Raw genomic sequence first — 51517 nt, forward strand, 5'->3', positions numbered from 1 at the left:
ACCAACAGTTTGTTCTGAAACATGTACAGGGCGAATTCGCTATTTAGGTGTTTTGTTATATGATGCGGACCGTGTGTTAGAAGTTGCGTCAACACCAGATGAGAAAGATTTATATGAAGCACAGTGCGATTTATTTTTAGATCCGAACGATCCTGAAATAATTAAGCAGGCGAGAAAAGACGGAATTGCAGAGGAATGGATAGAAGCGGCACAAAATTCACCCGTTTATAAATTAGCAATCGAATATAAACTAGCATTCCCATTACACCCAGAATATCGTACATTACCAATGGTTTGGTATGTACCACCATTAAGCCCGATTATGAGTTATTTTGAAGGTAAAGATTCGATTAAAAATCCAGACATGATTTTTCCTGCAATTGAAGAAATGCGGACGCCGATTCAATATTTAGCGAATATGCTTACGGCTGGTGATACAAAATCAGTGAAAGAATCATTACAACGAATGGCGATGATGCGTTCATACATGCGAGCACTATCATCTGGGAAAGATTTTGATGAAAGTCGGTTAGATCGTGTCGGTTTAACAGCACACCAAACGCAACAAATGTACAGATTACTAGCAATTGCGAAATATGAAGATCGCTTTGTCGTTCCAACATCACATCGTGAAGGTTATATGGATCCATATCGTGCACAAGGTTCGATGGGATATGATATGGGTTGTGACGGATGTGGACCTGCTTCACCAAATCCACCGAAAAAATCAGGGAAAGAAATTTATGAGGAAAATTTCTATGGGGGGATTTGGCGTGATTAACTTAGAAAAATTGTACAGTCAGAAAACAGCGTTTGGATTTTTTGCACAACAATTAACCTATCCAGAAAAAAGCACTTACCATCCAAAGTTGTTTGAAGAAAGTATTCAAGTAGATGATCCAGCATATCCATTCATAAAACAATATTGGGAAAACGTACAATCGTACAGTTTAGAACAGCTACAAGAATTATATGTACAAACATTTGATTTTCATAAAAAGGCAACCCTTTATATGACATTTTTTAAATTTGAAGATGCGAAAGAACGCGGGCAAATGTTAGCGAAATTAAAAGTTATGTATGAAATGTTTGGGTTAGAAATGCCGAGTGGCGAGTTATCAGATTACTTGCCACTCATAAGTGAATTTTTATATGCAGCTGAATGGCTTGGAGATAGTAGGGCAGAAGACAGCTTCAATATTTTAATGGCTGTATTAGAAGATGGTACATATCATTTATTACAAGGGTTGGAGGAAATAAATAGTGTGTACTATCCACTCGTGAAAGGATTTCGTGAAACATTGAAGGCGTGTTTGCAAGAGGAGGTCATGTCAAATGAACATGATTGACCAGCTTTTGTGGGTGATTTTTCCATATATATGTATCGTTACATTTATTGTCGGACATATATTTAGGTATCGAACAGATCAATTTAGTTGGACGGCAAAATCAAGTGAATTTATTGAGAAAAAACAATTAATGATCGGAAGTCTTTTGTTTCATATCGGTATATTTCCAGTTATTTTAGGGCATGTATCAGGGTTGGGTATACCGAAGTCATGGATGAATGCAATCGGTGTGAGTGATCATTTATACCATTTAGGAGCTGTTTATATCGGTAGCTTTTTCGGGTTTATTACATTGCTCGGGATGATTATTTTAACATCGAGACGGTTTACGAAAAAAACCGTCCGCAAATTAAGTACGACATCTGATTTAGTCGTAAATGTTGTTTTATTGTTTATAGTTTTTATGGGCATGTATGCGACATTAGTTACCAATGCTGTACAACCAGATTTTGATTATCGTGAAACTATTTCTGTCTGGTTTCGCCAATTATTCCTATTAAGTCCAGATGCATCTTTAATGCAATCTGTTCCACTTGCATTTAAATTACATGTATTATCAGGCTTCTTTATTTTTGGAATGTGGCCATTTACGAGACTCGTTCACGTGTGGAGTGTACCATTAAATTATGTCGGAAGAAGTTATATTATTTATCGAAAAAACCGAACATAATCTATATTATGATACGTCAAAATATATTCAACTCTATTCATGCTCACAGAAGGACGAGAGGAAGTATTATTTTGACGTTTTTCACAATAGGTTCCTCTTAGTAAATATTTTTCGACTACTCTATTATCGTGTACACTAAAGACAGGATAACAGAGTGGTAAGAGGAGGAAGTAGTATGGCAAGGTCGATTCAAAGAATGATAGAAAATATAAAAGAGAAATATGCATTAGACTTTGTCGCTGTGACAAATGTGTATATGCAACCATATGAAACTAATTTAAGATGGGAATATGCGGTCGGGAATATCGGAGAAAGGTTTAAGCGAATCGTATTAAAGTCCGGAAAAGGAATCGCAGGCATCGTCTATAAAACAGGTAAACCAATGCATGTGGAAAACACGGAAGAAGCCTTTACAGACGATACGTTATTTAATTATCCAATTATCGTATCCGAAAAAATAAAAAGTATGTGTGCGATCCCACTTTACGAACAAAATCGAGTAAAAGGGGTTGTTTTGCTAGGTTTTCGAGAAAAAGACAAAATGACAATAGAACTTTATGATAAAATATTAGGAAACATAGAAGCGGATTTTCAATATATTTATCATAAGGAGATGGTCACAAAATGAAGCAAACAGTTCCTTCGTCCTTGCAAAATTACTTATTGAAAATGTATGACAACAGTTCGGAAGCAATTTTCTTCTTTAATGTCGTCGGCAACCTCGTCTATTTGAACAATGCAGCAAAGCAAATTGTCGATATAGAAGTAATAGAAAAAATGTTTTTAGGAGAAGCGAATGCGATTTGTTTAACTTGTCATGGATATACAAGTGAGGATGCATTAGTCACGTGTAAATCTTGTTATTTTCATGAGGAATCGCGGGATTTTAGCTCTTTTCAATTATTTTTGAATACAAAAAATGAAGGAGTTGTCCCTTATGCTGCGAGTTTTCAAACAATCGATGAACAATATGGAATTAAAATGCTCATGTTAAGACCGTTAACAAAACAGATGGAAACACAAAATAAATTATTAGAAAATACGACGGTAAAAAAAGTGATCAAGGCACAAGAAGATGAACGGAAACGAATATCACGGGAGTTACATGATAGTGTCGCTCAAGAAGTGCTCAGTTCTTTATTAGAGATTCAACTAGTTAAATATTTACCTAATGAAGAAGCAATCCATGAAAAATTACAACAAATTGAAGGATCCTTATCTCGCTTATTAGATGATATTAGCAATATGTCTGTTGAATTAAGGCCAGCATCTTTAGATGATTTAGGTATTGAAGCTGCCTTTCGCTCCCATTTTAGTTGGATTGAAAAAAATTACGGTTTAGAAATTCATTATACATCTGAAATTAACGGACAACGCTATAATAGTGAGATAGAAACGGTCATCTATCGTGTTGGACAAGAAGCTATACTGAATGCTTTAAAATATGCCGATGTGGATGAAATTTTTGTCCATCTATATGAAGCTGATGACAACGTGATGTTGCATATTATTGACCAAGGAAACGGATTTAATTTAGCGAATTATAATGCGAAAGGAACAGGTTTAGGTTTATTTGGTATGAAAGAACGGACAGCACTCGTAAATGGGACAATACAGATTGATACAGAAATTGGCAAAGGAACAAAGGTCGTCTTATCTGTGCCAATTGAAGGGGGAATATAAGTGAAAATCGTCATAGCGGATGATCACGCTGTCGTTCGAAGTGGATTTTCGATGATCCTTAATTATCAAGAAGATATGGAAGTCGTTGCTACGGCAGCGGATGGAATGGAGGCATACCAAAAAGTAGCGAAATACGAACCGGATATTTTATTACTCGATATTAGTATGCCACCAGGAGAAAGTGGGTTAATTACGACGGGTAAAATCCATGCAGATTTTCCAAATACAAAAATATTAATTTTAACGATGTACGATGAAGAGGAGTACATGTTTCACGTCTTAAAAAGTGGTGCATCTGGATATATTTTAAAAAATGCTCCTGATAAAGAGTTAGTACATGCGATTCGCGTTGTACACGATGGTGGAACATACATTCATCCGAAAATGGCGACATCGCTTGTAAAAGAGTTTGTCGAAGAGAATAAAAGTCACGCACCAGATGATCCGTTTCACGTTTTATCCAAACGTGAATTAGAAATTTTACCACTTGTCGCCAAAGGTTATGGCAATAAAGATATCGCAGAAAGATTATTTATTTCCGTAAAAACAGTGGAAGCACATAAAGCGAAAATAATGGATAAGCTTCATTTGAAAACACGTCCAGAGCTAGTCGAATATGCATTTAAGAAAAAGTTATTAGACTTTTAAAAGGAGGCCACTTGCCGATGCAATTTCAGACGAAAGATAAAGCTTTAAGAATTTTAGAAAATGAACATCGTTATTTAACATATTTAATGGATGAGTGGCATGAGATCATTTTAAATTTTGAACATGATATTTACGATGAAACGACAGGTAGAGAAGCATTCCAAACATTGCGTAAACAATTGATTGCTTTTATAGATCCATTAAAAAATCATACAGAGAAAGAAGAGAACTATTTTTTTCCACTGTTAGGGCAATATATAGGATTAGAACAAGGGCCAATATTATCGATCGAAGAAGAGCATGCAGAAATTGATGCATATATCGGTCACTTTTTACATCATACGAGAATGTCTTTAGACACATTGTCATTAGCTGATATGAAAGCATTAGTTAAAGATGCGGGAGAAGCCTTTGAAGTGTTAACGGTGCACTTCGTAAAAGAAGAATCGGTGTTATTTCCGATGGCCGAACGAATGATGCGGGAAACAGATAAAGAGAAACTATTAGAACAAGTGAATACGCTCATTATTTAATATGTTAAGGGAATATCCGAGGTAAGAGAGGGTACTCCCTTATTCGTTTCTATTTGTACTTTAGGTAAAATATAGATAAGGAAATTAATACTTATACATTCATTACCTAAGGAAAAGGTGAGCTTTTATGATTAAAAAAATGCAATTACCATTACAAACATTAAACTTAGTCGTTGGATTTATGGTATGGGTTATTATTTCGTCTCTTTTACCATTTATCCAAGAAGATATTCAAATTCCAGCAGATAAAATTGCTATTTTAACGGCGATTCCGGTCGTGTTAGGGTCCATCTTACGTATTCCATTAGGCTATTATGCGAATGTGTTCGGTGCAAGAATTGTATTTCTCGTTAGTTTTATTTTATTGTTATTTCCAGTGTTTTATATTAGTGAGGCATCAAGTTATATTGATTTAATGATTGGTGGGTTATTTTTAGGGATCGGTGGAGCAGTTTTCTCTGTCGGGGTAACATCTCTTCCAAAATATTATCCGAAAGAAAGACATGGGTTTGTGAACGGGATTTATGGAGCAGGGAATATTGGAACAGCAATTTCTACTTTTGCTGCACCAGTTATTGCAACACAAATTGGTTGGTCGATGACTGTAAAATTATATTTAATTTTACTACTTATTTTCGCACTATTAAACTTTGTTTTTGGTGATAGAAAAGAAGAACGAATGAAGGCACCGATTGTTAAGCAAATTAAATCCGTCTATAAAAATGAAAAACTATGGTATTTTTCTTTATTTTATTTCATTACATTCGGATCATTCGTAGCATTTACCGTTTATTTACCAAATTTCCTTGTCGGTTATTTTGAATTAGATAAAGTAGATGCTGGGATGAGAACGGCAGGATTCATTGCAGTCGCTACAGCATTACGTCCAGTCGGTGGTTGGCTGGGAGACAAGTTTCAGCCTTTATTTTTACTGATGGGTGTATTCGTTACATATACAGTAGCAGCTATGTTACTAGCCTTTTCACCATCCATCTTTTTATATAGTGTCGGTTGTATCGTAATTGCCATAAGTGCAGGAATTGGAAATGGAGTTATTTTTAAACTAGTCCCTTATTATTTCCAACAGCAGGCAGGTATCGTAAATGGTATCGTCTCGATGATGGGGGGATTAGGAGGATTTTTCCCACCGTTATTACTTGCAGCGATTCATTCCATCACTGGTCAATATTCGATTGGTTTCATGTTATTATCTTCTGTTTCGTTAGCAAGTTTAGTCATCGTCATTAGCATGCATTATCAAGATAAATTAGAAGTGGCAAATGAAGTGTTTAATTCTACCGGGCAAGGGATTTTAGTAACGGATCGAAGTGGCACTATTTTAGCGATTAATCCTGCATTTACGATGTTAACAGGATATACTGAAGCAGAAGCGGTCGGAAAAACACCTGCTATATTAAAAACAGGTCGTCAAGATAAAGCATTTTATGATGAAATGTGGCATAGTATCCATGAAACTGGAATGTGGCAAGGGGCTATTTGGAATAAGAAAAAAGATGGCGAAGAATATTTAGAGTGGTTAAATATTAGTGCTGTAAAAGATGGTGCTGGCGAAGATGTTCGTTATGTCGGTACGTTTACAGATATTACAGATGAGGAATTATAAAGAAAAAAGAAAGGTGGAGACTAATGGCTGGACCAGCATTGAAACAATTACATGCACATCGAGCAATTCATGATGGTGGATTGTCAGGTGCGATCGAAAAAACAGAAACCTTTTTATCGCTTTGGTGGGAAAAGAAACTAGAAGGAGCGGAAGCCGCATTAGATGATGTCATCGATTATTGGAAAACGAGAATTATAAGTCATGCGGATGCAGAAGAGTCAGGATTTTATGAAGAAGTTGTAACGAATGATCCGTCTTTAGAACGTGCAGTCATTCAATTGGAAAGAGATCATGAATTATTACGGATTATCGTAAAAGATATCGAGATGGAAAGAAAAAATGAAGGGATAAATGATCAAATTATTCAAAAGTTATTTACACTTATTCACGTGAACGAGATTCATAGTCGCGATGAAGAAAGATTATTGTTCCCGCATGAACATTAAGCCATTTTAATGAAATATATGTATACATGCGTGATTGCAGTGTACGATGCATATACAAATTAGATGAAAACCGGTGAGTTTGAGACTAACTATTCAGTTAGAATAAAATACGAATCATCGACCGATGGTACTTCGTAAATTTGGGAAGATGGTATGTAACATACATTGTTCGTATTTGGAAAGTTATTACTAACTGATAGCTCAAACTCACTATTTTTTTCGAAATAAACATGCATTCTAACGGATGGATTTGCCTAGTATAGTTGAAGTATGTGCTACTGCCAGACCGTACGAGATCTTAGTAGATACCAAGCTTTCGTACATCTCTTACGTTGTAATTATAAATTGAGAGAGTATAAATAGTTCGTCCTTTTTGTATTCTAGTGAGTATTATCCCTCTTTTACTCGTTCAGGATATGTATATACATTCATCTGTTCGTTACGGACAAATCCAATAGTAGTAATTTGTAAATCATTCGCTAGTTGCAAAGCTAAGTTTGTCGGTGCGGCATTTGATATAATAATGCCGATTCCCATTTTAGACACTTTTAATAAAGCTTCCGAAGAAAGTCGACCACTAAAAACAATGATTTTATCACTTGGTCGGATATGCTGTTGCAACATATGTCCATATATTTTATCTAATGTATTATGTCTCCCAATATCTTCTCTAACAGTAATAATAGCATCAGATGTTGCAAGTGCCGTATTATGCACTCCACCAGTTGCTTTAAATAACTCTGAATGTTCTTGCATATCGTTCATTAACTTCACACATTGTGCTACTGTAATAGAAGTTGTTGTATAAATTGTCCTCGCTGTTCGGGCATCACTTTTAAAATAAAATTGTCTACTTTTGCCACAGCATGAACCGATAAACCGTTTGGAATGATCATGTTCTATCATTGGCATCGTTTTATGTAGTTCTATATAGACGAAGCCTTTCGTTTCATCTATTTGAATGGATGTGATGTCTGATGTTTGCAAAATAATACCTTCAGAGGCAAGAAAACCTACTGTAAGTTCTTCTATATGAGTTGGAGTGCAAACAATCGTTGCAAACTCCTCCCCTTGAATGAAAATCGTAAAAGGGAATTCAATGGCAATTGTGTCATCAAAAGTATACGTTTGATTGAGTGTATACCTCGTTGTTTTCCACTGTTCATATACCTTTTTATCCATTGAAACTTCTCTCCCTCCCAATTGAAACATACCTTATTTTACTACAAATAGTGTAGCATATTTAAAAATATTGCTCTAGTTAGTTTTCCTATTGGCATACGAATCGATAACTTGTTAAAATAAAGTAAGCGGTTAAATAAATGTCGCGACATAGAGGAGAATGAAAAAATGAACGAAACATATATTTTAGCGCTTGACCAAGGAACGACGAGTTCACGCGCGATTTTATTTAATAAAAAGGGAGAAATTGTTACGTCTGAGCAACATGAATTTCAACAATTTTTTCCAGAGCCTGGCTGGGTCGAACATGATGCAAATGAAATTTGGACGTCAATGCTCGCGTGTATTGCGGGTGTTTTACGAAAAGCTGATATACGTCCAACACAAATAGAAGCAATCGGTATTACAAACCAACGTGAAACAACGGTCGTATGGGATAAAGAAACAGGAAAACCAATTTATCATGCCATCGTATGGCAATCACGCCAAACGGCTAGTATTTGCGATGAATTAAAAGAAGCTGGACTTGAATCTTTATTTCAAGATAAAACAGGATTACTATTAGATCCTTATTTTTCCGGTACGAAAGTAAAATGGATACTGGACAATGTAGAGGGAGCTAGAGAGAAAGCAGAACGTGGAGATCTTTTATTCGGCACGATTGATACGTGGCTCGTTTATAAATTATCTGGTGGAAAAGCACATGTGACAGACTATTCCAATGCGTCACGTACATTAATGTTTAATATTTATGATCTTACATGGGATGATGAATTACTAGATATTTTAACTATTCCAAAAAGTATGTTACCAGAAGTATGCTCTTCTTCTGAAGTATATGCTCATACAGTAGATTATCATTTCTTCGGTGCAGAAGTGCCAATTGCCGGTATTGCGGGAGATCAACAAGCAGCATTGTTTGGGCAAACATGTTTTGAATCTGGTATGGCAAAAAATACATATGGAACAGGTTGTTTCATGTTAATGAACACAGGAGAAACAGGTGTCAAATCGAATCACGGGCTCTTAACGACAATTGCTTGGGGATTAGACGGAAAGATTGAATATGCTTTAGAAGGTAGTATTTTCGTTGCTGGATCGGCTATTCAATGGTTACGTGATGGCATGCGTATGATTAAAAATAGCGCCGATAGTGAGTTATATGCAAAACGTGTAGACTCGACAGATGGTGTATATGTCGTTCCGGCATTTGTAGGCTTAGGAACACCTTATTGGGATAGTGATGCTCGTGGCGCTGTATTTGGTTTAACACGCGGAACGACGAAAGAACATTTTATACGTGCGACATTGGAGTCTTTAGCATATCAAACGAAAGATGTATTAGATGCGATGACGAAAGATAGTGGAATGGAATTAAAATCACTTCGTGTAGATGGTGGTGTCGTAAAAAATGATTTATTGATGCAATTCCAAAGTGATTTATTGCATGTACCAGTCGACCGTTCTAGTATAAACGAAACGACAGCGCTCGGTGCAGCATATTTAGCAGGTCTTGCGGTCGGCTTTTTCGAAAGTAAAGCAATGATTGAACAATTATGGCAAAAAGATCATACATTTGTAGCGGAAATGGATGAGAGAGAACGTGATACATTGTATACAGGTTGGAAAAAGGCAGTAGAAGCAACACGTATCTTTACGTCATAAATCATGAAAGAGGTGGGCAAGATGAAAAAAATTATAAATGAAGCAAATCAAGTTGTGGATCATATGATAGAAGGGATGCTTGCTACATCTCCTGATTTATATAAACGACTTGAGGATAAAAACGTCATTACTCGGAAAAATGCACCGACAGATGGAAAGGTCGCAATCATTAGTGGTGGTGGAAGCGGACACGAGCCAGCACATACAGGATATGTTGGCAAAGGCATGTTAGATGCGGCAGTAATTGGGGAAGTGTTCACTTCTCCAAGTGCGGCCGATATTTATGAAACGATTAAAGCGGTCGATAGTGGAAGTGGTGTATTTTTAATAATAAAAAATTATGCTGGGGATGTCATGAATTTCGAGATGGCACGTGAATTTGCTGAGACTGAAGGCATTCAAATCGATCAAATTATTGTCCGTGATGATATTGCGGTGGAAGATAGTATATATACCGTTGGTCGACGCGGCATTGCCGGGACAATTTTTGTTCATAAAATTATTGGGGCTTTGGCTGAAACAGGTGCATCCTTAGCGAAAATAAAGGAAGTAGCAGAACAAGTTGTGAAAAATGTCCGCTCAATTGGTGTTGCAACAAATCCTTGTACGATTCCTGCAGTCGGCGAACCTACTTTTACTTTAGAAGATGATGAGATAGAAATTGGAATCGGAATCCATGGAGAGCCTGGTATAGAAAGAAGAAAAATGATGTCTGCATCTGAAATTGCAACATATATGTTGGATAGAATTTTTGTCGATATCGAAATAAACAGTGGGGACGATGTTGCAGTGCTTATTAATGGGCTCGGCGCAACTCCTGAAATGGAATTATATATTATACAACATGAAGTGGAGAAAATTTTACGAGAAAAAGGAATCAATATATATCGAGCATTTGTCGGTGAATATATGACAGCACTTGAAATGGGTGGTTGTTCTGTGACATTGCTAAAGTTAGATGGGGCATGGAAAGAACTATTAGATGCTCCATCTGATGCGAAAAATTTCTTTGTTCGTTCATAAAAGGGTGAAGTAAATGGAAATTACGAAAGAGCATATAAAATGTTGGATAAACAAAATAAATGAGAAAATAACAGAGAATAAATGTTATTTAACGAAATTGGATCAACCAATTGGAGATGGGGACCATGGCGTGAACATGGAACGAGGTTTTCAAGCAACAGTAAATATGCTCGAGACGACATCCTATGATACAGTTTCTAGTATGCTTAAAGCGTGTGCTTTATCCGTTATGTCAAAAGTAGGCGGGGCGGCAGGACCTCTATATGGTACAGCCTTTTTACGGATGTCCTTACATCTAAATGGAGCACAATTGGTCACAGAAAAAATGTTTATCGAAGCATTGGAAGAAGCGGTTGTCGGCATGAAAAAACGCGGTCGTACCGAAGTCGGCGAAAAAACGATGATTGACGTTTGGGCACCTGTCGTAGAAAAACTGCAAAAGGACGGAGCGTTTCATGCAAGTGCCATCATTCAGACAGCAAAAGAGGCACGAAATAAAACCGAACATATTGCTGCGTCAAAAGGGCGTGCAAGTTTCTTTAAGGAAAAATCGGTAGGCTATATCGATCCTGGTGCAGCTTCCTCGTATATTATATTTGAAGCTCTCGCGGAAACATTAGAAGAAGGAGCGTGTCAACGTGGCTAATGTAGGTATCGTATTAATTTCACATAGTGTGCAAATTGCTAGTGGGGTAAAAGAATTAATTCAACAAGTAATCCAAGAAGTTCCAATTGAATTGGCGGCCGGAACAGAAGATGGACGAATCGGTACAACAATAGAAAAAATTTCATCCGCCATTGATGCAGCAAACAAAGGAGACGGTGTCCTTTTGTTTTATGATTTAGGCAGTGCCAAAATGAATGCCGAAGTCGTCTTAGAAATGCTGGCTGATGACCAAATTGTCATCGCCGAAGCGCCAATCGTAGAAGGATCCTACATCGCTGCGGTGGAAGCTAGTATGGGAAAGACATTGGAGGAAATATTGGAGACATTGTGGACAGGGTTTCCAGCGAATGACAATAATATGAAATAATTCCGCAAGTAGTTGTGTGATTTCCGTTTGACTTGCGGATATATGGTATAATTCTGCAAGTCATCGCGTATTTCCCTTTACACTTGCGGATATATGGCTTAATTTCGCAAGTTATCACGTATTTCCCTTTACACTTGCGGATATATGGCCTAATTCCGCAAGTTAACGCATATTTCCCGTTAGACTTGCGAATATATGGCTTAATTTCGCAAGTTCCCACGCAATTCCCGCCGCACTTGCGAATATATGGTATAATTCCGCAAGTTATCGCATATTTCCCGTTAGACTTGCGAATATATGACTTAATTCCGCAAGTTCCCACGCAATTCCCGCCGCACTTGCGAATATATGGTATAATTCCGCAAGTTATCGCATATTTCCCGCTGTACTTGCGAATATATGGCTTAATTTCGCAAGTTATCACATATTTCCCGTTAGACTTGCGAATATATGGCTTAATTTCGCAAGTTCCCACGCAATTCCCGCCACACTTGCGAATATGTGGCTTAATTTCGCAAGTTCCCACGCAATTCCCGCCACACTTGCGAATATATGGTATAATTCCGCAAGTTCCCACGCAATTCCTGCCACACTTGCGAATATAAATATACCTAAGAGAACCCCGCGTACACATACATCCCGCCAAAAAAGGTACTAAATCAAAATAGATTTAGTACCTTTGTTTATAATGGAAAGTTTATTTTTTACGAATGCCAATGACACGACCGACTTCTTTCGGTGTCTCTTTTGTATCCGACTGTGCTTTAAATTCAAGAACTTGTTCATGAATCACTTCTGGGAAGTTTCCGGCACGTCCAGTAGATTGGTCGATACCCATTAACATTTGTTCACTTGTCGCTGTCTTGTTTCCATCAGCGTCGAATAATGTAAAGAACATATGCAATCTCTTTGCATCATGATCGATTAAATGTGCCTCTACTTTGTAAGGACTGTCTTGATGCATTTCTAATACATATAAAATATGTGTTTCAAGTGTATAAATTGTATACTGTTGTTCCGTACGAAATGTTTCATCGATGCCTAGGCGAATCATTAATTCATCGACTGCTAAACTAAAGATGCGTGCATACTCTGCATCGTTTAAATGTCCATTATAGTCCACCCATTCTTTTTGTACGGTTCCTGTTAATATAGGTTCATTCCATGTCAATGCAATTTCCCCCTTCATCCATTACTTAGCTTCTGACCAATATTTTTGAAGTAAGTCTTGTAATTCAATTAAGAAATTATCACGTTTTTCTTCTAATTCTTTAATAGTAGAACCTTCTGATTGTGCAGCTGTTCCTGCGATAACTTTTTCTTTCAGGTCCTCTGTTAATTCAGGTGCAACGAGTTTTGTCCATGGTGATTTTAATGCTGGACCAAATTGGTCTAACATATGACGCATTCCTTGTTCACCACCAGCTAAGTGGAATGTTAAGAAAGGCCCCATTAGCGCCCAACGTAAACCTGCGCCATAAATAATGGAATCATCAATTTCTTCTGTTGTTGCAACCCCATCATTTACTAAGTGTAATGCTTCTCGCCATAATGCTTCCATTAAGCGGTCTGCAATATGTCCTTCAATTTCATGACGGACGATTAATGTTTTCATCGAAGCAGATTGATAGAAATTTTCAGCACGTTCCATAATGTGCGCGGGTGTTTTTTCTCCTCCTACTAATTCAACTAATGGAATTAAGTAAACAGGGTTGAACGGATGTGCAACAATGACACGTTCTGGATGATTGCCACAAAACTGTTGTAATGTAGAAGGTTTATACCCAGAAGTACTTGATGCGATAATAGTGTCGGGATGTGCAATACGATCAATCTCACTTAATAATTTTTGTTTTAGATCTTCACGTTCTGGCGCATTTTCTTGTACCAAATCAGCTGAAGCAATTGCTTTTTCAAAGTCCAGTTCAAAAGTTAAATTACCTTTTGAAGCACCTTCTGCTAATCCTTTTTTCTCTAATGATTTCCATGCGTGATCAACCGCAATACGTAATTTTTCTTCCGCGCCTGGAGCAGGGTCTGTCGCTGTCACATTGTATCCATGTGCTAAAAATCGAGCGATCCAACCACTGCCAATTACTCCGCTTCCGACAACTGTAATGTTTTTAATATTTGTATTCAATGTTAAAGCCTTCTTTCTGCCATTATTTTCTTAAGTTTAAAAAGTCTCTCGCTTCATCAGGTGACATTGGCTCTGAACCTGCCGCTTGCATGATGTTTACCATCTTATCTACAAGTTGTTCGTTCGTTGCTAAAACACCTTTTTCTAAATATAAATTATCCTCTAATCCTACACGTACATGTCCGCCTAATAAAAATGATTGCATCGCTACTGGGAATTGTTGACGTCCAATACCAAATGCAGAGAAATGAGCACCTTCAGGTAGACGGTTCTTTAAATAGATTAATGTTTCAGGATCAGCATCCATTCCCCAAGGAATTCCCATACAAAATTGGAATAGGGGATCTTCATTGATTAATCCTTCGCTCATTAACTGCTTTGCTAAAAGTAATTGACCAGTATCAAAAATTTCTAACTCTGGTCGTACTCCAGCATCTTGAATCATTTTTGCGTGTTCTTGTAACCAACCATATGGACTAATATATACTTGGTCACCAAAGTTTAAGCTTCCACAGTCAAGTGTACATAATTCAGGTAATAGTTTTTCAACTGGTGCATGACGTTCACTCGGTGTTTGCATCCATGTTCCAGGTCCACCTACAGTAGGATCCTCTTTACTTGGAATCCAATCTCCACCACCACCAGCAGTAATATTAATAATAACATCTGTATCACTTTCGCGAATTCGTTCTACTACTTCTTCGTAATGTTCCATTTTATGGCTAATACCACCAGTTTCCGGATCACGAACGTGAATATGTGCTACAGTAGCACCTGCATTTGCAGCTTTAATTGCAGAATCTGCGATTTCCTTTGGTGTTACCGGTACATGTTCACTTCTACCCGCTGTATCTCCAGCACCAGTTACTGCACATGTTACCATTACTTTTTTAAGCATAAAAAACGCCTCCTAAAATTTTATTTTGGTACATATTTAAATACTTCGCCACTTTCGAAAAACTCATTTAATCTACGAATCCAATCATAGTAAGCTATCCATTCATGTAATTCGTGTAATAGCTCGTTATACATTTTTTCCTCTTCCTCTGTTAGATTAGGAGAGCTCTCAAGGTCGCGAAGTTTTTTTTCTACTTTTCTTTCAAAATGTCGATTGCGATCAATCGCTTTTCGCCAAGCAGAAGTGAATATAGAAATGAAAGTATCATAGTAATCATTTTCTACTTGGAATAAATCTTTTCGAACATTTTTCTTATATACACGTTCAGCGATATTCATATCAATCATATCTCGAACGATTTGACTCATTCTCGTTTTACTCATACCAGTGGCATCAGCTAATCCATCTAATGTCATTGGTTCGCGGTTCATATAAATCGTCCCAAGCACTTGCCCTAAACTTCCTTGTACACCGAAAGCCTGCATATTATCTGCTATTTTATCGACAAAATCCATTTCAATATCTTGAATTTTATCAGAATTATTGGACATGTTTATACCTTCTTTCAATGAATTAATTACTTACAACTAATTAGCTCGTCCTGGTTGTAATCGTCGTTCAATCCATCCTAATATTAAATCTGTAATAACAGCCATTAATGCTGTCGGTACAGCACCCGCTAAAATAATCGCAGTTCCATCGGTTGCGTTTGTACCTGTTACGATAATCGCACCAAGTCCCCCAGCACCAATGAACGCTCCAATTGCGACAATACCAATCCCAATTACTAAAGCAGTTCGGATACCTGCCATAATGACACTAATAGCTAATGGTAGTTCGACCATGCGAAGCAACTGAAACTTCGTCATACCAGAGGCATGTGCCGCTTCAATAATATTTTTATCCACATCTTTCATACCAACATATGTGTTTTGTGTGATTGGTAAAATAGAATACAGGATCAAAGTAACAATTGCTGTGTTCGTTCCGAGTCCTAATACAATCATAATAACAGCCATTAATCCAAGTGCAGGGATCGTTTGGATAATACTACCAATAGATAATACCCAGCTACTTAACTTTCCGTACTTTGCAATCAAAATACCTAAAGGGACTGAAATAATGGAAGCAAACAATACACCATAAACAGCCATTAGAAAGTGACGATAAAATTCTGTCCAAATATAGTCTGCATTTTCTGCTGTATATTGAAGAAACTCTATTATTGTTTCCACATTAATTCACCCCTTCTTCGTCAGTTGAAAAGTAATGATGTTCCTCTAAAAATTCTTCGGCAACTCGTTTCGGATTAACCTTTTCTACGTCTGCTCGATAGTTTAATTCTTGCATATCTTCCGTGCTAATTTGGTTTTCTAACCTTTTGAAAATATCTTCTATTTCCGGATATTGTTCTAATACTTCATTATTAATAACAGGTGAAGCATCATACGGTGGGAAGAAATACTTGTCATCTTCTAAAACGACCAAGTCGAATTCTTTAATACGTCCGTCTGTAGAGTAGGCAAGAACAACGTCCATGTTTCCACTATTTGCAGCTTGATATACTAATCCAATGTTCATCGGGAACACATCACCGAAGTCAAAGTATGTTTCTGTAAAACCTTTGTATCCATCACCTTCACGATTTACCCAAGCGTTATCGACACCAAATCGTAAATCATCTGCGAATGGTTCAAGGTCTGAAACAGTTTCTATATCATTTTCTTCCGCAAATTCTTTAGTAACAGCTACAGAGTAACTGTTTTCGAATCCGTATGTCTCTCCCCATGTTTGGTCAAACTGTTTTTTGAATTCCTCTTGTACAATTTCTAATGCTTTAGCTGGTTCTTTTTCCGGCTCCATATTGAGCGCACCAGCAATATCAGTTCCTGTATAACGTGTACTAGTCATATCTAAGTCACCACGGATCATACCTTGGTGTTGCACGATAGAAGAACCTAATTTAGTTACTTGGCTAGTTGTCGCATCGGTTTCTTTTTCGATTAAAATAGCTAAAATATGTGCCATTATTTCGGATTCAGATGTTGCTAAGGACCCGATTTTTATGGTATCTTTTGATGTTTCCGCTAAACCTGGTAAGGAACACCCTACAAGCATAAGAATGATTGTGAAAAGGATGCTTATTTTTGTAAAAATACGTTTCATTATTCCACCTCCAATATTATGCAACTTTTTCATTTACACCTTTTAATCCTGTTGGTGTTAACTTGTTTTCTAATATGGCTAGTAGTCTATCAGCAATAATTGCTAAAATAGTTGCAGGAATGGTACCAGCTAATATAAGTGATGGTTTATATAAGTTTAATCCATCGAAAATAAAGTCCCCTAGACCACCACCGCCGATGAATGCTGCTAATGCAGCCCAACCGATTAAATAGACTGTTGAAAGGCGAATACCAGCCATGATGACAGGTATAGAAAGTGGTAATTCCATTTTAATAATTTGTTGCCAATTACTCATTCCCATTCCTTTTCCAGCTTCTTTTACTTCCTTATTCACATCACGCATACCGATATATGTATTTCGTAAAATAGGAAGTAAGGAATAGAAAAATAACGCTAAAATCGCTGGGAATTTTCCAATACCTATTAAAGGGATGAAAAATGCTAAAATCGCTAAACTTGGAATCGTTTGTAAAATCCCGACGAAAGATATGAAATACCCTGCAAATTTAGGAATTCGGGATAATAAAATACCAAGTGGTACAGCTACTAAAACACCTAATAATATCGCTGTTAATGATATATATAAGTGTTCTCCAGTTTTCACTAAGAGATCTGTTCCATGTTCAGAGAAAAACTCCTTCATATTATCTCTACCTCCTATTCTGATGCTTTAACCATTTCGTCTAATTCTGTACCGTCTCCCCAAATCGTGTCATATACAACATCAATTAATGTTGCACGTTTGACGATACCTTCTAATTGATTATGTTCATTTACAACTGGCACATATGAAATACCTAATCGAAGAATTCTTCTTACAGCATCTCTTAATAAGCTATCACTATAAACGGAGAATACTTCCTTGTTCATAATATCTCCTACAAGTTCTGCCTCTTTATAATGCTTTTGAATCGTTTCTAAATCTACATATCCTTGTAAAGTGTTGTCTGTATCTACTACTAATAATGAGTCCACACGTTTATCACGCATCGTTGCAATTGCGTTTTTAAGTGATGTAGATGTTTCAACAGTAATTGGTGAACTTAACATAATTTGTCCAACCTTTGTTACATCTGGGCGACCTTGGATAAGAATATCTTTTCCTAAGAAATCTTCCACGAATTGGTTCGCTGGATTTCTTAAGATTTCATTCGGAGAATCAGCCTGTACAATTTGTCCATCTTTCATGATAACAATTTTGTCTGCTAATTTAATTGCTTCATCCATATCATGTGTAACGAATACGATCGTTTTATTTAATTCTTTTTGTAACTTTTTAAATTCTTCTTGTAAACCATCACGTGTAATTGGATCTAGTGCACCAAATGGTTCGTCCATTAAAATTAATGGAGGATCTGCAGCTAACGCACGCAATACACCGATACGTTGTTGTTGTCCACCACTTAATTCATGTGGGTATCTTTGTAAAAATTCTTCTGGCATGTTCACTAATTTTAATAGTTCGCGTGCACGTTCCTTTTTCTTTTCTTTTGGCCATTTTAATAATGTACCAACTAAAACAATATTTTCTTCGATTGTCATATGTGGCATTAAACCAATTTCTTGAATGACGTAGCCAATAGAACGTCGAAGTTGTACTGCATTTTGTTTCTTTATATCTTTTCCATCGACTAAAATAGTTCCTTCCGTTGCATTAATTAGTCGATTGACCATCTTCATTGTTGTTGTTTTCCCGCAGCCACTCGGACCAATAAAACATACGAATTCTCCTTTTTTAATATGTAAATTAAAGTCTTTTACTGCGACCGTACCGTCTTGATATTTCTTTGTTACGTTTTTAAACTCTAACAATGATCTCCACCTCCAAAATAAAAACAGTTATAAAAAAAGTATAGATGAAATGAAAAAAATAATAAAATTTCATATAAGGACATAATAGTCCATAAACTTTGTACAGTTTAAATTGTACAAAGTTTACAGGAGTATATCGTACAATTCCTCCAAATTCCTCCGTTTAACGACAAATTACATTTAATGGATTGTTTTAATAGAGGTTGATAAGAAAAAATCCATATGATATATGAAGATAATTTTGAAAAAATGATGGAAGGTTATTGTCTGCTTATTGGTGTATTCACATCATAGAGAAAGGGAAGATTCTGTGTCATTTTTTGAAGGTTCATCCATGAAAATAGAGGGCTATCAGAGAAAATTAAACAAAATAAGGACCTTAGTACAGTAACGTACCAAAGTCCTTAATTTATTTCAATAGTTCATATAAACGACAAGTTTGCTTTTCGTAATCAAAAAAAGTATACCAAGGATAGTTTTATTCTAACTTAAATAAGTTTTTCTAAGTTTAATCGTTTATTTAAGAAATACATAATATAAATTGCAACACCCATTGTGACAAATTCACTTATTCCAAGTGATAACCATAATACTCCAAAAGCATCTGGTACATCTGCAAAAAAGATAAGCATGTACGCAATGATGTACATATTAATCGAAAATACAGCTGTGTTGATCCACATAAGTGCAATTTTGTTTTTCACAAAACGAGCGATATACATTGTAATTCCTAAAGATAATGCCGTATGTAATACACCGAAGATGATATCTGCTTTTGTCGGTGAAAACACTAAATTGGCAAGAAATACTCCAACAACAATCCCGAAGAAATATTTTTTATTTAAGACGATTAAATGGTTAAATAACTCCGAAATTCGAAATTGGATCCCTAAAAATCCGAATGGTGCAACAACGGCAGTTACAACAAAATAAAGTGCTGCAACAAGCGCGTTAATGACTAATGTTCTTGATTGCATAATATAATTCTCTCCCTTAGTTTTTTTACGTTGGATGGTTCCGAACAACGTGTAACCTTGCTTATAATACTAGTAATCATCTAATTTTTCAAATAATGAGCACTAGAAAGAGCTAAACTTACTATATTATTTTTTCAACTATTGAGGTAATATAAAAATACGCTTTAGATCAACAGGAAGGAAATATGATAAAAGCACTATTTTCATCTTTCTTCTAAATATGACTTGACAGGTAGGAATTATATGAATATGATAGTGGATAAGATGATACGTATCGAAATATAAGCTGACTAGAAAACTAGAGGCGAAACAAATCACTATATCGTGATTTGTTTCGCCCTTTTTTTATATTATTTTATGGTGGGGTGTATAAAAGTTGCAGCTACAAGTAAGAAACAGTCCTTTTAGTGAAGAACAAGTTCAATTATTAAATCAGTTATTGGGGAAGTTAACCGGTACACAGAGGGTTTGGCTTAGTGGTTATTTAACCGCTGAAATAGCCACAGATATGAGTGCAATCGAACAGGAACCAACCCATATGTTACAAGAAGTACAAGTGACAGAGACAAAAGAAGTAACCGTTCTATACGGTACTCAAACAGGAAATGCTCAATCATTAGCGGAAAATTTCACAGAACAATTACTAGGAAATGGCTTAAAAGTAAATGCAATTTGTATGAATGAATTTAAAGCGCGAGATATAAAAAAATTAACCCATGTCCTTATTATCATTAGTACCCATGGTGAGGGAGATCCACCTGATAATGCGATAGAGTTTTGTGAGTTTATCCAAAGTAAGCGTGCACCAAAATTAAATGATTTACATTATTCTGTGCTTGCTTTAGGTGATAGTTCTTACGAGCAGTTCTGTTTAACTGGAAAGCAAATTGATGAACGCCTCGAAGCATTAGGAGCGACTCGTATTGCTGACCGAATAGACTGTGATGTAGATTTTGATGAAGATGCCGAAAGTTGGTTTACATCTATCTCATCAGAGCTAAAAGAACTAACGGCAATTACTCCAAAGAACGTAGCGAATACAACGAGTGAAAATAAGGTAACGTCGCTCTATTCGAGAACAAATCCTTTTGAAGCAGAAGTATTAGAAAATATAAATTTAAATGGGCGTGGGTCGAATAAAGAAACACGACATATTGAATTGTCTATCGAAGATGCCAATTTAAAATTTGAACCTGGCGATTCTATCGGAATTTATCCAGAAAATGATCCACATTTAGTAGAACAATTGATGATGAGTTTTGGATGGGAAAAAGATAAAGAAATGACGATAAAGGATCATGCGTGGACGATTGAAAATGCGCTAAAACATTATTATGAAATCACTCGCTTAACTAAACCTATCTTAGAAAAGATAGCATCCACCTTTCAACACGAAAAACTAACGACTTTATTACAAGAAGAACATAGAAATGAATTAATGGAATATATAGAAAATCATGATCTATTAGATTTAATAGAGGACTTTTCCTTACAACATACGAGTCCACATCAGTTATTACCATTATTACGTAAAATGCCTGCACGTCTTTATTCGGTCGCAAGTAGTTACCACGCCAATCCGGACGAAGTACATTTAACCGTAGGGGTAGTTCGTTATCATGCTGGAGGAAGGGAGCGAAATGGTGTTTGTTCGACACAATTTTCACAGCGTATAGAATCAGGAGACAAAGTGAAAATGTATGTGCATAAGAATGATCAGTTCCGTTTACCAGCAGACGATCAAGTACCGATTATTATGATTGGACCTGGAACAGGGATTGCCCCATTTAGATCTTTTATGGAAGAAAGAGAGGAAATGGGTGCAAAAGGAAGATCGTGGCTGTTTTTTGGAGATCAACATTATAGCACAGATTTTTTATATCAAATTGAATGGCAACGTTGGATAAAACAAGGTGTTTTAACGAAAATGGATGTTGCATTTTCACGTGATCAAGAAGAAAAAGTATACGTACAACATAAAATGTGGGAAGAAAAAACAATGTTCTATCAATGGTTAGAGGAAGGGGCAGCGATTTACGTTTGTGGGGATGAAAAAAGCATGGCGAAAGATGTACATGAAACGATTTTGCGAATTATTCAAGAGGAAGGGAATAAATCTGAAGAGGAAGCAACTGCTTACTTAAAAATGATGCAACAACAAAAGCGTTACCAACGTGATGTGTATTAAAGAATAAGATGGAGAGCATCAAATCATACAGAGAGGAGATTTAAAGTGACATTAAAAAATCAAAAAGCATTAGAAACGATGACAGAAAAACATAGTGATGTGGAAGAAATAAAAATTCAAAGTAATTATTTACGTGGAACATTAGTCGAGTCATTTGCAGATTCATTAACTGCAAGTATTCCAGAAGAAGATAATCGTTTAATGAAGTTCCATGGGAGTTATATGCAAGATGACCGTGATCTTCGATTAGAAAGACAGAAACAAAAGCTAGAACCAGCTTATCAGTTCATGATTCGCGTTCGTGCGGCAGGAGGGGTTGTCACTCCGGAACAATATATTGCGATGGATGATATCGCACACCAATATGGCAACAAAACATTACGTTTAACGACAAGGCAAGCATTTCAATTATATGGCATTGTCAAATGGGACATGAAAAAAACGATGCAAGCGATCAATGATACATTATTATCAACGTTAGCTGCTTGTGGGGACGTCAATCGAAATGTCATGTGTAATCCGAACCCTTATCAATCAGATGTACATGAAGAAGTTTATGAATGGGCAATGAAGATAAGCAAACATTTGGAACCACAAACAAATGCATACCATGAAATTTGGTTAGATGGGGAAAAGGTGGTGGACCATCAACAGACAGAGGAGCAGGAGGAACCGATATATAAAGATATTTATTTGCCGCGAAAATTTAAAATTGGTATTGCCGTACCACCTTCCAATGATGTCGATGTCTATTCTCAAGATATAGGTTTTATCGCAATTATAGAGGAAGGGAAATTTATCGGTTTTAATATAGCAGTCGGTGGTGGAATGGGCATGACACATGGGGATGAACATACATATCCCCAAGTTGGTCGAATAATTGGATTTTGTACACCGGAAAAAACAGTCGATGTGGCAGAAAAATTAGTTACGATTCAACGTGATTTCGGTAACCGTTCTATTCGAAAATATGCTCGGTTTAAATATACGATTGATGCAAGAGGAGTCGATTGGTTAAAAGAGACATTACACGAACGATTAGGATATGAGTTGTCTGCTCCAAAAGATTTTCATTTTGATCATAATGGTGATCGTTACGGTTGGGTAAAAGGATCGAATGGAAAATGGCATATGACGATTTTTATCCAAAATGGAAGAATTAAAGATACAGATCAATATTTATTAATGACGGGATTACGAGAAATAGCTAAAGTGCATACAGGTGATTTTCGCCTTACACCGAATCAAAACTTAATTATTGGAAATGTAACAGAGCAGAAAAAGGAACAAATTGATCGCTTATTACGTATATATAATATTTCTAGAGGAGAGAATGCGTCAGCCATTCGTCGTAATTCGATTGCTTGTGTCGCTTTTCCTACTTGTGGATTAGCGATGGCAGAATCGGAAAGATATTTACCTAGTTTAATTGATAAAATTGAAATATTATTAGAAGAAGCGGGATTAGAAGAACAAGAAATGACGATTCGAATGTCCGGCTGCCCGAATGGATGCTCACGAGCAGCGTTAGCAGAAATAGGATTCATTGGTAAAGCACCAGGAAAATATAATTTACATTTAGGTGGAAGTTTTAACGGAGATCGCTTAAGTGTAATATATAAAGAAAATATTGGAGAAGAAGAAATATTAGCTACCTTACAACCGATTATTAACCATTATGCAAAAGAAAAATTAGCAAACGAATATTTCGGAGATTTTGTCGTACGAGAAGGATATGTACCAGCAGTGTATAATGGATTACAATTTCATGAAAATAGATGATATGAGTAGGAAAACATGTGAAAACATGGTATGATATTCCCTATATATAAGTAAACGGGTGCGAATAATAGGTAAAGGGGGAATGATTGTGAAAAATGATATTGAAAGTGAGGCGCAATTATCCAAAAAGATATTTGACATGCTAAAAACTATATCATTTGGCACCATTACAATCATCGTTCAAGATGGAAAAATTATTCAGCTTGAAAAAAATGAAAAAATAAGACTTAAATAATCATTTGCTGACTAGAAAACTAGAGGCGACAGTTTGGAAGAAGAGAGGTTCTTTCCTGCTGTCGTCTTTTTTCATTTGAAAGGGGTGTAATATCATGGGTGCAACATTGTCTTATGAACATTGGGAAGATTCCATTGCCACACAATTAAATGAACAATTTCATGAATCGTTGGATGTGTTGAAATGGGCATATAACACATACGAAAAAAGCGACATCGTATATGCTTGTAGTTTTGGCGCAGAAGGAATCGTATTAATCGATTTAATTAGTAAAGTAGCAAAAGATGCAACGATCGTCTTTTTAGATACTGGATTACATTTTGATGAAACTTATCAGTTAATTAAGCAAGTAAAAGAAAGTTATCCGACATTAAATATCCAACTTAAACAACCTAAGTTATCAGTGGAAGAGCAGGAAGCCCAATATGGAGCGGCATTATGGGAGAAAGATCCAAATCAATGTTGTCATATACGTAAGGTAGAACCGATGCATGCAGTGTTAACAGATGTGCGTGCGTGGATTTCTGGATTGCGACGCGAACAATCACAGTCTAGAAGAAATACAAACTATATTAATAAAGATGATACTTTTCAAGCGATTAAAGTTTGTCCACTCATTCATTGGACGTGGAAGGAAATATGGCAATATATTTTATTGCATAAATTGGACTACAATATTTTGCATGATAAAGGTTATCCAAGCATCGGATGTGAAAAATGTACTTTACCTGTATCTGATGAATCTAATAGTCGTTCAGGTAGGTGGGCACAATTTCAAAAGACGGAGTGTGGATTACATTCCTCTTCGTAAAGAGAGTTAGGGATATATTATGGTAATAATCATAGCGGTTTTCATTGCATTATTATTTGCGATGAATATAGGTGGCAGTGGTGCGGCAGCATCGATGGGAATCGTATATGGAACAGGTGCGATTCGCTCTAAAAGACGGACATTAATTATTTGTAGCATCGCTATATTTTTAGGAGCGGCATTTGGTAGCCGAAAAGTGATTGAAACAGTCGGAACTGGGCTCATCGACGTCCAACTATTAAATGCAACATCTGTTGTCATCATTTTAGGGAGTGCTTGTACATCCTTATTCATTGCAAATATGATTGGTATTCCATTATCGACAAGTGAAGTGACAGTTGGGGCAGTCATTGGTCTTGGCTTTGTATATAAAAGTATTTACGTGGAGTCTGTTTTATATATTGTTCTATGGTGGATGATTACACCGTTGCTAGCATTTTTAATCGTTTATGGAGCCATTTTATTTTATAAAAAAGTAAGGATAAAATTCCCTCAACCATTTCGTATAAAAAAACAGTATATCGTCCTATTTGTTATTATAGCTGGTTTCTTAGAAGCATTGGCAGCAGGTATGAACAATGTCGCAAACGCAGTCGGACCACTCGTCGGTGCAGCGATGATTCCAAGTTCGATTGCAATGGGAGTAGGAGGGTTGTTTATAGCCATCGGTGCCATCGTATTCGGAGGAAAAGTGCTTGATACGAACGGGAAAAAGATAACGAAAATCTCTATCCATGATGGGCTAATCGTTTCATTGACAAGTGCATGTATTACGATTATCGCTTCGATCTGTGGCATACCAATCCCAATGACACAAGTAACGACGTCTGCCATCGTCGGTGTCGGTGTCGCAAATGAAGGAAAAGTAATTTTTCAGCAACCAATTTTTAAAAGAATTATGATTGTTTGGGTCGCCTCTCCATTAATATCTTTTTTTATCGCTTATTATATGGTACAAATTTTTGTCGAACAGGATATGTTATCTATCTTGTTAATGACGGTTTTCCTATTGTTTGTTGTTACAGTATGGAAAATGAGAACGAGTATATGGAAGAAGGAAATAAATAAAAGGAGTGTTTAATATGACAGGAAATTTACCACATGGCGGTACATTAATACAACGAGTGCATATAACCGCTGAAAATACGACTACAAAAAACATTGAATTAGATGCGATTGCTTTAAGTGATTTAGAATTAATTGCTAACGGGACATATAGTCCTCTAACAGGATTTGTGTCAAAACGTGATTATCATTCTGTTTTAGATAATATTCGTTTAGCAAATGGGGAAGTATGGAGTATTCCGATTACTTTGCCTGTTACGGATAATATTGCGACATCTTTAAAAATCGGAGAAAAGGTCGGGTTAAAAAATAATGGACAATTGTACGGATATATTGAAATAACTGAAATATATGGAGCAGATAAAGAGAAAGAAGCTAAACATGTATATGGAACATTAGATGAACAACATCCAGGGGTGAAAAAATTATTAGAACGTCCAAATAATTATATAGCTGGTCCTATTACATTAACAAAATTTCCAGAACGGGAATTTTCCCATTATCATTACACCCCGAAAGAAACTAGAAAACATTTTGAGGCACTTGGTTGGGAAACAATTGTCGGTTTCCAAACGCGTAATCCTGTACATCGTGCACATGAATACATCCAAAAAGTTGCACTGGAAACAGTCGATGGGTTATTTTTAAATCCTTTAATAGGAGAAACGAAAGCAGACGATATTCCTGCATCCATTCGGATGAAAAGCTATGAAACTTTGTTGGAAAACTATTATCCAAAAAATAGAGTGTTTTTAGGGGTGTTTTCTGCGGCAATGCGTTATGCAGGACCACGTGAGGCGATTTTTCATGCGATTGTACGGAAAAACTTCGGTTGCACGCATTTTATTGTTGGACGTGATCATGCTGGAGTCGGAGATTATTATGGCACATATGAAGCACAGCATCTAATAGCTCAATTTGAAGCAGAGTTAGGGATTACGATTTTAAAGTTTGAAAATAGTTTTTATTGCACTGCTTGCGGCAATATGGGGACGACAAAAACGTGTGCACATGATAGTTCGCACCATCTTTTGTTATCAGGAACAAAGGTGCGTGAAATGTTGCGAAATGGAGAACATCCACCGAAAGAATTTAGTCGATCTGAAGTAATCGACGTGCTTATAAAAGGATTTAGAGAAAAGAAAAAGGTGTCAGGAGGAACTAGCAAATGAGTACACATATTGTATGGCATGATTTAACAGTAACGAAACAAGAGAGGTACGCATTAAAAGGACATAAAGGTGCTGTTATTTGGCTAACTGGTTTATCAGGGTCTGGAAAATCAACTATTGCAAATGCTGTAGATTACCAATTACATGGGCAATCTATCCATAGTTATGTATTAGATGGCGATAATATTCGTCACGGTTTAAATGCCAATCTAGGTTTTTCAAATGAGGACCGTAAAGAAAATATTAGACGGATTGGGGAAGTAGCGAAACTATTTGCTGAAAGTGGGCAAATCGTGATGACAGCTTTTATTTCTCCATTTATAGAAGATAGAGAGATAGCTCGTCAGTTATTTGAAGCAGATGAATTTATTGAAGTATATGTGAAGTGCCCAATAGAAACATGTGAGGCGCGTGATCCGAAGGGATTGTACAGAAAGGCTCGTGAAGGGATCATTCCTGAATTTACAGGTATTAGTTCCCCATATGAAGCCCCAACACAACCGGAAATAACGATCGAAACAGACGTGTTAAATATTGAGGAAGCGGCAGCGAAAATTATTCAATATTTACGTACACATCATTTTATTCAATAAATAGGAGGCATTTTGTATGGGGAAAGGAAAAGTGTATATTGTCGGTGCAGGTCCTGGAGACGCAGAACTGATTACAATAAAAGGGAAACGTGCTATCGAAGAAGCAGATATTATTTTTTATGATCGATTAGTTAATAAGCAATTACTCACATATGCAAAACAACAAGCAACTTTTATTTATGCAGGAAAAAAACCAAATTATCATGCGATTAAACAAGACGCATTAAATGAATTACTCGTAAATCATGCAAAACGTGGGAAAGTTGTTACACGTTTAAAAGGTGGTGATCCTTTTATATATGGCCGTGGTGGGGAAGAAGCATTAGTACTTGCTCAACATCAAATACCATTTGAAATTGTTCCAGGTATTACAGCGGGTATTGCAGCACCAGCATATGCTGGCATTCCTGTTACACATCGGAATGTTAGTAATAGTTTTACCGTGATGACTGGTCATGACGAACAAATAGAAAAAATGAACTGGAGTCAATATGCACAATCGAACCATACACTCGTTATTTATATGGGGATGAAAAACCTTCAACGAATCGTCGAACAATTATTATTAGCAGGTCAAAACTCTAACATGCCAATAGCGGTTATTCAATGGGGTACGACAGACACACAACGGACAGTTTCTAGCACATTAGCACATATTTTATCCCATCCTGAAACGAAGGAGTTATCTAATCCAGCAATTATCGTTATTGGAGAAGTTGTTCGATTACAGCAGCACTTACAATGGTTTACAACATCGCAGTATGAGGATCCACTATTAGAATTACATGTAAAGTGAGGGATTGACTTGCAAGCTATTTTATATGTAGCACATGGTACGAGATCACAAGCAGGAGTCACGGAAGCAAAAAACTTTATTTCATATTATATGAAGCATGTTCCAGTGCCGATTCAAGTAATGAGTTTTATTGATTTTGTTTTTCCCGCAGTACATGAAGGGATCGACCTTTGTGTAGCAAAAGGGGCAAAAAACATTGCAATCGTGCCATTATTGCTTTTAGAAGCAGGTCATGCAAAAAATGACCTACCAAAAATGATAAAAGAAGCAAAAAAGAAATATCCACATATAACATTCACATATAGCCCTCCTTTTGGTGTGCATGATTATATGGTAGATGCTATTATTGATCGTTTACAAGAACACGGACCGATGAAACAAGATGCTTCAATTTTGCTGATTGCTCGTGGAAGTTCTGATGTAAGTATTTTAAAAGATTTACAACACATTATAGAAAAATTAAAAGCGAAAATATATGTTCGGAAAATTAGTGTATGTTATTTAGCGGCACAGACACCTACCTTACAAGTAGGACTGGATCAGCATATAACATATGGTGCGAAACATATTTATGTTGTACCATATTTACTATTTACTGGTTTGTTAATGCAACATATAGAAGAGACTGTCGATGTAATGCAAAGAGAAAACCAAGCGTACGATGTTCATTTATGCACACAAATTGGAAAAAGCGAGGCTATTACACCTTATATGTATGAACGCATTCAGCAAGTGACAAAAGACCGGAGTATATCAGATGGCGTACTATCCTATATGGATTAATTTTAGTGCGAGAAAAATACTCGTCGTTGGTGGTGGAAAAATAGCCGAACGAAAAGTGACGTCATTTGTAGGTTTAGGTGCCAATATCGAGCTTATTAGTCCACAGATTACAGCACGTTTAAACCAATTTGTGGTGCAAGGGGAAGTACAATGGAGAGAAAGGCAATATGAGAACGGGGATGAAAAAGAAGCGTTTTATGTCATTGCGGCAACAAATGATCGCCAACTAAATGAAAAAATTGTGCAATCTTGTGCACCATATCAATTAACATTAAATGTATCAGACCATACGGCAAGTAATACGATGATGGCAGCAATGATAAAAACAGAGCAAATCCAAGTAGCGGTAAGTACGAACGGAAAACAACCAATATTGGCAAAGAAAGTACGAGATGACATACGTACATTTCTTAAAGAAGGAGAATAAGTATGTCAGAATGAAAAAAAAGAAAGTGCTAATAAAAATAAATATGATGTGCGACATAATAGGGTAAGTTTTTAAGAGAAGTCATAGATATGCCTCGTGTTGGAGTTATAGTATGTATAGGATATAGTAGCTAGTACACTTTCGGATGGATAAGGGGCGGTTTGTATTTTGGAATTATATATGTGGAGAAGCGCAGGAATAGGTTTATTCAGCTCTACAATATTTGGTGTTGGTGGAAAATAATTCACTGGCACCTTTTTTATGCATAAAAATAGAAAACAAGTGAATTTCCCTTTAGAATGAAAGTCGTCGAAAACCTAATCCAGGAGGGAAATCACTTGTCTCATCCTAATGATATAAAATTACTGCTTGATATACATGATAAGAACATCGAAGTCGAGGAAAATGCTGTAGAATTAAGATCATATCAAGGAAGAATGGCTAAGTTCATTACAGCTAAATTTGACGTAAACACTAAATACCGTTGACCAATCGTTATACTTTCATTACATGAAGACAAGCATTAAGACATTGAAAAACATATATCGTATATCAAACATAGCTTGATGTATTCATACAATAACGGTCGTATCGAAGAGATTAATAACAAAATAAAGGTATGGAATCGCGTTGCATATGGATATCGAAACTTTCATAATTTTAAAAAGAGAATCATTTTACACTTTAAATGGAGATCATTCATACAAAGTAAAAAATCTTCCTCCCCTGCAGTTTAACCTACAAAGGAAGAGGAAACTAGCATGAAAACAACCAGATGAAACGTAGGAAATGTACGTAGACTCCTGCGTGAAAAAAAGGCCTAGATAAGACAAGGGAAGGCAAAGCCTGAGCTTGGCTTAGCAGCCGCACGCGGAAAGCGGAGTACATTTCCGAAGTGACATATTCACGCTATTCTTATTGACTCCACACAATTACATATTAGTTGACTTTAAGAGGGTCACCGACACCATTTGACAAAGAGCCGTTTATTCCGGCGCTGCTCTGTTTTCGTCATACAATTGTAGCATCTCTCTTGCGTGTTCTAGTGGAATATGCGGTAAAAACACTATGTTATCTTTACATTTTATATGAATCGAGGCAACTCGTAATTTCTTTTGAAAAAATGTTTGTGTCATATAAAGTTCATCGATTTTTGTGAAGGACAATGTAACAGTATGCCTTTTCAAGAGTGCCGTTTGATATATGATTTCCTTTGCTGTAAAGGTATAGGCGATACTTCTGAAAGAAAGATAGCGGCTGAAAAAGATTAAACATAGAATAATGATTGGAATCATCCACCACTCTGGAATGAAATAAAAGATGAAAAATATCGTAAACACGAGTACATAACTAGGTTGTATCCATTGGATAAATAGCGCTTTTAAAGACAATCGATATAGTTTTTTGGTTGTTTTCATTTTTTCTCACCTTAAATGACATCATGAATAGATGGTATAATATATAGTAGACCCATTTTAACAAGATTTATGTATGATAGATAGAGGAAGAGAGGGATTGTCGTGAAAAAGTCATGGATCATGCTCAGTTGTGTATTTTTGTTAATAAGTTGTGGAAAAGATAGTGGCGAAGAGGAGAAGAAAGAAACGATTATCGATCAAAGTGTTGAACAGACGCAAAACGAATTTGCTTGGGAATTATTTGAAGAAGTTTCAGAAGAAGAGGATGGAAATATATTCGTTTCGCCATATAGTGTGTTTATTGCATTAGCGATGACAGTAAATGGTGCAGAAGCGGAAACGAAAGAGGAAATGATGCAAGCACTAGGTATGGATAACTTTTCCTTGCAACAACTAAATGAGGACAATGAACGGTTGATGGAGTCGTTAGAAAAAGCGACAGAGAAAATAACATTGCAATCGGCTAACGCAATTTGGTTGAATGATTTGTATACATTGGAAAAAAATTTTCAACATCATGTAAAAACATATTACTCTGCGAACGTAGAGGAAGTGGATATAACAGATGCTGCAACGGCGGACCTAATCAATACGTGGGTGAAAGAGCAAACGAATGAAAAAATTGAAGAAATAGTAGAGGCACCACTAGATGAACAATTGGTCTTGATGTTAACCAATGCGGTTTATTTTGATGGTGATTGGCAATATGAATTTGCAGAAGAATGGACAGTTGATGCCCCTTTTTACGGAAAGGAAGAAACAGAAGTGGCGATGATGAGTTTAGAAGAAGATTTATCCTATAAAGAGGAAGAATCGTTCGAAATGGTGCAACTTCCATATGGAGAAGGGGAAATGAGTATGTATGTCCTTTTACCAAAGGAAGGAACGACCTTACAAGAAGTACAAGATGGACTAAGTTATGAGTCATTTTCTTCCGTACGTAAAGAGATGAAACCGAAAAAGGGAACGGTGGAATTACCTAAATTTTCATTAACCGAGGAGTATGAATTAAACGATGCACTTATTCGATTGGGAATGGAAAAGGCATTTGACCATGAACACGCAAACTTTTCGAATATGACGACATCTGATGACCCGTTATGGATTGATTTTGTACAACATAAAACATTTTTAGAAGTAAACGAGCAAGGAACGGAAGCTGCTGCTGTAACAAATGTTGGGATTAAAACGATGTCAGCGGAGGATAGTGATACATTTTATATGCAAATGAATCGACCGTTTCAATTTTTCATAATGGAGGAGGAAACGGAAGCAATTTTATTTATAGGTGAAATACAATCATTAGCAAAATAGGGTATGAATAACCATTCATTTTATGGTAAGATGCATATAAGGGTTTGTGGAATGAATGGGGTGGAGAGATGCTATTAAAAACAAATGCCAAAAGGGAAACGATTGGACAGGTGAGATTCATCCATAATTTCGTGTCATTAGGTCCTGTTCGCTTAAATGTGATCGTCTATGAAGTGGATGGTGTATTAATTGATACCGGGTCGATAAAAGTCATCCGTTTTTTACAACCGTTTTTTGAAGAAGTTCAAGCAGAACAAGTCGTTATTACGCATTCTCATGAAGATCACACAGGTGGAGCAGCATTTATTCAACAAAAATATGGGATACCGATATATATGAACGAAAAATCGATTGCACATTGTAAGGAAAAAGCGACATACCCACTATATAGAAAAGTATTTTGGGGTAAACGCCCACCTTTTGAAGCGAAACCAATCGATGATACATTTACGTCCCGAACAGCTCATTGGCAAGTGATCCATACACCTGGACATGCTGCTGATCATCTATCATTTTTAAATGAGCAAACAGGTCAATTATTTTCTGGTGATCTGTATGTACATCCTGAAACAAAAGTTATTTTGCAAGAAGAAAGCATTCCGACGATTATTCAGTCGATCAAACGAATTTTGCAATATGATTTTAAGGAAATGTTCTGTTGTCATGCTGGTTATGTAGCAAATGGTCGAGAAGCATTTGAACAAAAGTTGCGGTATTTAGAAAATTTACAAGGGAAAGTGTTAACATTACATGAAAAAGGGAGTAGTGTAAAAGAGATCCAACAACGCATTTTCACAAAAAGTTATCCGATTACAAAGTTATCCTTAGGTGAATGGGATAGCAAGCATATTATTACATCTATTATTCAAGATGCAAAAAGAGGTTAAGACATAAGGAATGTAAAACATGCCACACGAATCATCAACGTTATAGAAATATGCTCTCCTTCTAGTGAACAGGGCGGTTAAGAATCTCAGTTAGATTCATCTATTCGTATCAATGTAAAAGTGGGTGCTTAGCATATTTCTTCTGTTTAACTTTATGAGTGATGTATGTTTCCAATTTGTTGTACGTTACGTCTTAACCTCTAATTTAATATGTTTTATTGTTTATCAAGCAAGTCTTTTAAAGAGAAATCAACTTCTTTATTTGTAGATTCTTCATAGCCTTGCATATATTTAATACGACGTTGTGCAGAAGCTGCTGATACTTGTTCATCCGCATGGTAAGAAGAACGAACAAGTGGGCCAGATTTACAATGTTTAAATCCTTTTGCCAATGCAATTTCTTCTAATTCCTTAAACTCATCAGGGTGATAATATCTTTCTACATCTAAATGATTCTTTGTCGGTTGTAAATATTGTCCAATCGTTAAAATATCTACATTATGTGCAAGTAGGTCATCCATTGCTTCTAAAATTTCTTCTTTTGTTTCACCAAGACCAACCATCATACTTGACTTAGTCGGTGTATCAGGAGCGATTTCTTTCACACGTTTTAATAATTCTAACGAACGATCGTATTTTGCAATAGCACGTACACGTTTCGTTAAGCGACGAACTGTTTCAATATTATGGTTGAAAATGTCTGGTCCAGATGACATTAACTCATGCAAACTTTCATAATCACCTTTCATATCTGAAGGTAAAATTTCAATCGTCGTTCCAGGATTCTTTTTTCGTACTTGTCGAACTGTTTCAGCAAATACAGCTGCCCCACCATCTTTTAAGTCATCACGCGCTACAGCCGTAATAACAACGTGTTTTAAGCCCATCACTTTTACAGAATCGGCAACACGTTCAGGCTCACCCCAGTCTAATTCATTCGGTAATCCTGTTTTAACAGCACAGAAACGACAACCACGTGTACAAGTATCTCCTAGAATCATAAAGGTAGCTGTCTGTCTTTCACTCCAACATTCATGTAAATTCGGACAGCGTGCTTCTTCACAAACTGTATTTAAGCGTTTTTCACGCATTAATTTTTTTAATCCTTTGTATGAATCTGAAGTGTTAATTTTGATTTTTAACCATTCTGGTTTACGCAAATATTGTTGCTCTTTCGCCATGATTAAATGCTCCTCATCGATTTTTTAAGTTTGAAATTCCATTCATCCGTACGGTATTTAGTTTCGACTAAATGTTCCACATATTTCCACTGATCTTCATTTAATTGAAATGTTTCAGTTTGAATATTCAATGCATGTTCAAATCCTTGTAAAAATGCATCGCGCATCATCTCATATGTATGCGTTTTTCCGGTAATGTCATTTATGCTTGTCGCCTTATGTTTAAAAGCTTGCTTTTGACGCTCTTTTACCTTTTCGTTTGGGTAATTAAAGAGATCAAACAACATATCAAGATCAAAACTCATTGGGATGGAACCGTGTTGTAGCAATACACCGTTTTTTCTCGTTTGTGCATTTCCAGATATTTTTTTCCCGTCCACTAACATTTCATAAATGGCTGGTTGTTCGAAACAAACATCAGACCGCTGACGTTTCGCCTCTTCCTCTGGTACAGCAAATTCCGCATTGACACCTAATAGTTGGTAGCCTTCCAATAATCCTTTGGATAAAACATAATATGCTTCATTAATAGAACTAGGAATTTTTGGATGTTCTTCACTAACGATAATACTATATGTAATTTCATCGTCATGTAAAACTGCACTTCCGCCTGTTAGACGACGAACAAAATCACACCCGTGTTTCTTTACGGCATCGAAATCAATTGCTTTTTCAGCTTTTTGAAAATGACCTAATGTTAAACTAGGATTTTTCCAACCGTAAAAGCGTAGAGTCGGTTGAATGATACCTTCTGCATGGAATTGAAGTAATGCTTCATCAATTGCCATATTTGTTGCGGCATCATGATAACCAGTATCTAATATGTACCACTTTTCTTGCAAAAAATCACCCCGTTTGAAGATATTGACTATTTGTATTAACAATTGAGTATAATAAGAATTTTTTATCAAACTATTTCTATTTTAGTATATTATAGACTAAAAAACAAAAGAATGAATTAACTCTAAAGAATCTGAAAAAATAGTTACTAATAGGAACGTATTTGTGGATAAAACCTTATTTTATCGTGCTTATGGGGATAAAATGTATATTTATCCACAAAACCATTAGTTTATCCACAGCATTTCATACACAACGAAAAACATTGAACTTATCATGTTTCTTTAATCTGTCCACAAACTTGTGCATAACCCTGTTGATAACTGTGGAAAATAGAAATATCATTCATAGAAATGAGCGTGACGATTGTACGAAATGTGCAAAAACAGATGAGCTTTTATTAGATTAAAAGAATTGTGTTAACACAGATTACTATATAAAAATTGACTTAGTTCAAGCTGAAATACGAAAATGTACGCGATAAAACAAAAGAAATGTACGAGCACTTCTCTAGGGGACAAAGCCTAAAATAGGCATCGTTGTTTCCTTGTAAGAAGTGCAAGTACATTTCTAAAGTGTTCGTATAAAATAAATGGTTCGTATTTCGAATATCTTTTCTAACTATTATTCTAAACTTAATAATGAATTAAGCAACATCACTTTCTTGTCTCGTTTCATATTTACGTTTGAACATAACGACGAAATAAGAAATAGTTAATCCGACAAATAATGCAGTAAAGCCTAATAAAATTCCTGCATTTTGCCACATAACAGAGAATTCTCCACTTGAAATAACTGCTTTGAACCCTGCTACGGAGTATGTCATCGGTAGTAATAAGTTAATTGGCTGTAACATTTTTGGAATTAATTCTAATGGGAATGTTCCCGCGCTTGTTGTTAATTGTAAAATTAAAATGATGATCGCAATGAAACGACCAGGATCTTCTAAACAAGTAACAAAGAATTGAATTAAAGTAATAAATGTTAAGCTCGTAATAATCGCGAATAATAAGAATAATGGTACGCTTTGTACTTCTAATTTTAACCCGATTAATAAAATACCACTCGCAATTAATGCTTGTAGCACACCGACTATAGCTAATACAGAGAATTTAGTAAGGAACCAATGGAAACCATTTCTTGGGGTAGATGCTGGTTCACGTAATGGATATACGATAGATAATAATAATGCTCCGACAAATAATCCTAATGATAAGAAGTAAGGAGCAAACCCTGTTCCATAATTTGGTACTTCATTGATTTTATTGTTTTTTACATCCACAGGAGTTGCCATCATATTATACGTTTTTTCATCTGTGTCGATGTCATTTGCTTCTTTGGCTGCATCGTTCATTTCATCTTTAAATTCAGTTGTTCCGTCGACAAGTTCATCCATACCATCGACAAGTTCATCTGAACCTTCAGCAAGTTGCTCTGTTCCATCTGCTAATTGGAAAGAACCATCTTCTAATTGACGTAATCCACCAAGTAAAGTATTCGTACCAGCTACTAAATCAGCAACACCATCATTGGCTTCACCGAATTTGCTTGAGAATTCGCCCATGTTTTTGACGTATTCATTTTGTCCTGCAGCAAGTTGGTTGGACCCAGCTTGTAATTCAGAGGCACCTTCAGATAATGCTCCGACTCCTTCTGCTAAAGCCTTTTGACCGTCATTAACTGCTTTTACGCCACCTTTAAGTTCGTTAAACGCTGGATCGACAGCTGTTTTTAGTTCTGTTTCTAAATTTTTTGTCGCACCAGTTAATCCTTTGTTTACTTCCGTAGAGTATTGTGTGAAACCATCTTCAATACCAGCAATTAAATCATCAATGACATCTAATTCTGCCATTTTACTATCAATTTTCGGTTTGATTTTCTCCGCAATTTCTTCTTGGGAAGGCATTTTTTGTTGTATGCTAGCATTTACTTGCTCATCAATACTGTTTACGACCTCTTCTGGTGAAGGAGGTTGGTTCTTAATGATTGTTATAACATCAGTAACAAGATCTTCATCAACATCTTTTTCTATTAACATTTTTGCAATCGCATCTGCTTGAGCGGTTTGTGCATTGATCATCTCGTTGGCAATCATTTGAGAGATTTCTATCGTCTCGATACTTCCACCAAGTTCCGCTAACACACCTTCAGCGATTGTGTCACTAATTGCTTGTGAGTCGATTGATCCTACTCCATCTTTAATTCCAGATGTAATGCCATTTTCGAGTTCTTTTAATCCTTCATTCATTGCTTTTGTACTAGCATTTAATTTTGTGTTAATTTCTTTTGCTATTTCTTTCGGTAATTCTTTTTGCATTTTATTTACGCCTGCTTGTAATTCCTCTGTCCCACTAATTAATGAAGGGATGTTCGCATCTAATTGGCCAATCCCATCTTTAGCGGTTTTCACTCCAGCGGCGAGATCTGCAGTTCCTTGTTCCACCTCTTTAGAGGCACTAAATAAAGCATTGGAGCCTTCACCTAGTTGGTTCATTCCATCTTTTAATGTGTTCGTACCATCTGCTAATTCTGCTCCACCGTCAGCTGCAGTTTCCATCCCATCTGTAAATTCGATCGTTTTTTCAGCAAGCACATGTAAATTATCCATTATGGTTGTAGATCCATCTTGTAACTTTTCGGCACCTTCATGTAATTCTTCTGTTGCATCACTTGCTTCATCTAAACCTTCAGCGACTTCATCAATTTTTTCAAAGATTGTTTCAGCATATGTTTCCGTAACCTTTTCCTGTAAAGCTTCTTTTATTTGTAACATAGCTGTTTCTCCAATTTGGGAAGCGAGGAAGTTATAACTTTCGTTCGGAATATAGCGTATATTTAATTTTTTCGGTTCATCGTCCATTAATGTTGTTGCATTTTTAGAAAAATCTGTTGGGATTTCAATTAAAATATAATATTCTTCATCATTTAACCCACGATGTCCTTCCGCCTTATCGACGACGTGGAAATTAAATGTCCCATCATCTTCTAAATTTTCGATGAGTTCCTTACCAAGTTCTAAAGTTTCCCCATCTTCGACTGCCCCTTCATCTTCATTGACGACAGCAATTGGTAAATCATCTAAATGGTCATATGGGTCCCAAAACGCCCATAAAAACATACCGGCATACAATATTGGTACGGCAATTACTGCAACTACCGCAATAAGTAATTTATGTTCCTTAAAAAGTTGTGCAAATTCATTTATAATTCCTTTCACGCACAAGCCCTCCTAAATAATTAATAATAAATGACTGAATTAACCATCCGGTCATTTTGCTATAAAAATAAATGACCGAAACGACCATATAGTCATTTGATGTCAAAATGATGGATCACCTCATTTTATGTAAGAGATAATCCTTTAAAAATATACAAATCAAATAAATTCGCTATTTCCTCTTCGTTAAGTGGTTCTCTTTGTTTTTCCCAATCAAAAATTAGTGCAACATATAGTTTTAATAAGACGAATGCTGTAATTTCTGGGTCGCATTTTTTTATGGCGCCATTTTCAATTGCTCGAACAATTTTTTCCTGAATAAAGCAAAGAATGGACTGTTCGACTTTGCGCATCATTTCTTGCACAACCGGTGTTCCAATATCTCTTTCTTCTTGGAAAAGTTTAATCGTTAATTGGTGTTCCATGCGGTATTCCAACATTTTATAAATAGCATGATGTACATTTTCTTGGAAAGGTTTATTCGATTTAATTACTAAAGAAGCTTCATGCTCCATATCTGAAATTAATGTCGTAATAATTTGATCGAATAATTCCTCTTTGTTTTTAAAGAAATTATAAATTGTACCTTTACCGACATTTGCTAATTTAGCAACTTGATCCATCGTTGTCGCTTTATACCCATATAAAGAGAACGATTTTGTAGCAGCTTCTAGAATTTGTGTTCGGCGATCGATTGCTCTCTACTCCTTTTTTTACATATAATTGACCGAATGAACGAATTAGTCATTTGTGACATAAAGTAATATAACATAAGAAAAAGTGAAATGCAATACATGAGAGAAAATAATACTTATTTGAAAATTAGAAATAATTGATAATTAATTGTTGGAAGCGTTATAATGTTTTTTAATAGGAAGGGAGAGATTGCAGTGCCAATAAATATACCTGAAGGCTTACCAGCGCGAAAAAGACTAAAACAAGAGAAAATTTTCGTGATGGATGAGGATCGTGCACGTACACAAGATATTCGACCATTAAATATCGTTATTTTAAATTTAATGCCAGAAAAAGAGAAAACAGAATTACAATTATTACGTTTATTAGGAAACACCCCGTTACAAGTAAATATTACATTTTTACATACAGCGACACATATTTCAAAAAATGTAAGCAAATCTCATTTAGATACTTTTTATTCCACATTTACAGATATAAAGGATAAACGGTTTGATGGGATGATTATTACTGGTGCACCAATTGAACATTTACAATTTGAAGATGTTAATTATTGGGAAGAACTAGTTGACATTATGGAATGGACGAAAACAAATGTCGTATCCGTATTCCATATATGTTGGGGAGCTCAAGCTGCCCTTTATCATCATTACGGCATTGATAAGTATGAATTACCGAAAAAATGTTCAGGTATTTTCCAACATAAAGTATTAGATCCGACTGTAAAATTAGTACAAGGGTTTGAAGATGTATTTAATGCACCACATTCTCGGTATACAGCAAATGCTATAGAACAAATAGAAAAGCATCCAGATTTACAAATTTTGGCCGTGTCAGAGGATGCAGGATTATTTTTAATTAAATCAAAAGATAGTAAACATATTATGGTGACAGGACATTTAGAATATGATGCAACAACTTTACGTGATGAATATGAGCGAGATGTTGCGAAAGGATTAGCTGTCGATATGCCTGAAAATTACTTCCCGAATAATGATTCTGCTAGGGAGCCATTAAATACGTGGCGTGCACATACACATTTACTTTTTTCTAACTGGTTAAACTATTATGTTTACCAAGAAACACCTTTTACATGGGTAAACGAATAAAAAGTTTATTTTTACGGTTTTAACTTTTTCATATAGGGTAAATATATAATATAAAGAGGAAAGGTTGATGAAAAAATGAGTATGGAAAAATTAATTGAAGGTTTAAACTTAGACTTATCCCATGAGTATGGAGCAGCGATTCAGTATACGTATAGCGCATCCGTTGTATCTGGATTATATCGTTCTGCATTAAAGCCATTTTTTGAAGAAGAAATTACAGATGAATTAGGACATGCATTATACTTATCAGAAAAAATTAAATCATTAGGTGGAACACCGACAACAAAAGCTGCAGAGGTTCCACAGCCAACAGAGGTAAAAGATTTATTAGAAGCCGTTTTACAAGCGGAGTCAGACACTGTCGTTCGTTATGAACAACGTAAAAAACAAGCGGAAGAATTAGGTTTAACAGAATTAGTTGTGCAGTTAGAAGATATGATTGCAGATGAAACACGTCATAAAGAAGAAGTTGAACGTTTACTAATGGACCCGCGCTTTAACGAGTAATTCGTGTGGGACATGTTTTTGTGTAATTGAAGGGAGTGGTAATGTTTATGAAAAATATATAAACATTACCGCTCTTTTATTGTGCAACATAAAAGGGAAAAATCTATTTATTTTTAATCATATTTAGTTATAATAAAGCATGCGAAATAGTTGACGTACGTTGATACCTCTAATATAATTAATATGAATTCGAGGTAATTAATAGGGAGTGATGAAAATGAAAGAATCGAAGGAACTTTCTTTAAAGTTATTTGTTGTATTGAGTCGAGCGATAGAAGCAGTAGAGAAAGCTGTAGCAAAAGACGCAAAGAGATACAACTTAAACTTAACCGAATTTGGTGTTCTGGAATTTTTATTCCACAAAGGGGAACAACCTATCCAAATTATCGGTAAAAAAGTATTACTTGCAAGTAGTAGTATTACGTATGTCGTTGATAAATTAGAAAAGAAAGAATTGATTGAAAGGGTTGCCTGTCCGAAAGATCGTCGTGTCACATATGCTCGTCTAACAGATAAAGGAAAAACATTAATGGAAGAAATTTTTCCATTACATGAAGAAGCGATGGCACATATTTTTTCTGAATTATCCAATGATGAAAAAGCCGAAGCGATTCGTTTAGTAAAGAAAATTGGATTGTTTGCAGAAACAATCTAATTTTTCCTCGCCTACTTATCTCTAATTCGATTAATATGAAACAATATAAAGGGAGATTGAATTATTTATGTCACAAACAAAATTAACAATCGTTTATTATAGCCAAACTGGTACAAACTATCAAATGGCCAAATGGGCAGAAGAAGGGGCAAAAGAATTGGGTGCGGACGTACGTGTTGTGAAAACACCTGAACTGGCACCTCAAACAGTAATTGATGGAAAAACTGAATGGAAGGCACATGTTGAGGCTACGAAAGATGTACCAGAAGTGACTTCAGATGATATAGAGTGGGCAGATGCTATAATCTTTAGTACTCCAACACGTTTTGGAGCGATGGCAGCACAAATGAAGCAATTTTTAGATACTCAAGGTGGATTATGGGCAACTGGAAAAACAGTTAATAAAGTGGTTAGTGCAATGGCTTCAGCTGGAAACGCACATGGTGGTCAAGAAGCGACGATTTTATCGTTATACACTTCCATGTTCCACTGGGGAGCAATTGTTGCAGCACCAGGATATGCTGATCCATCAATGTTTACATCAGGTGGGAACCCATATGGGGTAAGTGTAACGGTTGATGGAGAAGGTAATATGGTGGAAGACGTGGAAGCGGCAGTGAAATATCAAGCGAAACGTACAGTAGAAATAGCATCAAAATTACAATAATGATTTGGTTGAAGTATAGACGTATCGTGCAGGTCGTCTTTACTTCAGCCTTTTTTTATAGGAGGGTGAGCAATGATTTCGATTGATCCAAAAGACCGAACAGAAAGAGAAAATTATAAATTGCTTATTGGTAGTGTCACACCGAGGCCGATTGCATTTGTAACGACAGAAAACCGTTATACAAATGAAGTAAATGGTGCTCCATTTAGTTTTTTTAATATCGTTTCATCTGCACCACCGATGATTTCTGTGGCCGTACAGCGTAAAAACGGGGAAATGAAAGACACTGCATATCATATTCAAGCTGAAAAGGAATTTGTTGTCCATGTCGTTGATGAAGACAATGTGGAAAAGGTAAATAAAACAGCCGCAAATTTACCGCGACAAGAAAGTGAAATTACACATGCAGGATTTCAATTAATTAATAGTGATCTCATTCAAACACGTGGTATCAAAGAGGCAAAAATTCGTTTTGAATGTAAATTATTTGATCTATTAACTTTTGAAAATGAAGGGAAACCGGCAACAGATTTCATTATTGGAGAAGTTGTTCGTTTCCATATTGATGAGTCGATTTATAATGATGGAAAGATTATGTACGAACCATTACGTGCGGTAAGTAGGCTTGCAGGAAATGATTATGCCACAATTGGTGATATTATGACGATTGAAAGGCCCGATTAAAAGTTTGGACATGCGTCCTATAAAGTACGCATGTCCAAACCTTTTTATGCATTGAAAACCACTGGCTGTGCCGGGGTTTCCGGGTAGCCTTTAGCATATGCTCCTATCATGATAAAGTTCGAAGTTGCAAGAATACGACTCGAAGTTGCAAGAATACGACCCAAAGTTGCAAGAATACGACTCGAAGTTGCAAGAATACGACTTGAAGTTGCAAGAATGCGACCCGAAGTTGCAAGAATACGACCCGAAGTTGCAAGAATGCGACTCGAAGTTGCAAGAATGCGACTCGAAGTTGCAAGAATGCGACCCGAAGTTGCAAGAATGCGACCCGAAGTTGCAAGAATACGACCCAAAGTTGCAAGAATACGACTCGAAGTTGCAAGAATACGACCCGAAGTTGCAAGAATGCGACCCGAAGTTGCAAGAATACGACCCAAAGTTGCAAGAATACGGCTCAAAGTTGCAAGAATACGACCCGAAGTTGCAAGAATGCGGCCCGAAGTTGCAAGAATGCGGCCCGAAGTTGCAAGAATACGACCCAAAGTTGCAAGAATACGACTCGAAGTTGCAAGAATACGACCCAAAGTTGCAATAATACGGCTCAAAGTTGCAAGAATACGGCCCGAAGTTGCATAAATAAAACTCTAACCTTGTGGGGTCACTACCACACAGATGGTTTTGATTTATAAGGTTACTTTTGCTTTTCTGTTTAAAATTATAATTATCGCAATGACGATAAACATAATAATTGCACATGCTAAAAATGGTAAGCCAGCCGTTTCAGCAAACACTCCAGATACAGATGAACCTGCAACAACCCCTAGAGAGAAAAAGGCGTAGAACACCCCATAAGCTTTTCCACGGTCTACTTTTGTAGAAGCGTCCGCAATAATTTTATTCATCGATGGGAAAATAAATGCAAAGCCTAACCCATAAATGACCATGGCAATAAAGTTACTCATAAATGTTGCCATCACACTTAAAATGATCATTCCAACACCGATAAGTCCTAATCCTGTTGCAATTAAATGCACGGGCGAAAATTTATCGTAAATAAAATTTAAAGGAGTTAAGAAGACAATCAATGCCATAATGCCAAATGTACTTAATAACATGCCGGTCGTCTCTGTTGAAAGTTTCATTAGTTCTACGTTCAATGGTAAAGCGAAAGCTAATGTTCCGTTACTAATCATTAAACCAAAAGCAGATACAGAGGATAAAATAATCATAGGATGTTTGATAAGTGGGATAAATTCTTTGAAATTAAACTTCCCACGGTCTGTTGCTACATATGATTCCTTTACGAAAAAGAGTACGATAAGCGATGTAATAAGGAAAAGAACAGCTACTAATAGAAATACTGCTTCAATAGATGCTCTTGCTGCAAGCACCCCTCCGACAGCAGGGCCGACAATCGCTGCGATCCCAATTCCTGCACCAGTAAATGCCATTTTCTTCCCGCGATTTTCTCCACCACTATGGTCACCAATATAGGCAAAAGCCGCTGGAATTAAAACTCCGCCTGCTAATCCATGGAAGAATCTTGCAATAAATAATTGCCAACCGTTTTGTGAAAGTGGATATAAAAATAGCACAACAGATACGGCAACCATCCCTGTAAATAACATCTTTTTTCTTCCGAATTTGTCAATCCAATGTCCACCAATGATATTACCTATCATATTCGTAAATGAATAAACAGCCACAATCGCCCCTGCCAATATATAAGAAGCATCTAATTCTATTGCATAAGGTGTAATAATTGGTAATTGAATGAATGTATCTAAAAATGCCACGATAATAATAATGTACATAATTCTGTTCAAAATGCATCCCTACCTTCCAGTATATATTATACCTAATTTCTACATAAAATCGTTAATAAATGCTAGAAGTTTAAAAAGACGAAATAATTACCATTTTCCCCCAGTTTTATTAATAAGCCTTTTGTATCATGTTGTTATAAAAATATAGTAGAATAGATGGTATGATTCATGTATAATGAAACTATTGTAATATAATGGAAATGAACGAAAAGTGAACGGAATAATGGCTAAACTTGGAGGTATTAGGATGAGACTGTTTCAACAGAAGCCCAAAAACTGGACAGAGTATACAGAAGACTTGCACAGTAATTATATTACGGTTGGCAACCGTCCGACTGAGAGGTTAAAATTCCTTGGGATTACAGAGACAACATTAAAAGATGTCCAGGAAGCAGCGGTATATTTAGAACCTTATGTAAATGAAATTGTAGATAAGTTTTATGAACGTATTACAGCAATCCCACATTTAAAAAAGATTATTAGTCATCACTCAACAGTAGAACGGTTAAAAGTAACGCAGCAAAACTATGTAAAACAATTTTTGCAAGCAGATGTCAACACGGAGTATGTAGAGACGCGAGTAAAAATTGGAGTTGTACATAGTAATATTAATTTGACGGCTAACTATTTTATAATGGCACATGATTTAATGATTCAGTTCATGACAGCGATTCTAATGGAGAAATTAAGTCGCCAACCGGAAAAAATGGTCCGAACTGTTATAGCTGTCCAAAAATTAGCGACATTTGATAAACAGTTAATTGTCGATGTATATACAGAATCTACGTTTCGGAATTTTTTATTCGGCATTTCGGGGATGTTAAACGATGTTACTTCCATCGATACGACACAGCAACTTATTGAAGGTATGGAAGAACAAATGTCTGAAGCACATAGTGTAACAGCAGCGACAGAACAAATGAATGCGTCTATTCAAGATGTAGCAAACCATGCTGTAACGGTAGCGGAAACGACAGATGAGGCAGTACAAAGTGCAAATAATAGCCGAGAAATTATCGATGGTGCATTACGTGATATAAAGCAAGTTGGGAAAGTGTATGATACGGTCATTGAGGATGTAAATCACTTAGAAAAACAGATTGATCATACCCATGAAGTGATACATGTTATAAAAGAAATTGCTGACCAGACGAATTTATTAGCGTTAAACGCTAGTATTGAAGCAGCAAGAGCTGGTGAATATGGAAAAGGATTTGCGGTCGTAGCAACAGAAGTTCGCAAGCTATCAGAACATACGAAAGCCCAAATTGAGCAAGTGACAGAAAACATGAAAACATTGCAGCAAGTTTCACGTCAAGTGACAGAACGAATCCAGCAAACAGGAGAAAGTGTAGAACAAAGTGTGTCAGGATCTGTTCAAGCAGGAAACGAGTTAGGTCATATTGTTTCGACGATGCAAACTATTAACGAACAAACTTCTCAAATTGCGGCAATGAGTGAAGAACAGTCTTCTACTGTTGCTGAAATTAGTGCACGTAATGCAAATATGTTTGAAGTAAGTGAACAAGTGCAAGGACTTGCAAAAGACACGGCAGAAGTGGTCTATGACTTAAGTGTGAAAATGAATGACTATCGTCTAACATTTTTAGAAACGAATTTAATATATAGTCAAAGAGATATTATTGAACTAGCGAAGACAGATCATTTATTATGGAAATGGAATATTTATAACTTATTATTAGGTTCAGCTAATATTTCAAAAGATTCGTTAGTATCACATGAAAATTGTCGCCTAGGAGAATGGTATTACAGTGAGCAATCGGCTGACTTACGAAATGATCGTTCATTCCAAGCCTTAGAGAAGCCACATAAAGAAGTACATATATATGCAAAACAAGCGTTACAAGCATATGAAAATAACAATATCGATGAAGCTAAATATGCATTGAGCCAATTAGAAACAGCTTCAAACGAAGTGCTTGAGCGATTAATCGAAATTGAACATATTGTTCAAGCAGAAGAAGACAGATAATTATATAGATGGAGAAAACCTGGGATAAAAAATGATTGTTTGTATAAACTTTGATTACTTATCTCAGGTTTTTTACAAAAATTTACATAAATAGTGAAAAATGTCTTAATAATTCTGAAAAGTCTGTAAACAACTTGCAACAAACGTGTTCACAAAGTATAATGTAAACAATTAAGATAAAAGAGAGTTTAAGGGGGAACGAAGATGAAAAAGAGGTTACTGTTAGTACTTGTAGTGGTGCTTAGCTTATTTGTATTAGCTGCATGTGGAGGAAATAATGCAAGCAATGGTAATGCAAATGATGGAGCAAATGATAGTAATAATGGAAATAATGATGCTACAAATAATGGTGGAGACAGTTACGTAATTGGGGCAACACAAATTGTGGAACACCCATCATTAGATGCTGCATATGAAGGTTTTCAAAAGGCGTTAGAAGATGCTAGTTTAGATGTTACATATGATTATCAAAATGCACAAAATGACCAAAATAATGTGAAGACTATATCGGATAACTTTGTTGCAGATGATGTGGATTTAATTTTTGCGAATTCTACGCCAAGTGCATTAGGAGCTTTGAATGCAACAGCTGATATTCCTATTTTATTTACATCTGTTACAGATGCAGTCGATGCTGGATTAGTGGAAGCGATGGATCAACCTGGGGATAATATTACAGGGGTAGTAGACCTACACCCAGATGGAATTGCTGAAACGGTTAAGTTCATCGATGAATATTTTGAAGGAGCAAAAGTTGGTTTAATTTATAATGCGGGAGAGAAGAACTCTGTTGCCCAAATTGAAGCGGTAAAAGAAGCTGGAGAAGGAACGAGCTTATCGTTTGCTGAAAGAACTGTTGCGAACTCATCTGAAGTGCAGCAAGCGGCAACGACGTTAGCTGGTGATATAGATGTATTTTATATCGTAACAGATAATACGGTAGTATCTGCTTTAGATGCAGTAGTTGGAGTAGCGAATGAACAACAAATTCCTTTAGTCGTTGGAGAACCTGATTCATTAGAAAAAGGTGGTTTCGTTACATTTGGTATTGATTACTTTACAATTGGATACCGTACTGGAGAAATGGCTGTAGAAATTTTACAGGATGGAAAAACACCAGCCGAAATTGATGTAGAATATCCACCGGAAATTCAGTTATATATTAATAAAAGTGCAGCAGAATCACAAGGTGTTGAGTGGAACGATGATTGGGATGAAAGTGCAGAAATAATCGAATAAGCAATTTTAAAAAATATATAACGGCATCATATACTAGATAAGAAAAAGGTTGGGACATTCGTTAGATATGCAACATGAACGATAAGTAGCGACGACTTTTCACAGTTGATTCGTCTTTCATATTGCATCGTTTACTGTCCCAACCTTGTCTTTTTTACTTATTTGTTATTTGCACCATGAAAGCCGAAACGGGGGGAAGTAGCATGTTTTTATCATTATTCGGTGCAGTTGAGTCAGGAGCTATTTATGCAATCATGGCATTAGGTGTCTATTTATCTTTCCGTGTGCTAGATTTTCCGGATTTGACTGTTGATGGTAGTTTTGTAACGGGAGCGGCGGTGGCTGCTGTTTCGATTATGAATGGATTTCCACCATTTATCGCGACGATAATTGGAACTTTAGCAGGATTTTTAGCAGGTTGTATTACAGGAATCCTACATACGAAAGGGAAAATAAATGCGCTTTTATCAGGAATATTAATGATGATCGCATTATATTCAATTAATTTAAGAATTATGGGATCGCCACAAATTTCGCTATTAAATGAAGCGACGATTAAATCACAAATTGTTTCAATTTGGGAAAAAACAGGATTAGATCCTTTATTAAATAATATGTTAGCTTTAACTAGATTAGACAAATTTCCATCAACATGGGGCATTCTCATCGTGATGTCTATACTCGTCATTATTATAAAATTATTAGCAGATTACTTCTTAAAAACAGAAGTTGGGCTTGCATTAAGAGCAACAGGTAATAACCAAAAAATGATTCGCAGTTTTTCAGCGAATACAGATACACTTATTATTTTAGGGATTGGTATTTCGAATGGACTTGTCGCCCTATCCGGAGCCCTAATTGCACAACATGGTGGATTTGCGGATGTTGGAATGGGAATTGGAATGATTATTATTGGACTTGCTTCGGTTATTATTGGGGAGGCAATTTTTGGAACGAAAACGATTTTTCGTGCGACATTAGCTGTTCTATTAGGCGCGATTATTTATCGAATCGTTGTCACTTTAGCATTAAGAGTAGACTTTTTAGAAACAGGAGATATGAAATTAATTACAGCATTACTCGTTATTTTAGCATTAATTGCCCCGAAAATGTTGCAAGCTAGAAGAGAAAAGAAACGTCGTCAAGCTAAACAAGCGTTGATAGAAATGGAGGATGTGTAAAATGTTACAGTTACAACATGTTTCCATTACATTTAATGAAGGAACTCCAGATGAAAAAAAGGCATTGAAAAATATTAATTTATTATTAGACCGTGGAGAATTTGTTACCGTTATCGGTGGAAATGGTGCAGGGAAATCTACTTTAATGAACATTATATCTGGAAGTCTGTTTTCAGATATTGGAAGAGTCGTAATTAATGGTCAAGATGTTGGTAATTTACCCGAATACAAACGCTCTCGTTATATTGGACGTGTATTCCAAGATCCGATGGCGGGAACGGCACCAGATATGACCATTGAGGAGAACTTAGCGATTGCTTATTCACGAAATAAAAAGCGTCGTTTAAAATTAGGCGTAACAAAAGCGCGGAAAGAATATTTTCAAAGCCATTTAGAAACATTAAATTTAGGGTTAGAAGATCGATTAAACGCAAAAGTTGGCTTGTTATCAGGTGGGGAACGACAAGCGTTATCTTTATTGATGGCGACTTTCACAGAACCAGACATTTTGCTATTAGACGAACATACAGCAGCATTAGACCCAGCTCGTGCGGAGTTAATAACGAGCTTAACATCTGAAATTGTTGAAAAATTTAACTTAACGACATTAATGGTGACCCATAATATGCAACAAGCATTAGATATGGGCACACGCTTATTTATGATGGATGCTGGACAAATTATATTAGATGCGCGTGGAGAGGAGAAGGATAATCTGACGATTGAAGGATTATTAGAAGAATTCCAGCGTATTCGTGGGCGAGCATTAGTAAGTGATCAAACGGTGTTAGGATAAAAATGAAAAAGTTTTGGATATAAATGAGTAAAAGAGTTACCACACGAATATGAATAGATAATGTACTGCACTTCCTATCATTACTATGGCACTGCTTTCTGTTATGTAAGGGAGGCGGGGCGTATATTTTTTTAAAATATCATTATCAATCCTATTCGTCTGTCATGCTTACATGCTTATTTCGTCCAAAACTTTTTCTTTGGATAGAAATATGTAAAAATTCCTTTCAATTTTAATCTCATATACCTTACAATAAAGTAATGTTTGAACATAAATCTGTAAGGAAAATCGATATTTCAGTAGATTTGGTCGTTGTATAATATACATATATTTTGGATAATTGAAGGAGTTTTGTTAGTGCAACCAACAGTAAATAAACAGAGAATACATTTGATTGATTTAATAAGAGGTTTTGCTTTATTAGGCTTGCCTTTTGTAAATGTCTTAGGGCTTTGGAGTGACAATGTAAATTTATCTGGAGAACATACAGATATTATCGTACAACGGTTTTTATTCGTATTTGTAGAAGGACGCTTTTTTGCTATCTTTTCATTTTTATTCGGTGTTGGCATTTATTTGTTTTTATCAAGAGCGAAGGCGAAGCATACAAATTATCAATTGATTTTTATTAGGCGAATGGCAATTTTATTCGTTATCGGGTTTATTCATCAGCTATTTCAACCTGGGGAAGCGTTGTTGTTTTATGCTATTATAGGTATTATTTTATTGCCATTTTTTAAACTTCCAAAACAGTGGAACCTTGTCTTAGGAATTATTGGAATAATCGTCGGAAGTATATGTAGTGCCAAATTGTTATTACCTCTTCCGTTCATGTTATTAGGACTAGCATTTGGCCAATATCATGTATTTGAAAAAACGATGTCCTACAGAAAGTCGTGGTCGTTTGTTCTCGTTGTATCATTTGTTGCAACAATCATCGCTACAGTATATTTATGGATGCAAGCACCATCATTAGGGATGACATCATATATGGATAGTTTTGAACTTACTGAGCTTCAAATTGACATGAATCGTGCATTTTTTGCATTTACTGAAATTGCACTCATGTTAGCACCTATTTTTACGTTATTTTATGTTAGCTCACTCGTCATCGTCGAGCCGTTCATTGGAAAATTATTAACGCCGTTGTATGCATATGGACGAATGGCATTTACAAACTACCTTGGGCAAACTGTAATGTTATTACTCGTCCTACAATTTATCGTAAAAGATTCTATCGTTTCTTATAGTTATACGACAATCTCCTGCGCGATTATTGTGTTTTTACAAATCACTTTTTCAGCCTTCTGGTTAAAGCATTTCAAATACGGGCCATTAGAATGGTTGTGGAGATGTGGAACATATGGGGAAATATTGTCCATTAAAAAATAGGGTGTAAAGATTTAATAAAAGTACTGTGTAATACAGTGCTTTTTTAACGTTTTTGAAAATATCTCCCCAAAATAAATTTTTCTAGATCATAAAAAACGAGCATGTCATTTAACTTTAAAAAATTTATGTTATAATATAAAACAATTCAGAATATTTAAATATATAAAATAGTTAAGAAGGCTAATATTAAAA

At 36.0% G+C, this 51517-nt stretch carries 54 protein-coding genes and 1 riboswitch (1 of these 55 running past the window's edge); of the genes, 37 read left to right on the forward strand and 17 right to left on the reverse strand.

Translation table 11 applies throughout. From position 1 onward, the window contains the following. The 9 genes from narH to SPD45_RS09880 form a co-directional block, all read left to right on the forward strand. Positions 1–781 carry the 3' portion of a nitrate reductase subunit beta gene (gene narH / locus SPD45_RS09840; RefSeq protein ID WP_336267559.1) on the forward strand. 761 nt of this gene lie to the left of the window's left edge, so 781 of the gene's 1542 nt are visible here — the last part of the coding sequence; its start codon lies off the left edge, out of view; the stop codon is at positions 779–781. Next, positions 774–1349, forward strand: coding sequence for a nitrate reductase molybdenum cofactor assembly chaperone (gene narJ / locus SPD45_RS09845; RefSeq protein ID WP_336267561.1), 576 nt, complete (start codon positions 774–776; stop codon positions 1347–1349). Before narH ends, narJ begins: the two co-directional genes overlap by 8 nt. Beyond that, positions 1336–2019, forward strand: a complete 684-nt coding sequence (narI, locus tag SPD45_RS09850; RefSeq protein WP_336267562.1) for a respiratory nitrate reductase subunit gamma — start codon at positions 1336–1338, stop codon at positions 2017–2019. The genes narJ and narI overlap by 14 nt, the downstream gene beginning before the upstream one ends. Before the next feature lie 175 nt (positions 2020–2194). After that, positions 2195–2647 (forward strand): GAF domain-containing protein, encoded by a 453-nt coding sequence (locus tag SPD45_RS09855; RefSeq protein WP_336267563.1) that lies wholly within the window; start codon positions 2195–2197, stop codon positions 2645–2647. Beyond that, complete coding sequence (locus SPD45_RS09860; protein WP_336267565.1) at positions 2644–3702, forward strand: sensor histidine kinase; 1059 nt, start codon at positions 2644–2646, stop codon at positions 3700–3702. Before SPD45_RS09855 ends, SPD45_RS09860 begins: the two co-directional genes overlap by 4 nt. Further along, positions 3703–4350, forward strand: a complete 648-nt coding sequence (locus SPD45_RS09865) for a response regulator transcription factor (RefSeq protein ID WP_336267566.1) — start codon at positions 3703–3705, stop codon at positions 4348–4350. 17 nt (positions 4351–4367) lie between these two features. Continuing rightward, entirely contained in the window at positions 4368–4883 is a 516-nt protein-coding gene (locus SPD45_RS09870; protein WP_336267567.1) for a hemerythrin domain-containing protein, read from the forward strand. Positions 4884–5010: 127 nt separating this feature from the next. Beyond that, positions 5011–6507, forward strand: coding sequence for a nitrate/nitrite transporter (locus tag SPD45_RS09875; protein WP_336267569.1), 1497 nt, complete (start codon positions 5011–5013; stop codon positions 6505–6507). A gap of 23 nt (positions 6508–6530) precedes the next feature. Next, positions 6531–6953: a hemerythrin domain-containing protein gene (locus SPD45_RS09880; RefSeq protein ID WP_336267570.1), complete on the forward strand. Its 423-nt coding sequence runs from the start codon at positions 6531–6533 to the stop codon at positions 6951–6953. 390 nt (positions 6954–7343) lie between these two features. Here the strand turns inward: SPD45_RS09880 and fdhD are convergent, their stop codons facing one another. Further along, positions 7344–8135, reverse strand: coding sequence for a formate dehydrogenase accessory sulfurtransferase FdhD (gene fdhD, locus SPD45_RS09885; RefSeq protein WP_336267571.1), 792 nt, complete (start codon positions 8133–8135; stop codon positions 7344–7346). A 168-nt stretch (positions 8136–8303) separates the two neighbouring features. On the opposite strand from fdhD, the gene glpK reads away from it, so the two are divergent. The 4 genes from glpK to dhaM are packed head-to-tail and all read left to right on the forward strand — an operon-like array spanning position 8304 to position 11857. Continuing rightward, positions 8304–9800 carry a glycerol kinase GlpK gene (gene glpK, locus SPD45_RS09890; RefSeq protein WP_336267572.1) on the forward strand — a complete coding sequence of 499 codons (1497 nt, stop codon included), beginning with the start codon at positions 8304–8306 and terminating at the stop codon, positions 9798–9800. 21 nt (positions 9801–9821) lie between these two features. Continuing rightward, positions 9822–10823 (forward strand): dihydroxyacetone kinase subunit DhaK, encoded by a 1002-nt coding sequence (dhaK, locus tag SPD45_RS09895; protein WP_336267573.1) that lies wholly within the window; start codon positions 9822–9824, stop codon positions 10821–10823. A gap of 13 nt (positions 10824–10836) precedes the next feature. Continuing rightward, complete coding sequence (gene dhaL / locus SPD45_RS09900; protein ID WP_336267575.1) at positions 10837–11469, forward strand: dihydroxyacetone kinase subunit DhaL; 633 nt, start codon at positions 10837–10839, stop codon at positions 11467–11469. Continuing rightward, the gene (gene dhaM, locus SPD45_RS09905) at positions 11462–11857 is read left to right on the forward strand and encodes a dihydroxyacetone kinase phosphoryl donor subunit DhaM (protein ID WP_336267576.1); all 396 of its coding nucleotides are present in this window, start codon (positions 11462–11464) and stop codon (positions 11855–11857) included. The genes dhaL and dhaM overlap by 8 nt, the downstream gene beginning before the upstream one ends. 420 nt (positions 11858–12277) lie before the next feature. Here the strand turns inward: dhaM and SPD45_RS09910 are convergent, their stop codons facing one another. From SPD45_RS09910 to SPD45_RS09955, 10 genes are all read right to left on the reverse strand, one after another. Continuing rightward, entirely contained in the window at positions 12278–12448 is a 171-nt protein-coding gene (locus SPD45_RS09910; RefSeq protein WP_336267577.1) for a hypothetical protein, read from the reverse strand. Positions 12449–12554: 106 nt separating this feature from the next. Continuing rightward, entirely contained in the window at positions 12555–13028 is a 474-nt protein-coding gene (locus tag SPD45_RS09915; RefSeq protein WP_336267578.1) for a thioesterase family protein, read from the reverse strand. A gap of 21 nt (positions 13029–13049) precedes the next feature. Next, a complete protein-coding gene (locus tag SPD45_RS09920; protein WP_336267579.1) occupies positions 13050–13997 on the reverse strand; it encodes a 3-hydroxyacyl-CoA dehydrogenase NAD-binding domain-containing protein in 948 nt (315 codons plus the stop codon). A gap of 22 nt (positions 13998–14019) precedes the next feature. After that, positions 14020–14895 (reverse strand): 3-keto-5-aminohexanoate cleavage protein, encoded by an 876-nt coding sequence (locus SPD45_RS09925; RefSeq protein WP_336267580.1) that lies wholly within the window; start codon positions 14893–14895, stop codon positions 14020–14022. A gap of 20 nt (positions 14896–14915) precedes the next feature. After that, positions 14916–15446, reverse strand: coding sequence for a GbsR/MarR family transcriptional regulator (locus SPD45_RS09930; protein ID WP_336267581.1), 531 nt, complete (start codon positions 15444–15446; stop codon positions 14916–14918). Positions 15447–15482: 36 nt separating this feature from the next. Then, positions 15483–16130 (reverse strand): ABC transporter permease, encoded by a 648-nt coding sequence (locus SPD45_RS09935; RefSeq protein ID WP_336267582.1) that lies wholly within the window; start codon positions 16128–16130, stop codon positions 15483–15485. Between the two features lies 1 nt (position 16131). Next, the gene (locus SPD45_RS09940) at positions 16132–17061 is read right to left on the reverse strand and encodes an osmoprotectant ABC transporter substrate-binding protein (RefSeq protein WP_336267583.1); all 930 of its coding nucleotides are present in this window, start codon (positions 17059–17061) and stop codon (positions 16132–16134) included. 16 nt (positions 17062–17077) lie between these two features. Continuing rightward, entirely contained in the window at positions 17078–17725 is a 648-nt protein-coding gene (locus SPD45_RS09945; protein WP_336267584.1) for an ABC transporter permease, read from the reverse strand. A gap of 14 nt (positions 17726–17739) precedes the next feature. Continuing rightward, the gene (locus SPD45_RS09950; RefSeq protein WP_336267585.1) at positions 17740–18894 is read right to left on the reverse strand and encodes a betaine/proline/choline family ABC transporter ATP-binding protein; all 1155 of its coding nucleotides are present in this window, start codon (positions 18892–18894) and stop codon (positions 17740–17742) included. 488 nt (positions 18895–19382) lie between these two features. Then, complete coding sequence (locus SPD45_RS09955; protein WP_336267586.1) at positions 19383–19871, reverse strand: QueT transporter family protein; 489 nt, start codon at positions 19869–19871, stop codon at positions 19383–19385. A gap of 10 nt (positions 19872–19881) precedes the next feature. Then, positions 19882–19926, reverse strand: a riboswitch (PreQ1 riboswitch). Positions 19927–20247: 321 nt separating this feature from the next. On the opposite strand from SPD45_RS09955, the gene SPD45_RS09960 reads away from it, so the two are divergent. The 11 genes from SPD45_RS09960 (at position 20248) to SPD45_RS10010 (ending at position 30460) form a co-directional block, all read left to right on the forward strand. After that, positions 20248–22059 carry an assimilatory sulfite reductase (NADPH) flavoprotein subunit gene (locus tag SPD45_RS09960; RefSeq protein WP_336267587.1) on the forward strand — a complete coding sequence of 604 codons (1812 nt, stop codon included), beginning with the start codon at positions 20248–20250 and terminating at the stop codon, positions 22057–22059. 45 nt (positions 22060–22104) lie between these two features. Continuing rightward, on the forward strand, positions 22105–23841 hold the full coding sequence (cysI, locus tag SPD45_RS09965; RefSeq protein ID WP_336267588.1) for an assimilatory sulfite reductase (NADPH) hemoprotein subunit: 1737 nt from the start codon (positions 22105–22107) through the stop codon (positions 23839–23841). A gap of 100 nt (positions 23842–23941) precedes the next feature. Further along, positions 23942–24076 carry a YezD family protein gene (locus SPD45_RS09970; RefSeq protein WP_442962014.1) on the forward strand — a complete coding sequence of 45 codons (135 nt, stop codon included), beginning with the start codon at positions 23942–23944 and terminating at the stop codon, positions 24074–24076. Between the two features lie 94 nt (positions 24077–24170). Then, a complete protein-coding gene (locus tag SPD45_RS09975; protein WP_336267590.1) occupies positions 24171–24887 on the forward strand; it encodes a phosphoadenylyl-sulfate reductase in 717 nt (238 codons plus the stop codon). 19 nt (positions 24888–24906) lie between these two features. After that, positions 24907–25968, forward strand: coding sequence for an inorganic phosphate transporter (locus SPD45_RS09980; protein WP_336267591.1), 1062 nt, complete (start codon positions 24907–24909; stop codon positions 25966–25968). Position 25969: 1 nt separating this feature from the next. Continuing rightward, positions 25970–27124 (forward strand): sulfate adenylyltransferase, encoded by a 1155-nt coding sequence (sat, locus tag SPD45_RS09985; protein ID WP_336267592.1) that lies wholly within the window; start codon positions 25970–25972, stop codon positions 27122–27124. Then, positions 27121–27717, forward strand: coding sequence for an adenylyl-sulfate kinase (cysC, locus tag SPD45_RS09990; protein WP_336267593.1), 597 nt, complete (start codon positions 27121–27123; stop codon positions 27715–27717). The genes sat and cysC overlap by 4 nt, the downstream gene beginning before the upstream one ends. 16 nt (positions 27718–27733) lie before the next feature. Further along, positions 27734–28513, forward strand: coding sequence for a uroporphyrinogen-III C-methyltransferase (gene cobA / locus SPD45_RS09995; RefSeq protein ID WP_336267594.1), 780 nt, complete (start codon positions 27734–27736; stop codon positions 28511–28513). Positions 28514–28522: 9 nt separating this feature from the next. Further along, positions 28523–29296, forward strand: coding sequence for a sirohydrochlorin chelatase (locus SPD45_RS10000; protein WP_336267596.1), 774 nt, complete (start codon positions 28523–28525; stop codon positions 29294–29296). Then, complete coding sequence (locus tag SPD45_RS10005; protein WP_336267597.1) at positions 29271–29723, forward strand: precorrin-2 dehydrogenase/sirohydrochlorin ferrochelatase family protein; 453 nt, start codon at positions 29271–29273, stop codon at positions 29721–29723. The genes SPD45_RS10000 and SPD45_RS10005 overlap by 26 nt, the downstream gene beginning before the upstream one ends. Before the next feature lie 566 nt (positions 29724–30289). Further along, on the forward strand, positions 30290–30460 hold the full coding sequence (locus SPD45_RS10010; RefSeq protein ID WP_336267619.1) for a transposase: 171 nt from the start codon (positions 30290–30292) through the stop codon (positions 30458–30460). A gap of 249 nt (positions 30461–30709) precedes the next feature. Here SPD45_RS10010 and SPD45_RS10015 read toward each other — a convergent pair whose 3' ends face one another. Beyond that, entirely contained in the window at positions 30710–31141 is a 432-nt protein-coding gene (locus tag SPD45_RS10015; RefSeq protein ID WP_336267598.1) for a PH domain-containing protein, read from the reverse strand. A 102-nt stretch (positions 31142–31243) separates the two neighbouring features. Here SPD45_RS10015 and SPD45_RS10020 point away from each other — a divergent pair, with 102 nt between their 5' ends. Both SPD45_RS10020 and SPD45_RS10025 read left to right on the forward strand, forming a co-directional pair. Next, on the forward strand, positions 31244–32455 hold the full coding sequence (locus tag SPD45_RS10020) for a serpin family protein (RefSeq protein ID WP_336267599.1): 1212 nt from the start codon (positions 31244–31246) through the stop codon (positions 32453–32455). Positions 32456–32523: 68 nt separating this feature from the next. Then, positions 32524–33342, forward strand: coding sequence for an MBL fold metallo-hydrolase (locus tag SPD45_RS10025; RefSeq protein ID WP_336267600.1), 819 nt, complete (start codon positions 32524–32526; stop codon positions 33340–33342). A 215-nt stretch (positions 33343–33557) separates the two neighbouring features. On the opposite strand, the gene lipA is transcribed toward SPD45_RS10025, so the two are convergent. The 4 genes from lipA to SPD45_RS10045 all read right to left on the reverse strand — a co-directional run bounded on the left by lipA (position 33558) and on the right by SPD45_RS10045 (position 39275). Further along, a complete protein-coding gene (lipA, locus tag SPD45_RS10030; protein ID WP_336267601.1) occupies positions 33558–34523 on the reverse strand; it encodes a lipoyl synthase in 966 nt (321 codons plus the stop codon). A gap of 2 nt (positions 34524–34525) precedes the next feature. Beyond that, positions 34526–35365: a lipoate--protein ligase family protein gene (locus SPD45_RS10035; protein WP_442962012.1), complete on the reverse strand. Its 840-nt coding sequence runs from the start codon at positions 35363–35365 to the stop codon at positions 34526–34528. A 644-nt stretch (positions 35366–36009) separates the two neighbouring features. Further along, on the reverse strand, positions 36010–38580 hold the full coding sequence (locus tag SPD45_RS10040; RefSeq protein WP_336267602.1) for a YhgE/Pip domain-containing protein: 2571 nt from the start codon (positions 38578–38580) through the stop codon (positions 36010–36012). 125 nt (positions 38581–38705) lie between these two features. Continuing rightward, positions 38706–39275, reverse strand: a complete 570-nt coding sequence (locus SPD45_RS10045; protein WP_336267621.1) for a TetR/AcrR family transcriptional regulator — start codon at positions 39273–39275, stop codon at positions 38706–38708. A gap of 195 nt (positions 39276–39470) precedes the next feature. On the opposite strand from SPD45_RS10045, the gene metA reads away from it, so the two are divergent. From metA to SPD45_RS10075, 6 genes are all read left to right on the forward strand, one after another. Continuing rightward, positions 39471–40385: a homoserine O-acetyltransferase MetA gene (gene metA / locus SPD45_RS10050; protein WP_336267603.1), complete on the forward strand. Its 915-nt coding sequence runs from the start codon at positions 39471–39473 to the stop codon at positions 40383–40385. Positions 40386–40460: 75 nt separating this feature from the next. Further along, positions 40461–40892 carry a ferritin-like domain-containing protein gene (locus tag SPD45_RS10055; RefSeq protein ID WP_336267604.1) on the forward strand — a complete coding sequence of 144 codons (432 nt, stop codon included), beginning with the start codon at positions 40461–40463 and terminating at the stop codon, positions 40890–40892. A gap of 211 nt (positions 40893–41103) precedes the next feature. Then, positions 41104–41547, forward strand: a complete 444-nt coding sequence (locus SPD45_RS10060) for a MarR family winged helix-turn-helix transcriptional regulator (protein ID WP_442962013.1) — start codon at positions 41104–41106, stop codon at positions 41545–41547. 67 nt (positions 41548–41614) lie between these two features. After that, a complete protein-coding gene (wrbA, locus tag SPD45_RS10065; RefSeq protein ID WP_336267606.1) occupies positions 41615–42214 on the forward strand; it encodes an NAD(P)H:quinone oxidoreductase in 600 nt (199 codons plus the stop codon). A gap of 72 nt (positions 42215–42286) precedes the next feature. Further along, positions 42287–42898 (forward strand): flavin reductase family protein, encoded by a 612-nt coding sequence (locus tag SPD45_RS10070; protein WP_336267607.1) that lies wholly within the window; start codon positions 42287–42289, stop codon positions 42896–42898. Between the two features lie 124 nt (positions 42899–43022). Next, positions 43023–43493: a hypothetical protein gene (locus SPD45_RS10075; protein WP_336267608.1), complete on the forward strand. Its 471-nt coding sequence runs from the start codon at positions 43023–43025 to the stop codon at positions 43491–43493. Positions 43494–43581: 88 nt separating this feature from the next. On the opposite strand, the gene SPD45_RS10080 is transcribed toward SPD45_RS10075, so the two are convergent. Continuing rightward, a complete protein-coding gene (locus SPD45_RS10080; RefSeq protein ID WP_336267609.1) occupies positions 43582–44724 on the reverse strand; it encodes an MFS transporter in 1143 nt (380 codons plus the stop codon). Positions 44725–44971: 247 nt separating this feature from the next. On the opposite strand from SPD45_RS10080, the gene SPD45_RS10085 reads away from it, so the two are divergent. From SPD45_RS10085 to SPD45_RS10105, 5 genes are all read left to right on the forward strand, one after another. Then, positions 44972–46717, forward strand: a complete 1746-nt coding sequence (locus SPD45_RS10085) for a methyl-accepting chemotaxis protein (protein ID WP_336267610.1) — start codon at positions 44972–44974, stop codon at positions 46715–46717. A gap of 204 nt (positions 46718–46921) precedes the next feature. Continuing rightward, a complete protein-coding gene (locus SPD45_RS10090; RefSeq protein WP_336267611.1) occupies positions 46922–47956 on the forward strand; it encodes an ABC transporter substrate-binding protein in 1035 nt (344 codons plus the stop codon). Positions 47957–48159: 203 nt separating this feature from the next. After that, entirely contained in the window at positions 48160–49137 is a 978-nt protein-coding gene (locus tag SPD45_RS10095) for an ABC transporter permease (protein ID WP_336267612.1), read from the forward strand. Position 49138: 1 nt separating this feature from the next. Further along, positions 49139–49933, forward strand: coding sequence for an ABC transporter ATP-binding protein (locus SPD45_RS10100; protein WP_336267614.1), 795 nt, complete (start codon positions 49139–49141; stop codon positions 49931–49933). A 357-nt stretch (positions 49934–50290) separates the two neighbouring features. Beyond that, positions 50291–51325, forward strand: coding sequence for a DUF418 domain-containing protein (locus SPD45_RS10105; protein ID WP_336267615.1), 1035 nt, complete (start codon positions 50291–50293; stop codon positions 51323–51325). Positions 51326–51517 lie beyond the last annotated feature (192 nt).

Origin of the sequence: Pseudogracilibacillus sp. SO10305 (assembly GCF_037072005.1) — a bacterium.
In the GTDB taxonomy this organism is placed as follows: Bacteria; Bacillota; Bacilli; order Bacillales; family Amphibacillaceae; genus Pseudogracilibacillus; species Pseudogracilibacillus intestinigallinarum.

Excerpts from the sequence above, each read along its gene's own strand:
- narI (WP_336267562.1), top strand. The coding sequence starts at position 1,336 with ATGAACATGATTGACCAGCTTTTGTGGGTGATTTTTCCATATATATGT.
- SPD45_RS09855 (WP_336267563.1), top strand. The coding sequence starts at position 2,195 with ATGGCAAGGTCGATTCAAAGAATGATAGAAAATATAAAAGAGAAATAT.
- SPD45_RS09860 (WP_336267565.1), top strand. The coding sequence starts at position 2,644 with ATGAAGCAAACAGTTCCTTCGTCCTTGCAAAATTACTTATTGAAAATG.
- SPD45_RS09870 (WP_336267567.1), top strand. The coding sequence starts at position 4,368 with ATGCAATTTCAGACGAAAGATAAAGCTTTAAGAATTTTAGAAAATGAA.
- SPD45_RS09875 (WP_336267569.1), top strand. The coding sequence starts at position 5,011 with ATGATTAAAAAAATGCAATTACCATTACAAACATTAAACTTAGTCGTT.
- SPD45_RS09880 (WP_336267570.1), top strand. The coding sequence starts at position 6,531 with ATGGCTGGACCAGCATTGAAACAATTACATGCACATCGAGCAATTCAT.
- fdhD (WP_336267571.1), bottom strand. The coding sequence starts at position 8,135 with ATGGATAAAAAGGTATATGAACAGTGGAAAACAACGAGGTATACACTC.
- glpK (WP_336267572.1), top strand. The coding sequence starts at position 8,304 with ATGAACGAAACATATATTTTAGCGCTTGACCAAGGAACGACGAGTTCA.
- dhaK (WP_336267573.1), top strand. The coding sequence starts at position 9,822 with ATGAAAAAAATTATAAATGAAGCAAATCAAGTTGTGGATCATATGATA.
- dhaL (WP_336267575.1), top strand. The coding sequence starts at position 10,837 with ATGGAAATTACGAAAGAGCATATAAAATGTTGGATAAACAAAATAAAT.
- SPD45_RS09925 (WP_336267580.1), bottom strand. The coding sequence starts at position 14,895 with ATGCTTAAAAAAGTAATGGTAACATGTGCAGTAACTGGTGCTGGAGAT.
- SPD45_RS09930 (WP_336267581.1), bottom strand. The coding sequence starts at position 15,446 with ATGTCCAATAATTCTGATAAAATTCAAGATATTGAAATGGATTTTGTC.
- SPD45_RS09940 (WP_336267583.1), bottom strand. The coding sequence starts at position 17,061 with ATGAAACGTATTTTTACAAAAATAAGCATCCTTTTCACAATCATTCTT.
- SPD45_RS09945 (WP_336267584.1), bottom strand. The coding sequence starts at position 17,725 with ATGAAGGAGTTTTTCTCTGAACATGGAACAGATCTCTTAGTGAAAACT.
- SPD45_RS09955 (WP_336267586.1), bottom strand. The coding sequence starts at position 19,871 with ATGCAATCAAGAACATTAGTCATTAACGCGCTTGTTGCAGCACTTTAT.
- SPD45_RS09975 (WP_336267590.1), top strand. The coding sequence starts at position 24,171 with ATGGGTGCAACATTGTCTTATGAACATTGGGAAGATTCCATTGCCACA.
- SPD45_RS09980 (WP_336267591.1), top strand. The coding sequence starts at position 24,907 with ATGGTAATAATCATAGCGGTTTTCATTGCATTATTATTTGCGATGAAT.
- sat (WP_336267592.1), top strand. The coding sequence starts at position 25,970 with ATGACAGGAAATTTACCACATGGCGGTACATTAATACAACGAGTGCAT.
- cysC (WP_336267593.1), top strand. The coding sequence starts at position 27,121 with ATGAGTACACATATTGTATGGCATGATTTAACAGTAACGAAACAAGAG.
- cobA (WP_336267594.1), top strand. The coding sequence starts at position 27,734 with ATGGGGAAAGGAAAAGTGTATATTGTCGGTGCAGGTCCTGGAGACGCA.
- SPD45_RS10005 (WP_336267597.1), top strand. The coding sequence starts at position 29,271 with ATGGCGTACTATCCTATATGGATTAATTTTAGTGCGAGAAAAATACTC.
- SPD45_RS10010 (WP_336267619.1), top strand. The coding sequence starts at position 30,290 with ATGTATTCATACAATAACGGTCGTATCGAAGAGATTAATAACAAAATA.
- SPD45_RS10015 (WP_336267598.1), bottom strand. The coding sequence starts at position 31,141 with ATGAAAACAACCAAAAAACTATATCGATTGTCTTTAAAAGCGCTATTT.
- SPD45_RS10025 (WP_336267600.1), top strand. The coding sequence starts at position 32,524 with ATGCTATTAAAAACAAATGCCAAAAGGGAAACGATTGGACAGGTGAGA.
- lipA (WP_336267601.1), bottom strand. The coding sequence starts at position 34,523 with ATGGCGAAAGAGCAACAATATTTGCGTAAACCAGAATGGTTAAAAATC.
- SPD45_RS10055 (WP_336267604.1), top strand. The coding sequence starts at position 40,461 with ATGAGTATGGAAAAATTAATTGAAGGTTTAAACTTAGACTTATCCCAT.
- SPD45_RS10060 (WP_442962013.1), top strand. The coding sequence starts at position 41,104 with ATGAAAATGAAAGAATCGAAGGAACTTTCTTTAAAGTTATTTGTTGTA.
- wrbA (WP_336267606.1), top strand. The coding sequence starts at position 41,615 with ATGTCACAAACAAAATTAACAATCGTTTATTATAGCCAAACTGGTACA.
- SPD45_RS10070 (WP_336267607.1), top strand. The coding sequence starts at position 42,287 with ATGATTTCGATTGATCCAAAAGACCGAACAGAAAGAGAAAATTATAAA.
- SPD45_RS10085 (WP_336267610.1), top strand. The coding sequence starts at position 44,972 with ATGAGACTGTTTCAACAGAAGCCCAAAAACTGGACAGAGTATACAGAA.
- SPD45_RS10090 (WP_336267611.1), top strand. The coding sequence starts at position 46,922 with ATGAAAAAGAGGTTACTGTTAGTACTTGTAGTGGTGCTTAGCTTATTT.
- SPD45_RS10095 (WP_336267612.1), top strand. The coding sequence starts at position 48,160 with ATGTTTTTATCATTATTCGGTGCAGTTGAGTCAGGAGCTATTTATGCA.
- SPD45_RS10100 (WP_336267614.1), top strand. The coding sequence starts at position 49,139 with ATGTTACAGTTACAACATGTTTCCATTACATTTAATGAAGGAACTCCA.